At 69.4% G+C, this 54,853-nt stretch carries 53 protein-coding genes (2 of these 53 running past the window's edge); 33 read left to right on the forward strand and 20 right to left on the reverse strand.

Features of this window, described 5'->3' with window-relative positions:
* On the forward strand, positions 1-1,011 hold the 3' portion of the coding sequence (locus tag AC3WOH_RS20345) for a saccharopine dehydrogenase NADP-binding domain-containing protein (protein WP_492231143.1). The gene continues 48 nt to the left of window position 1, outside the view; 1,011 of the gene's 1,059 nt are visible here — the last part of the coding sequence; the start codon falls outside the window, past its left edge; its stop codon occupies positions 1,009-1,011.
* Between the two features lie 62 nt (positions 1,012-1,073).
* Here AC3WOH_RS20345 and AC3WOH_RS20350 read toward each other — a convergent pair whose 3' ends face one another.
* Positions 1,074-1,619, reverse strand: coding sequence for a carboxymuconolactone decarboxylase family protein (locus AC3WOH_RS20350; RefSeq protein WP_492231144.1), 546 nt, complete (start codon positions 1,617-1,619; stop codon positions 1,074-1,076).
* Positions 1,620-1,682: 63 nt separating this feature from the next.
* On the opposite strand from AC3WOH_RS20350, the gene AC3WOH_RS20355 reads away from it, so the two are divergent.
* The 7 genes from AC3WOH_RS20355 to AC3WOH_RS20385 all read left to right on the forward strand — a co-directional run bounded on the left by AC3WOH_RS20355 (position 1,683) and on the right by AC3WOH_RS20385 (position 7,126).
* The gene (locus AC3WOH_RS20355; protein WP_492231145.1) at positions 1,683-2,027 is read left to right on the forward strand and encodes a winged helix-turn-helix transcriptional regulator; all 345 of its coding nucleotides are present in this window, start codon (positions 1,683-1,685) and stop codon (positions 2,025-2,027) included.
* A 106-nt stretch (positions 2,028-2,133) separates the two neighbouring features.
* A complete protein-coding gene (locus AC3WOH_RS20360) occupies positions 2,134-2,994 on the forward strand; it encodes an ABC transporter ATP-binding protein (protein ID WP_492231146.1) in 861 nt (286 codons plus the stop codon).
* 23 nt (positions 2,995-3,017) lie between these two features.
* A complete protein-coding gene (locus AC3WOH_RS20365; protein WP_492231147.1) occupies positions 3,018-3,854 on the forward strand; it encodes an ABC transporter permease in 837 nt (278 codons plus the stop codon).
* A gap of 1 nt (position 3,855) precedes the next feature.
* Positions 3,856-4,659, forward strand: coding sequence for an ABC transporter permease (locus AC3WOH_RS20370; RefSeq protein ID WP_492231148.1), 804 nt, complete (start codon positions 3,856-3,858; stop codon positions 4,657-4,659).
* A gap of 265 nt (positions 4,660-4,924) precedes the next feature.
* Positions 4,925-6,124, forward strand: coding sequence for a hypothetical protein (locus AC3WOH_RS20375; protein ID WP_492231149.1), 1,200 nt, complete (start codon positions 4,925-4,927; stop codon positions 6,122-6,124).
* A gap of 96 nt (positions 6,125-6,220) precedes the next feature.
* A complete protein-coding gene (locus AC3WOH_RS20380; RefSeq protein ID WP_492231150.1) occupies positions 6,221-6,616 on the forward strand; it encodes a GFA family protein in 396 nt (131 codons plus the stop codon).
* Positions 6,617-6,691: 75 nt separating this feature from the next.
* A complete protein-coding gene (locus tag AC3WOH_RS20385; RefSeq protein WP_492231151.1) occupies positions 6,692-7,126 on the forward strand; it encodes a hypothetical protein in 435 nt (144 codons plus the stop codon).
* A gap of 24 nt (positions 7,127-7,150) precedes the next feature.
* Here AC3WOH_RS20385 and AC3WOH_RS20390 read toward each other — a convergent pair whose 3' ends face one another.
* Positions 7,151-7,792, reverse strand: coding sequence for a LysE family translocator (locus AC3WOH_RS20390; protein ID WP_492231152.1), 642 nt, complete (start codon positions 7,790-7,792; stop codon positions 7,151-7,153).
* Positions 7,793-7,930: 138 nt separating this feature from the next.
* On the opposite strand from AC3WOH_RS20390, the gene AC3WOH_RS20395 reads away from it, so the two are divergent.
* The 4 genes from AC3WOH_RS20395 to AC3WOH_RS20410 all read left to right on the forward strand — a co-directional run bounded on the left by AC3WOH_RS20395 (position 7,931) and on the right by AC3WOH_RS20410 (position 10,929).
* Positions 7,931-8,515 carry a GNAT family N-acetyltransferase gene (locus AC3WOH_RS20395; RefSeq protein ID WP_492231153.1) on the forward strand — a complete coding sequence of 195 codons (585 nt, stop codon included), beginning with the start codon at positions 7,931-7,933 and terminating at the stop codon, positions 8,513-8,515.
* 148 nt (positions 8,516-8,663) lie between these two features.
* Positions 8,664-9,473 carry a hypothetical protein gene (locus AC3WOH_RS20400; RefSeq protein WP_492231154.1) on the forward strand — a complete coding sequence of 270 codons (810 nt, stop codon included), beginning with the start codon at positions 8,664-8,666 and terminating at the stop codon, positions 9,471-9,473.
* Positions 9,474-9,504: 31 nt separating this feature from the next.
* Positions 9,505-10,461, forward strand: a complete 957-nt coding sequence (locus tag AC3WOH_RS20405) for a sensor domain-containing diguanylate cyclase (RefSeq protein ID WP_492231238.1) — start codon at positions 9,505-9,507, stop codon at positions 10,459-10,461.
* A 141-nt stretch (positions 10,462-10,602) separates the two neighbouring features.
* On the forward strand, positions 10,603-10,929 hold the full coding sequence (locus tag AC3WOH_RS20410) for a hypothetical protein (RefSeq protein WP_492231155.1): 327 nt from the start codon (positions 10,603-10,605) through the stop codon (positions 10,927-10,929).
* A 24-nt stretch (positions 10,930-10,953) separates the two neighbouring features.
* On the opposite strand, the gene AC3WOH_RS20415 is transcribed toward AC3WOH_RS20410, so the two are convergent.
* Entirely contained in the window at positions 10,954-12,000 is a 1,047-nt protein-coding gene (locus AC3WOH_RS20415) for a P1 family peptidase (RefSeq protein WP_492231156.1), read from the reverse strand.
* Between the two features lie 315 nt (positions 12,001-12,315).
* Between AC3WOH_RS20415 and AC3WOH_RS20420 the strand changes: the two genes are divergently transcribed.
* A complete protein-coding gene (locus tag AC3WOH_RS20420) occupies positions 12,316-14,994 on the forward strand; it encodes an RCC1 domain-containing protein (RefSeq protein ID WP_492231157.1) in 2,679 nt (892 codons plus the stop codon).
* 116 nt (positions 14,995-15,110) lie between these two features.
* Positions 15,111-17,780: an RCC1 domain-containing protein gene (locus tag AC3WOH_RS20425; protein WP_492231158.1), complete on the forward strand. Its 2,670-nt coding sequence runs from the start codon at positions 15,111-15,113 to the stop codon at positions 17,778-17,780.
* A gap of 33 nt (positions 17,781-17,813) precedes the next feature.
* Here the strand turns inward: AC3WOH_RS20425 and AC3WOH_RS20430 are convergent, their stop codons facing one another.
* From AC3WOH_RS20430 to AC3WOH_RS20470, 9 genes are all read right to left on the reverse strand, one after another.
* Entirely contained in the window at positions 17,814-18,905 is a 1,092-nt protein-coding gene (locus AC3WOH_RS20430) for a hypothetical protein (protein WP_492231159.1), read from the reverse strand.
* 16 nt (positions 18,906-18,921) lie between these two features.
* Positions 18,922-20,004 carry a hypothetical protein gene (locus AC3WOH_RS20435; RefSeq protein WP_492231160.1) on the reverse strand — a complete coding sequence of 361 codons (1,083 nt, stop codon included), beginning with the start codon at positions 20,002-20,004 and terminating at the stop codon, positions 18,922-18,924.
* 51 nt (positions 20,005-20,055) lie between these two features.
* Positions 20,056-20,427, reverse strand: a complete 372-nt coding sequence (locus AC3WOH_RS20440) for a copper-binding protein (RefSeq protein WP_492231161.1) — start codon at positions 20,425-20,427, stop codon at positions 20,056-20,058.
* Positions 20,424-20,921, reverse strand: a complete 498-nt coding sequence (locus tag AC3WOH_RS20445; RefSeq protein WP_492231162.1) for a DUF411 domain-containing protein — start codon at positions 20,919-20,921, stop codon at positions 20,424-20,426. The genes AC3WOH_RS20440 and AC3WOH_RS20445 overlap by 4 nt, the downstream gene beginning before the upstream one ends.
* Before the next feature lie 23 nt (positions 20,922-20,944).
* The gene (locus tag AC3WOH_RS20450) at positions 20,945-21,469 is read right to left on the reverse strand and encodes a cupredoxin domain-containing protein (RefSeq protein ID WP_492231163.1); all 525 of its coding nucleotides are present in this window, start codon (positions 21,467-21,469) and stop codon (positions 20,945-20,947) included.
* Positions 21,470-21,518: 49 nt separating this feature from the next.
* Entirely contained in the window at positions 21,519-22,910 is a 1,392-nt protein-coding gene (locus AC3WOH_RS20455) for a multicopper oxidase family protein (protein ID WP_492231164.1), read from the reverse strand.
* A gap of 6 nt (positions 22,911-22,916) precedes the next feature.
* Complete coding sequence (locus AC3WOH_RS20460) at positions 22,917-24,362, reverse strand: TolC family protein (RefSeq protein WP_492231165.1); 1,446 nt, start codon at positions 24,360-24,362, stop codon at positions 22,917-22,919.
* The gene (locus AC3WOH_RS20465; protein WP_492231166.1) at positions 24,359-24,712 is read right to left on the reverse strand and encodes a hypothetical protein; all 354 of its coding nucleotides are present in this window, start codon (positions 24,710-24,712) and stop codon (positions 24,359-24,361) included. The genes AC3WOH_RS20460 and AC3WOH_RS20465 overlap by 4 nt, the downstream gene beginning before the upstream one ends.
* 234 nt (positions 24,713-24,946) lie before the next feature.
* Positions 24,947-25,312 carry a hypothetical protein gene (locus tag AC3WOH_RS20470; protein ID WP_492231167.1) on the reverse strand — a complete coding sequence of 122 codons (366 nt, stop codon included), beginning with the start codon at positions 25,310-25,312 and terminating at the stop codon, positions 24,947-24,949.
* Between the two features lie 261 nt (positions 25,313-25,573).
* On the opposite strand from AC3WOH_RS20470, the gene AC3WOH_RS20475 reads away from it, so the two are divergent.
* Together AC3WOH_RS20475 and AC3WOH_RS20480 are read left to right on the forward strand one after the other, a co-directional pair.
* Positions 25,574-29,149, forward strand: a complete 3,576-nt coding sequence (locus AC3WOH_RS20475) for a bifunctional diguanylate cyclase/phosphodiesterase (RefSeq protein WP_492231168.1) — start codon at positions 25,574-25,576, stop codon at positions 29,147-29,149.
* Positions 29,150-29,253: 104 nt separating this feature from the next.
* The gene (locus tag AC3WOH_RS20480; RefSeq protein ID WP_492231169.1) at positions 29,254-30,348 is read left to right on the forward strand and encodes a hypothetical protein; all 1,095 of its coding nucleotides are present in this window, start codon (positions 29,254-29,256) and stop codon (positions 30,346-30,348) included.
* Here the strand turns inward: AC3WOH_RS20480 and AC3WOH_RS20485 are convergent, their stop codons facing one another.
* Positions 30,349-31,017, reverse strand: coding sequence for a YitT family protein (locus tag AC3WOH_RS20485; protein WP_492231170.1), 669 nt, complete (start codon positions 31,015-31,017; stop codon positions 30,349-30,351). It lies immediately after the preceding gene.
* A 161-nt stretch (positions 31,018-31,178) separates the two neighbouring features.
* Between AC3WOH_RS20485 and AC3WOH_RS20490 the strand changes: the two genes are divergently transcribed.
* Positions 31,179-31,763: a hypothetical protein gene (locus AC3WOH_RS20490; protein WP_492231171.1), complete on the forward strand. Its 585-nt coding sequence runs from the start codon at positions 31,179-31,181 to the stop codon at positions 31,761-31,763.
* Positions 31,764-31,850: 87 nt separating this feature from the next.
* Here AC3WOH_RS20490 and AC3WOH_RS20495 read toward each other — a convergent pair whose 3' ends face one another.
* Positions 31,851-32,372: a hypothetical protein gene (locus AC3WOH_RS20495; protein WP_492231172.1), complete on the reverse strand. Its 522-nt coding sequence runs from the start codon at positions 32,370-32,372 to the stop codon at positions 31,851-31,853.
* 28 nt (positions 32,373-32,400) lie between these two features.
* Positions 32,401-33,363, reverse strand: coding sequence for a LysR family transcriptional regulator (locus AC3WOH_RS20500; RefSeq protein WP_492231173.1), 963 nt, complete (start codon positions 33,361-33,363; stop codon positions 32,401-32,403).
* Between the two features lie 132 nt (positions 33,364-33,495).
* Between AC3WOH_RS20500 and AC3WOH_RS20505 the strand changes: the two genes are divergently transcribed.
* Both AC3WOH_RS20505 and ggt read left to right on the forward strand, forming a co-directional pair.
* Positions 33,496-34,488, forward strand: coding sequence for a Bug family tripartite tricarboxylate transporter substrate binding protein (locus AC3WOH_RS20505; protein WP_492231174.1), 993 nt, complete (start codon positions 33,496-33,498; stop codon positions 34,486-34,488).
* 86 nt (positions 34,489-34,574) lie between these two features.
* A complete protein-coding gene (ggt, locus tag AC3WOH_RS20510) occupies positions 34,575-36,209 on the forward strand; it encodes a gamma-glutamyltransferase (RefSeq protein WP_492231175.1) in 1,635 nt (544 codons plus the stop codon).
* A 44-nt stretch (positions 36,210-36,253) separates the two neighbouring features.
* Here the strand turns inward: ggt and AC3WOH_RS20515 are convergent, their stop codons facing one another.
* Entirely contained in the window at positions 36,254-37,030 is a 777-nt protein-coding gene (locus AC3WOH_RS20515; protein ID WP_492231176.1) for a helix-turn-helix domain-containing protein, read from the reverse strand.
* Between the two features lie 161 nt (positions 37,031-37,191).
* Here AC3WOH_RS20515 and AC3WOH_RS20520 point away from each other — a divergent pair, with 161 nt between their 5' ends.
* The 9 genes from AC3WOH_RS20520 to AC3WOH_RS20560 all read left to right on the forward strand — a co-directional run bounded on the left by AC3WOH_RS20520 (position 37,192) and on the right by AC3WOH_RS20560 (position 46,178).
* Entirely contained in the window at positions 37,192-38,853 is a 1,662-nt protein-coding gene (locus AC3WOH_RS20520) for an FAD-dependent oxidoreductase (RefSeq protein WP_492231177.1), read from the forward strand.
* Positions 38,828-39,034: a DUF2783 domain-containing protein gene (locus tag AC3WOH_RS20525; protein ID WP_492231178.1), complete on the forward strand. Its 207-nt coding sequence runs from the start codon at positions 38,828-38,830 to the stop codon at positions 39,032-39,034. Before AC3WOH_RS20520 ends, AC3WOH_RS20525 begins: the two co-directional genes overlap by 26 nt.
* A gap of 28 nt (positions 39,035-39,062) precedes the next feature.
* Positions 39,063-40,028 carry an MBL fold metallo-hydrolase gene (locus AC3WOH_RS20530; protein ID WP_492231179.1) on the forward strand — a complete coding sequence of 322 codons (966 nt, stop codon included), beginning with the start codon at positions 39,063-39,065 and terminating at the stop codon, positions 40,026-40,028.
* A gap of 37 nt (positions 40,029-40,065) precedes the next feature.
* Complete coding sequence (locus AC3WOH_RS20535) at positions 40,066-41,049, forward strand: fumarylacetoacetate hydrolase family protein (RefSeq protein WP_492231180.1); 984 nt, start codon at positions 40,066-40,068, stop codon at positions 41,047-41,049.
* Positions 41,046-41,702 carry a maleylacetoacetate isomerase gene (gene maiA / locus AC3WOH_RS20540; RefSeq protein ID WP_492231181.1) on the forward strand — a complete coding sequence of 219 codons (657 nt, stop codon included), beginning with the start codon at positions 41,046-41,048 and terminating at the stop codon, positions 41,700-41,702. The genes AC3WOH_RS20535 and maiA overlap by 4 nt, the downstream gene beginning before the upstream one ends.
* Positions 41,703-41,729: 27 nt before the next feature.
* Positions 41,730-42,722 carry a tripartite tricarboxylate transporter substrate binding protein gene (locus AC3WOH_RS20545; protein ID WP_492231182.1) on the forward strand — a complete coding sequence of 331 codons (993 nt, stop codon included), beginning with the start codon at positions 41,730-41,732 and terminating at the stop codon, positions 42,720-42,722.
* Between the two features lie 7 nt (positions 42,723-42,729).
* Positions 42,730-44,295 (forward strand): fumarate hydratase, encoded by a 1,566-nt coding sequence (locus tag AC3WOH_RS20550; protein ID WP_492231183.1) that lies wholly within the window; start codon positions 42,730-42,732, stop codon positions 44,293-44,295.
* An 18-nt stretch (positions 44,296-44,313) separates the two neighbouring features.
* The gene (locus AC3WOH_RS20555) at positions 44,314-45,099 is read left to right on the forward strand and encodes a class II aldolase/adducin family protein (RefSeq protein WP_492231184.1); all 786 of its coding nucleotides are present in this window, start codon (positions 44,314-44,316) and stop codon (positions 45,097-45,099) included.
* 83 nt (positions 45,100-45,182) lie between these two features.
* The gene (locus AC3WOH_RS20560) at positions 45,183-46,178 is read left to right on the forward strand and encodes a Bug family tripartite tricarboxylate transporter substrate binding protein (protein WP_492231185.1); all 996 of its coding nucleotides are present in this window, start codon (positions 45,183-45,185) and stop codon (positions 46,176-46,178) included.
* A gap of 24 nt (positions 46,179-46,202) precedes the next feature.
* Here the strand turns inward: AC3WOH_RS20560 and AC3WOH_RS20565 are convergent, their stop codons facing one another.
* Entirely contained in the window at positions 46,203-46,973 is a 771-nt protein-coding gene (locus AC3WOH_RS20565) for an IclR family transcriptional regulator (RefSeq protein ID WP_492231186.1), read from the reverse strand.
* An 88-nt stretch (positions 46,974-47,061) separates the two neighbouring features.
* Between AC3WOH_RS20565 and AC3WOH_RS20570 the strand changes: the two genes are divergently transcribed.
* Genes AC3WOH_RS20570 through AC3WOH_RS20590 form a run of 5 tightly spaced genes read left to right on the forward strand, consistent with a single transcriptional unit; the run spans position 47,062 to position 53,305 of the window.
* On the forward strand, positions 47,062-47,862 hold the full coding sequence (locus AC3WOH_RS20570; protein ID WP_492231187.1) for an enoyl-CoA hydratase: 801 nt from the start codon (positions 47,062-47,064) through the stop codon (positions 47,860-47,862).
* Positions 47,859-49,970: an acetate--CoA ligase family protein gene (locus AC3WOH_RS20575; protein WP_492231188.1), complete on the forward strand. Its 2,112-nt coding sequence runs from the start codon at positions 47,859-47,861 to the stop codon at positions 49,968-49,970. The genes AC3WOH_RS20570 and AC3WOH_RS20575 overlap by 4 nt, the downstream gene beginning before the upstream one ends.
* Positions 49,971-49,999: 29 nt before the next feature.
* A complete protein-coding gene (locus AC3WOH_RS20580; RefSeq protein WP_492231189.1) occupies positions 50,000-50,980 on the forward strand; it encodes a tripartite tricarboxylate transporter substrate binding protein in 981 nt (326 codons plus the stop codon).
* A gap of 4 nt (positions 50,981-50,984) precedes the next feature.
* Positions 50,985-52,142 carry an acyl-CoA dehydrogenase family protein gene (locus tag AC3WOH_RS20585; RefSeq protein ID WP_492231190.1) on the forward strand — a complete coding sequence of 386 codons (1,158 nt, stop codon included), beginning with the start codon at positions 50,985-50,987 and terminating at the stop codon, positions 52,140-52,142.
* On the forward strand, positions 52,142-53,305 hold the full coding sequence (locus AC3WOH_RS20590; protein WP_492231191.1) for an acyl-CoA dehydrogenase family protein: 1,164 nt from the start codon (positions 52,142-52,144) through the stop codon (positions 53,303-53,305). Before AC3WOH_RS20585 ends, AC3WOH_RS20590 begins: the two co-directional genes overlap by 1 nt.
* A gap of 2 nt (positions 53,306-53,307) precedes the next feature.
* Here AC3WOH_RS20590 and AC3WOH_RS20595 read toward each other — a convergent pair whose 3' ends face one another.
* The 3 genes from AC3WOH_RS20595 to AC3WOH_RS20605 all read right to left on the reverse strand — a co-directional run.
* Positions 53,308-53,871 carry a hypothetical protein gene (locus AC3WOH_RS20595; RefSeq protein ID WP_492231192.1) on the reverse strand — a complete coding sequence of 188 codons (564 nt, stop codon included), beginning with the start codon at positions 53,869-53,871 and terminating at the stop codon, positions 53,308-53,310.
* A 272-nt stretch (positions 53,872-54,143) separates the two neighbouring features.
* The gene (locus tag AC3WOH_RS20600; protein ID WP_492231193.1) at positions 54,144-54,542 is read right to left on the reverse strand and encodes a nuclear transport factor 2 family protein; all 399 of its coding nucleotides are present in this window, start codon (positions 54,540-54,542) and stop codon (positions 54,144-54,146) included.
* A 7-nt stretch (positions 54,543-54,549) separates the two neighbouring features.
* Positions 54,550-54,853: the end of an SDR family oxidoreductase gene (locus AC3WOH_RS20605; RefSeq protein ID WP_492231194.1), read on the reverse strand. 461 nt of this gene lie beyond the right edge of the window; the window shows 304 of its 765 coding nt (coding positions 462-765); its start codon lies beyond the right edge, outside the window; the stop codon is at positions 54,550-54,552.

A 54,853-nucleotide genomic window follows, 5' to 3' on the forward strand; every position in this document is an offset into this window, starting at 1 on the left:
CGCCCCGTGCTGGTCTACGGTGCCGCCGGGCATACCGGCCGCTTTGTGGTGCAGGCATTGCAAAGCCAAGGCCACGCCGTGCTGCTGGCCGGGCGCGATCTGGGCAAGCTGCAGGCTGCCTTCCCGGATGCAGCGGCCGAGCAGTTGCGCGTGCAGGGGCTCGATGGCGACGCCGCTGCCCTCACAGCCCTGCTGGCCGAGAGTGCGCTGGTCGTGAACTGCGCCGGCCCCTTCGCCGACAGTGCGCCCCAGCTGCTGCAGGCCGCGCTGCAGGCCGGCGTGCACTATGTGGATGTGTCGGCAGAGCAGCCCACGGCGCGCGCGGTCTTCGAGCAGTGGGGCGGGCGCTTTGCTGCTGCCGGCCTGTGCGCCGCACCGGCCGTGGCCTTCTACGGGGCCGTGGGCGACCTGCTGGCCACCAGCGCCATCGGCGACTGGCCCGATGCCGATGCCATTGACATCCACATCGCGCTGGACAGCTGGCACCCCACCGCGGGCACGCGCAAGACCGGTGTGCGCAATGCGGGCCAGCACATCGTCTACCGCGATGGCCAGTTCCAGCTGCCGCCCGCCGTGCCGCCGCGCAAGGCCTGGGCCTTTGCCGCACCGTTCGGCGAGCAGGCCATGCTGGGCTTTTCCAGCGCCGATGCCGTGACCATCGCCCACCACATCCGCGTGCCGGACGTGCCCGCCTGGATGAACGAAACCCCGCTCACCGAGCTGCGCGCAGCCGACACGCCCGCGCCCGTGGCGGTCGATGAGTCAGGCCGCTCGGCCCAGCGCTTTCTGGTGGACGTGGTGGTGCGCCGGGGCGGCGAAGAGCGCCGCGCCAGCGCTGGCGGGCAGGACATCTATGCCATCACCGGCCCCCTGGCCGCGCAGGCCGTGGGTCGCATCCTGGCGGCCAAGGGGGCGCTCAGCGGGGCCCTGTCGGCAGGGCAACTGGGCGATGCGCGCTCGTTCCTGCAGGCACTGGCACCCCAGTATCTGCAGCTGGATTTTGGCGGGTGATGCGGCGGCCCGGCACAGGTTCTAAGGCCCACCATGGGGGCCTGCACCACGCCTGCCTGCAGTCAGGGCTTGGGGAATCGCGCCACACCGTTCTCAAGAGGCATGCGCAGTGCGTTGGTCAGATAGGCCACGGTGCGATAAAAGCCTGCCAGCATCAACAACTCCAGGAGAGCCTCCTCGCTGAAGTGTGTCGCAAGCCCGGACCACAGTGCATCGGGCACGTCGCAGCCCTGGTGCAGCGCATCGCACAGGCGAATGAGCAAGCGGTCTTCATCCGTCCAGCATGGGTCATCCGCACCGCCAGCAGCGGTCGAACGGATCTGCTCGGCGGTCAGGCCGGCGACCCCTGCGAACACCGTGGCGTGCACGCCCCATTCGTACTCGGATCGGCACAGTGCCGTTGTCCGATCAATGACGACCTCTCTTTGGCGGATGCTGAGGTGGCCCTTGTCCAGCAGGCCTGCAGCGAAAAATTTCTGGGCCAGGCGGGTGTCACGCGCCAGTGTGGCGAACAAGTGCAGCGGCGGTTGCCCCTTCATGACGCGCTCGATGGTGGGCGCGATTTCGGGATCGAAGGGCATGGGGGCTGGCGCGATGCGGCAGGTCACTGCGGTCTCCTTGGGGTAGGTAAAGTAGCCCATCGTAGCTTTTTATGCTGTAAAAAGTAAAGCATGAAGAATCCAGAAATCGGCCAGGCTGTCAGAGGCTCGACCACCGGCCGGCCCATCATGGTGGCCCTGGACCTGCTCGGGCGGCGAACCACCTTGCGCCTGCTGTGGGAGCTCCGGGGCGATCCGGCCACGTTCAGGGGGCTGCAGGAGGCCTGCGAGACCAACTCGCGGCTGCTGAACATGCGACTGGCCGAGCTGAGGGCCGCTGGCCTGGTGGACCACGCTGAAGGGGGCTACCAGCTGACCCAGGAAGGCCGGCGCCTGTGCGAAGCCCTGAACCCGCTGCTTGCGTGGGCCGAGGGCTGGGCGAAGCGGGAGAAGAAGAGGGCCGACGGCGGCCGGTAACGCCAGACCGCACGAGGTAGAGCACGGCAGGCGCCAGCGGACAGGGCAAGGGCGGGGGCAAACCGCTTAGAATCCGCCCCCCTTCACCGCGCTGCCCTCCCGCCCCATGCCACAGATCGTCGTCGACCAGCTGCGCAAGAACTACCGCATCCACGAGCGCGACCCGGGCGTGGGCGGCGCCCTGCGCGCGCTGCTGCGCCCGCGCCACCGCACGGTGGAAGCGCTGGCGGGAGTGTCCTTCGCGCTGGAGCGCGGCGAGCTGCTGGGCTTCATCGGCCCCAACGGGGCGGGCAAGTCCACCACCATCAAGATCCTGGCGGGCATTCTGCGGCCCGATGGCGGGCGCGTGCAGGTCAATGGCCGCGACCCGTTTGCCGACCGCGAGCGCCATGTGGCGCACATCGGCGTGGTGTTTGGCCAGCGCACCCAGCTGTGGTGGGACCTGCCGGTGGGCGACGGCTTTCGCCTGCTGGGCGACATCTACCGCGTGGACCCGGTGCGCCTGGCGCGCACGCGCGACGAGCTGGTGGCGCTGCTCCAACTGGAGCGCCTGCTCGACCAGCCGGTGCGCCAGCTCTCGCTGGGCCAGCGCATGCGCGCCGAGATCGCGGCGGCCCTGCTGCACGAGCCGGACATCCTGTTCCTGGACGAGCCGACCATCGGGCTCGATGCACCCTCCAAGCTGGCCGTGCGCGAGTTCGTGCTGCGTGCCAACCGCGAGCGCGGCACCACGGTGCTGCTGACCACGCACGACATGCACGACGTGGAGGCGCTGGCCCAGCGCGTGATCGTGATCGGCCACGGCCGCGTGCTGGCCGACGGCCCGGTGGAGGCGTTGCGCGCCCAGGTCATGGCCGCACGCCGTGCCGAAACAGGCTTGCAGGCGGATGCCGAGGACGACGAGGGCATGGCCATCGAGGCCGTCATCACCCGCTTTTACGCCCTGCACAGTGCTACCGAAGTGTGATGGGCATGCAGACGGAGACTTCCATGCCTTTGCACGAACGGCTGCGCCCCTACCGGGCCGCCTTCGCCTCGCGCTTTCTGCAGATGCTGCAGTACCGCACGGCGGCGTACGCGGGCTTTGCCACGCAGTGCTGGTGGGGCGGCATCAAGGTGATGGTGCTGGCCGCCTTCTATGCGGGCAGTGCCGGCGATGGTGCGCCCATGTCGCTGGCCCAGGCCATCACCTACACCTGGCTGGCCCAGGGGCTGCTGGCACTGTTGCCCTGGCTGGGCGACCCCGAGGTGGCGCAGGCCGTGCGCACCGGCTCCATCGCCTATGACCGCATGCGGCCGGTGGATGCCTACACCCTGTGGTTCGTGCGCTCGGCCGGGTGGATCGCGGCGCGCGTGCTGCCGCGCCTGGCGCTGATGCTGGCCTTTGCCGGCGTGGCGCTGCCCCTGGCGGGGCTGGGCGCCTGGGCCTGGCAGCCGCCGGCCGGGGTGGGGGCGGGCCTGGCGTTCGCGGCGTCGGCGTTGCTGGCGCTGCTGCTGTCCACCGCGCTGGTCATGCTGCTCAACATCGCTGCGGTGGCGGCGCTCAACGAGCGCGGCATCAACGCGCTGGCGGGGCCGGTGGTCATTGTCTTCTCGGGCAACCTGCTGCCGCTGGTGCTGCTGCCCGATGCCTGGCAGACGGCCCTGCTGCTGCAGCCGCTGGCGGGGGTGATGGATATCCCTGCGCGCATCTATTTCGGGCAGTTCGCTGGCTTGCAGACGTTGGGCGGCCTGGCGCTGCAGGCGGGATGGATCGTGCTGCTGGTGGTGCTGGGCCGCGCGGCCATGCGGCGCACCATGCGGGGCCTCGAGGTCCAGGGGGGCTGACATGGGATCGCTGGCTTTGTTCGCCCGCCTCGTGCGCGCCTCGCTCGCGGGGCAGGCCCGCTACCCGGCTTCGGCCCTGATGCTCACGCTGGGCCAGTTCCTGGCCACGGGCATCGAGGTGATCGGGGTGTGGGCGTTGTTCCACCGCTTTGGCGAGGTGCAGGGCTGGGGCATTGGCGAGGTGGCGCTGTTCTATGGGCTGGTGAACTGCATGTTTGCCGTGGCCGATGCGCTGGGCCGTGGCTTCGACGTGCTGGGCACCGAATTTCTGCGCACCGGCACTTTCGACCGCCTGCTGCTGCGCCCGCGGCCCCTGGCCTTGCAACTGATGGGGCATGACTTTCGCATCAGCCGCCTGGGCCGGCTGGCGCAGGGCTTGCTGGTGCTGGCCTTTGCCACCGTCCAGGCCGGCATCGCCTGGACACCCGCCACCGTGGCCATGGCCCTGTGGGCGCTGGCGGGTGGGGTGGCCCTGTTTCTGGGCATCCTGGTGCTGCAGGGCACGCTGTCGTTCTGGACGGTGGAGAGCCTGGAGATCGCGAACGTCCTGACCTACGGCGGCGTGCAGGCGGCGCAGTACCCGCTGGCGCTGTATGCGCAGTGGTTTCGCCGCGTGCTGACCTTTGCCGTGCCCCTGGCCTGCGTGGCCTACTACCCGGTGCTGGCCATCCTGGGCAAGGCCGACCCGCTGGGCGCACCCGCGTGGGTGGGGCTGGTGTCACCGCTGGCGGGCTTCGTGTTCCTGGCGGCGGCCTTTGGGGCCTGGCGCGTGGGCGTGCGGCACTATGCCTCGACCGGGAGCTAAGGCAACGCTGAACAAGTCCCTCGCGCGCCGCGCGCCCCGCTTTGGGCGGTCTGCGGCGTTGCAAATGCTCGCCATAGCATAGGCTATGGCTGCGCTTTGCGCCTGGCAGCCCATCCCAAACCAGCGCACGCGCCATCGCGAAGACTTATTCAGCGTTGCCTTAATCGCAAAACAGTGTCCCTGCGGCGTGCCGTGGAACTGGGCTTGGGCTTTTGGGCGGGCCCGTGCGATCATTCCCGGCGATGACCAACACGGGAGCTGCAGAGTGAGCGAGATAGCCAAGGTCGAACCCCAGGCTGTGCAGGAGGCCCCCTCGGGCCTGGACGGTATCGAACGCGTGGTGGCCGAGCCGCTGCGCTTCAAGGCCAAGCTGGCCATCGGTGAGAACGCGTACGCCTCGCTGCGCATGGTGAACCGCGGGCGCGAGCTGTGGGACGTGATCGGCGCTGCCGGCGCGGGTGCGGCGGTCGCCAAATCCAGCCTGGTGGCCTCGGCGTTCTTTGCGCCTTCGGGCGTGGTGGGTGCGCTGGGCATGGGTGCGGCGGCCACGCCGGTGGGCTGGGTGGCACTGGCGGCGCTGGCCTCGGGCGGCGCCTGCTACGGCATGTACCGCTGGCTCGGGGCGTCCAAGGGCAGCCGGGTCATCGAGATTCCGCGCTGCCTCAACACGCCGCTCGATACCCTGGGCCTGGCGCTGTTCGACCTGATCGCACCATTGTCGCTGCGGTTGGCCGCAGACGCCCAGGGCGTGGTGCCGCCGCAGCGGCGCGATTTTCTGGCCGCGCACCTGGTGGACGAGTGGGGGCTGGACGCGCGCTTTGTCGCACGCGCCATGGCCGCCATCGAGCCCGGGCTGGCCGATGCGCAGCCCCAGGAGCTGGCACGCGAGCTGTCGGCCTTTCTGCATGCCAACCCGGACTGCAACCACCAGGTCATCGCGGCCGAGATGGGCGTCTTCCTGGCGCAGATGCTCGGCGCTGGCGGCTCGGCGCTTGCCGAGCCCGAGCAGCAGTTGCTGGCCCAGGTGCAGCAGACCTTGCAGACCCCACCCCCGGGTGAAATCGCCAAAGCCTGGACCCAGGCCAAGGGCCATGCGAACCACTATGGAGGCCAGGTCGCAGGGGCAGCCGGCAAGGCGGCCGCATGGACCAAGGAACAACTGCCAACAGCGCAACAGATAGGGGAACTCACAATGCGTGGTACAGAACTGCCCGGACAGATTGCGGGCGCGGTGGGCAAGGCAGCGTCGTGGACGAAGGAACAGATGCCCACCCCCCAGCAGGTGGAAGAACTGAAGAAGCGCGGCGAGGCCCTGACGGGCCAGGCGGTGGACGGCCTGCGCACGGCCACCCAGGCCGCGCAGGAGGCACTGCCCAGTGCCGAACAGGTACAGGCCGGCGCACGGCGCACGGGCCAACTGGCGCGCCAGGGGATCGACCGGATCCGCGCCAAGCTCGGCCGCTGAGCCAAGAGGGCCGGGGGAAGGAAAAGACCGGGAAGGGGCCTCTTGCCATCAATACTGTATTTAAATACAGTCTTGGTTTTCAACGAAAGGCCCACCATGCTCCACGGTAGCTGCTGCTGCGGATCCGTCCGGTTCGCGCTGTCCCGCCCGCCCACCATGATGGGCACCTGCCATTGCACGCGCTGCCGCAAGCTCGGTGCCAGCACCTTTGTGTTCGCAGAGCGCGATGCGTTCACGCTGCTCGCGGGGGCCGACTGCATCACCACCTACGAGCCGCCAGCCCCCTACCAGTACAAGCGCTGCTTCTGCGCGCGCTGCGGCACCTCGCTGGGCGAGGTCACGTCGGGTGACAAGGCCTTCCCCGTCGCGGCCAATTGCTTCGATGACGAGCTCACGCTGGCCAACCAGTTCCACGAATTCGTCAAGGAGAAGCCGCACTGGGTGGGCATCTGCGACAGTGCCCCGCAGTTCGCGGAGCACCCCCACCGGTAGCCGCTGGCGGTCATTCTGGACAGGCGTTGCCTGCGTTCCGGCTGGCAGTACGCACCTGTCTATGATGCCGAGCCTATGAAGACACCTGTGCTCGCCTTGGCCTTGCTATCGTCGCTGCTTCTGTGCGCTTGCGACGACGCGCAGAGTGCCCGCATCGAAGACACGCGCAGCCGCCTGGTTGGCACTTGGTTGCGCGAGGCCGAGTCCGATGGGACCAGGGTGCGTGTGGTCGTTGTACTGGGCCAGGACGGCAAATTCAGCGAACGCGCGAAATTCGTGGCGCCGGACGGTCATACGGAAAGCGAGCATTTTGGTGGTGAATGGAGCTACGACGGCACCAATTTCAAGCGCCGCTATCTGCAGCAAGGCGGTCGCCAGTTCTCGGGTGGAGGCATCCGCTATGCCACTTACCAACTCACATCGCTGACCCGCACGGATTTCACCGGCAGGGACAATCGCGAGGGCCGCGAGATCACCTACCAGCGAGTGAGTGAAGACACCCAGCCATGACTGCGGCCTGGGCCAATGCCCTGGCTACCGCTCCTGCGCCGCCAGCCTCAACCCCAGCCCGATCAGGATCACGCCCGAGATGCGCGACTGCCAGGCCATGAAGCGCGCATTGCCCACCAGCCGGTCGCGCATGCGGTAGAGCACGGAGACCAGGGCCAGCTCGTACAGCGTGTCCATGACCGCCATGGTGGCGCCCAGGATGAGCATCTGCACCACCACCGACCCCCGCGCCGGGTCTACGAACTGGGGCAGAAAGGCCAGAAAGAACAGCGCCACCTTGGGGTTGAGCGTTCCGGCCAGGATGGCCTGCGTGAGCGGGGCCTTGTTGCCTGTCGGGGCGGCTTTTGTGGCGGATTGCGGTTGCGGCTGCGGGCCCGCCTTGGCGCGCAGCGCCTGGATGCCCAGGTAGATCAGGTAGGCCGCGCCGGCGTATTTCACCACCGCAAAGGCCAGCGCCGAGGTGGCCAGCAGCGCCGACAGGCCCAGTGCCGCAGCAGCTGCATGGATCAGCGTGCCCACGTTGAGGCCCACCGCCGTGAGTGCGCCCGCGCGGCGTCCGCCCGTGAGCGTGTTGGCCAGCACCAGGGCCTGGGCCGGGCCCGGCACCAGGATCAGTGCTGCGCTGGCGGCGACAAAGGTGGCGTAGGAGAGGGGGTCGATCAGCATGGCGGTGTGCTTGTTGTGGCAGGGGAATGCCGGGGCGCCACAGGGGCTTTGAAAGTGCGGGCATCTGCGCGTCGGATATTCTGGCGCCTCTGTGTTATTAATGCAAGTGTGTTGCGTTTATATTCTTGAGGGAGCGCGATGGTTGCGAAAGATGAGAACCGGGGGCGGGCCCGTTTGGACGGGCTTCACATTGCCGAGAGCCCGCCCGGCCAGGCGCCTGCCTGGTCGGCGCATGACCGCAGCTTTGCCGTCGAGAGCGAGCTAGTGCTGTGCCTTGCCGATGGCCGGCTGGGCTACGAAGTAGCCCGCGTGGCGCCGTATGTGAAGACCTATGCCGATGAGGGGCCGCAGGGTGCATCCGAAGATCGCGAGGGTGAGGACGACGGCCATTCCTTTGTGGCCTGGCTCGGCGGTGAGCCCGCGGGCGAAGTCCGTCTCTCGCGCCACTGGAATGGCTGCGCCAGCATCGATGACCTGGTGGTGGGCCAGGCCTTTCGGCGCAGGGGCGTGGCCCGGGCGCTGGTGGAGCATGCCATCGCCTGGTCGCGTGCACAGCAACTGGCCGGCGTGGTACTGGAGACGCAGAACAACAATGTGGCGGCCTGCACGCTGTATGCGGCCTGCGGGTTCACGCTGGAGGGCTTCGATGCGGGCCTGTACCGGGCCCTGGAGCCCGGGACACGGGAGGTGGCCCTGTTCTGGTACTGGCGCGAGCCGCACTGAGGGCGCCGCCGAGGTCGCCCGATGACCCGGGGCCGTCATCCGGGGCCGCTATAGTGCAAGGGCAGGGCCATGCCTGGACGCACCGGGGCATGGTTCTTGCGCAAGGACCGACAGAACCTGATGTCTTGAACGAAGGAACGCCCCACCGATGCCCGGACCCTACCTCGACGCCCCGATCTTCATCAAGGACATCTACGAAACCCAGGTCGACACTGCCAAGACCCCGTTCTTCTTCAACGATGGCGGCATGCCGGTCTACCTGACCGAGCCGCCCCAGGGCCTCACCCCGCTCACGCCCACGGCCACCGACCCGGCGCTGGCCGTGGGCAACGAGTACCTGGTGGCCGATGTGCTGGGCATCAAGTCCACGCCGCCTTATGGCGTGGAAACGCAGATGGGCTTTGCGGCCGAGGAGGTGGTGTTCGCGCCCCTGTGGGCCACGCGCAGCATTGCGGCGGCGTTCGGCATCACGCTGGTGGAGCCGGGGCAGGCCGTGCGGATCGAGAGCCCGGTTACCGAACTGCAGCAGGTGGAGTACGAATATGGTGCCTTCGCGGGCCACTGGTCGCCCTACCAGGGCACGGGCAACGCCTTGCTCAGCGTGGTCTGCACCGACCTGGAGCACCATGATTTCCCGCACGTGTTCGCCTCCACCGACCCGACCAAGCCGCTGGTGATCTCGGTGGGCCGCTACTGGCCGGCGCTGGGCAAGATCCGCCTGGCCGACCTGTGGGTGCCGCGCGGCAGCGCACTGTATGTACCGCCCAAGCCGGCCAGCAGCGACCCGGCGGCCGTGGTCGATCTGCACAACAACCGCAACTCGGCGCGCGCCTGCTGGGGCGACATCCACCAGAACAGCATCAAGACCCACACACTGCTGCAGACCGAAGGCGGGTATTTCTACTGGTACTGGAACGCGATCGCCACCGTGCACAGCCGGCCTCTTGCCATTGGCTGATGCCACGGACAGGGAGAGCATAAAGATGGAAATGACCGATGTGCAGGAACTCAGCGGTAGCGACAGCGACAGCGTGGTCTACAAGACCCTGCTCGAATCCACCCGCGCCATCCCCTGGAAGATCGACTGGGCGACGATGAAGTTCGCCTACATCGGGCCGCAGATCGAGCCGCTTCTGGGCTGGCGCCAGGACAGCTGGCTCACCGTGGACGACTGGGCCACGCGCATGCACCCCGAGGACCGGGACTACGTGGTCAACTTCTGCGTGGCCCAATCCAAGGCCGGCGTGGACCACGAGGCCGACTACCGCGCCCTCACCAAGGACAACGGCTATGTGTGGATCCGCGATGTGGTCCACGTGGTGCGCAAGCCCGATGGTGAGGTCGAGGCGCTGATCGGCTTCATGTTCGACATCACCGAGCGCAAGAAGACCGAAGAGAAGCTGCTGGCCCTGCAGAAGGAGCTCGAGGCCCTGTCGTTCAAGGACGGCCTGACCAATATCGCCAACCGGCGCCGCTTCAATGCCGCCATCGAGCTGGAGTGGGAGAGTGCGCGCAAGGGCGGTGGCGCCAGTGGCGCGCCCGTGTCGGTGCTCATGCTCGACATCGACTTCTTCAAGCAGTACAACGACCTGTACGGCCATGTCCAGGGCGACGACTGCCTGATCGCCATCGCCCGCACGCTGAGCCTGGCGCTCGAGAACCCGCGCGACCTGGTGGCACGCTTTGGTGGCGAGGAGTTCATCATCCTGCTGCCCGGTGCCGATGCGCATGCCGCCCTCAAGGTGGCCGAGCGTTGCCAGCGCCTGATCCAGAAACAGGGCATCGCCCACGCCCAGTCGCCGCACGGGCAGCGCGTGACCCTGAGCATCGGCGTGGGCACGGCCACGCCGGCCGACTATGCCAGCCCTTCGGACTTCATCGCGGCGGTGGACCGGCAGCTGTATGCGGCCAAGAAGAATGGGCGCAATCGGATTGAAGTCGTGTAGTGGAATTGGAGACCCATGGGGTGCATTCTTTCTTTTAACGGGCCCGACGCGGACGTAGCGCAATTGCTTGCACTGAGCCCGGTGGAGCCAGTCCGTGCCCGACGACGTGGAGAGCCTTTGAGCTCCCGGCCGGGCAGCCGATTGGCAGTCACCTCCGGCGTCACGTTACAGATCAGCGATGCGGAGTTCGAAGAGCTGGAAGAGCAGCAGGCGGACGCCATCCAGTTTCTCAACGACCATTCCCAGGCGTTGCAGGCCATGCGTAAGGTCGAAGGCGCGGAGTCGGCTTGCCTGGACTTCGGCATTGCCATGCGCAGTGTCATTGTCCAGTCCGACACTTTTCCCGCTGAGCTGATTGCAGCCGCGGCCAAGGTGGGCTGCTCTTTGGTTCTGACGCAGTATCCCACGGGGCCCAAGGCCAGAAACCTGCGGCGCTACCGCAAGGCATTCCGGGCCTCGGCCCGCTGACGCGGGTCTTCGCGCGAAGGGCGCTTAGCGCAGGTCCGCCGCACACGGCAGGTACAGCCCCTCCGCCGTCGTGACCGAGCGTGCCGCACGCACGGCCCGGGCCGTGGCGATGGCGGTCACCTCGGCGGCCATGGTGGACAGCACCATCATCCCCGGATTCTTGCCCGACACCCCCGTGCCCAGGGCGAAGAGCGTGTCGCCATCGGACATGGTGTGCACCGGGTTGATGCTGCGCGCCAGGCCATCGTGCGCGGTCACGGCCAGGCGGTGGGCCTGGGCCTTGGTGATGGTGGCGTCGGTCGCGATCACGCCGATGGTGGTGTTGGTGCCGGCCAGCAGCGGCCTGGGCGGCTCGCCGCGCAGCAGGGCACGGCGCGTGTCGCGCAGTTGTTTGCCATCATCGGTGCGGGCGCCAGCGATCACCTGGGCGGTGTCGGGGTCGACCACATCGCCCAGCGCATTGCAGGCGATGAGGGCACCCACGGTGACGCCACCCACCGTGATCGACGCCGTGCCGATGCCGCCCTTCATCGCATTCTGGATGCCGAAGATCTTGCCCACCGCCGCCCCCGTGCCGGCGCCCACATTGCCCTCGGCCGGGTCGGCGCGCGAGGCGGCTTCGCACGCGGCATAGCCGGCAGCGGCATCGGGGCGGATGCGCATGTCGCCCACCAGCAGGTCGAACAGCACGGCGCCGGGCACCAGCGGCAGGCGGCCCACCACCACATCGAAGCCGATGCCATGCTCCTCCAGCCAGCGCACCGCACCGCTGGCGGCGTCCAGTCCCCAGGAGCTGCCGCCCGCCAGCATGATGCCGTGCACCTTTTCCACCAGGTTCGATGGATCCAACAGGTCCGTCTCGCGCGTGCCGGGCGCGGCGCCGCGCACGTCCACACCGCCCACCGCGCCATCGCGCGCGAGGATCACGGTGCAGCCCGTGGGCCGGCGCGCGTCGGTGAAGTGGCCGACCTCGATGCCGGGCACGCGGGTGATGCTGCCGGCGTCGTGGCTGGTGTGGTGGCTGGAATGGGCGGGGCGGGGGGCGGGGGAACTGGTCGTTGGGGTTGTCATGGCCTGTGATTATGGGCGGTGGAATGCGGGGCACCCCATCAGGAGCAGACAGGGGACTGGCCTGTGTGCGCATTTTCGTAGGCCAGGGGCGCGATGCGCAGGAGATGCTCAGGCGCAGCGCTTTCGCGAGGTGCTGGAGCTGGCGCCCGAGGATTGACACTCCCCGCACCCATCCCGCTGGGGTAGGGCGCTGCCAGGCGCTGCGGCATAGCATGGATTCTTTGCGAAGGTGCCGTGGCGCGTGACATTTGTCACCGACCGGCGCAGCGGCGCGCGCCACAATAAGCCGACAAGACCAAAGAGAGGAAGGATCCGATGATGATGAAACCGCTATGGCGCCAGGCGTCAGGCTGCCTGCTGCCTGCGCTGCTGGCGGGCGTGAGCCTGCCCGGCACCGCAGGGGCCCAGACGATTGCCACCGGCGCGCGCCACGGCATGGCACTGCAGGCCGATGGCAGCGTGCTGGCCTGGGGCGACAACCGCCTGGCCCAGCTGGGCCAGGGCAAGACGATCTACGCCAGCACGGCGATCGAGATTCCCCTGCCGGCCAGGGCCGCGGCCGTGCGCACCAGCAGGACCACCGCGCTGGTGCTGGACGAAGAGGGCAATGTCTGGAGCTGGGGCACCAATGCCCGGGGGCAGCTCGGGGACGGAACGCGGGCCGACCGGGCCACGCCTCAGGTGGTGTTTCGCGGCGCGGTGTACATTGCCAACGGGGGCGATGCCACACCTTCGTTCCTGATCGACAAGAGTGGTCAGCCCTGGTGGTGGGGGCCGTTGCCGTCGGGCGTGGATGCCGCCGTGCCCGAGCGTGCCGCACAGGTGCCTGCGCGGCTGGTGCGCATCGAGCACCAGCTGCGCGCCACCGTGGCGCTCGACGAGCAGGGCGTGGTGTGGTCCTGGGGCGAAGGCGCGGCCTGCGCGGGCAGTGGCGCTGCGGCCCTGGTGCCGGTGGCCATGCGCGGCGTGCCGCCCATCGTGGATTTCATCTTCGAGGCCCAGGGGCCGATCAACTACCAGTCTCCGGCCATCCCGGCGAGGGGCCCCGTCTCACGCGTCACGGCCAGGGATGCCGATGGCCGTCTGTGGGTGTGGGGCACCGATCCCCTCCGCATTCCGGACGGATTGCCCTCCCCAGGGCTCACCTATTGCCCGGCTGAGCGCTGGGCACAGGGCTACGACCCCTTCGCGGGCCGTGACAGCATCCACCCGGACCTGGAGGAGGCCGGCGTGAAGCTGCAAAAGGTGGTGCATGGCGGCAGCGGTTCCCTGGGGTGGACAGCGCAGGGCGATCTGTGGCGCTGGCGGTATGTCCCCACGGTGGAGATTCCCGGCGGCCCGCTCATGGCGGTGGAGCGTGTCGCCACTGGCGTGGTCGATGCCAGCGGCCACAACACCTCTTTGCGGGGCGTGCTGCCGGTGCTGATGTACATCACGCGCGACGGCAAGCTCCACGCCATGGGTTCCAACACAAGCCTGCATCTGGCGGTGGCCGCCGATGCGGCCGGTGGGGCTGAATCGATCGCCAGCCCGCGCAAGCTCTCGCTGCCGGCCGCCGCACTCAGCCTGCACGCAAGCGAGGCGGGCAGCCATGCGCTACTGGCCGACGGGCGGATCTTCCGCTGGGGCCTGGGCGCCGTGCAGTACGACGGGCAGGCCAGCTTCCTGGGCCGCAGCTTTGTGCAGACGCCCACGCACATTCCGCTGGAGGCGCCAATCAAGCGGTTCGCGGCGGCGCAGGGCCAGTGGCTGGCGGTGGATGCCGATGGCAAGGTCTGGAGCTCCGGGGGCTGGGGGATCGATCCGGTCCCCCACAGCCGCCCTGCGGTGGTGGGGGGCTCCACGGGCCTGCCGCTGGCGCGCAGCGTGTCCGTGGGGGGCAACGGGCATGGCGCCATCCTCGGGGTGGACGGCTCGGTCTGGACCATTGGCGGCAGCCGCGAAATCTTCCCTCCCTTCCAGGGCTCCGATGTCCATGCGTCCCTGGCCCTGTCGTCGGTACCCAGCAAGGTGGGGGGGCTGCCTAATACCATCACGCAGGTGGCGACGGCCGATGGGAGCTACGGCGCTGCGTACGCGCTGGACGCGTCCGGCACCGTCTGGTTCTGGGGTGCGCAACCCCTGTACGGGATCGCCGGGCAGGACAGTGCGGCGCTCAACCGGGGAACGTGGCTCGTGCGCACCCCCATCGTGCTGCCGCTGCCGCACAAGGCCGTCTCCATCCACGCGGGCGACTTCAACGTCTGTGCCGTGCTGCAGGATGGCTCGGCGCAGTGCTACGGCAAGCTGTTCAACGCGCACCGGGGCCGGCGCCTGCAGTTGCATGCGCCCATCCAGGAGATATCGATGGGGGTGGACGAGGACCGCGCCGACACCACGGCGACTGCCCGGCGCGGCGGCACGGTCCACCTGCGCCTGGCCGATGGCACGGTATGGGCCATGGGCCTGGGCCGCCAGGGACAACTGGGATCCGGTGCCTACGCCAGCTCGGCAGAGCCCATTCCCGTGGTCAACGAAGCCGGCACCGGCGACCTCGACCTGGCCCCTTCGGTGCCGAATGGAACGGCGACCGCCGCGAGCCGCCCCCCGTTCCGGGTGAAGACGCAGCTGGCGGGCAACCTGCGCAGTCTGTCGCTCACGGGCGAAGTGTTCGGCAGCGCCGGCACCCCGCCAGACGCCAATGTGTACGCCCTGGCCTCTGCCGGGCCCCTGGGCCCGGGTGTCTGGATGCAGCTCGATGCGCAGGGCGCCTGGAGCCCGTTGCGCTGGCCAGTGCCTGCCGTGGCCAGCAACGCCCAGCTGGGCAGCGAAGTCCAGTCCCTGCCGCTGAATCTGCGGCCCCAGCCACTGCAGCAGGGCTCCGACATCACGGGCCTGCGCCTGTACATCGGCTACGGGCGCGATGTCGACGAGATGCTGGCAGCCAAGCGCTTTCGCGAGGTGCTGGAACTGGGGCCCGATGCGACCGGCATGGTCCTGCCGTCGGACTTTTGATCCGGGAGGATATGCCAAGTTTTATTGGACAAGGGCGTGCTGTACGGGAGATGCTGCGTGCCAGGCGTTTCCGAGAGGAGTGACTGTCTCCACCCGTCCCACAGGGAGCCCAGGCCATGTGCTTGCCCATCCGCCGTCTTGCATTGGCTGCCGCCGGCACGGCGCTGTTGCTTGGCCTGAGCGTTGCCAGTGCCCAGACCCTGGCCAGCGGCGCGCGCCATGCGCTGGCCCTCACGCACGATGGGCGCGTGCTGGCCTGGGGCGACAACGGGCTGGCACAACTGGGCCAGGGCAAGACGGCCTATGCCGCCACCCCGCGCGAGATCGCCCTACCGGCACGCATGGTGGCCGTGCGCGCCGGCCTGAACAGCGTACTGGCGCTGGACGACCAGGGTAATGTCTGGAGCTGGGGCACCAACCGCCGGGGGCAGTTGGGCGACGGCACGCGCGCGGACCGGGGCACGCCGCGCACCATCTTTCGCGGGGCAACCGCCATTGTCAACGGCGACGAGCGCGGGCCCTCGTTCGCCATTGATGCCGAAGGCCAGCCCTGGTGGTGGGGGCCGCTGCCCTCGGGCACCCTGGCGCTGCTGCCTGAGCGCGCCGCCCGTGTGCCCGCGCGGCTCACCCGCATCCAGCAGGCTGCCAGCACCACGGTGTCGCTCGACGACCAGGGCACGGTCTGGTCCTGGGGCGAGGGCGTGGCCTGTGCTGCGGACGCCGGCCCGCGCGGGCCCGAAGCGGTGTCCGGCCTGCCGCCCATTGCAGACCTGCTGATGCAGGGCTATGCCCCTTCACGCGACAAGCCGCTGCATGACCCCCAGCCGCCACCGCGCCAGTATGGCCCTGCCTCCCTGGTGCAGGCAGTGGGCCTTGATGGCACGCATTGGCAGTGGGGCGAGTCGCCCGTGAACCCCGGCGTGCGCCGCATGCCCGGGGACCGCATGCGCCACTGCCCGCCAGGGCGCATGGACGCCACTTACAGCGTCCTGCGCCTGCGCGATTACCGCCACCCCGACCTGGCCGCGCAGGGCGTGCAGATCGCGCGCATGCTGGATGGCGATGGGCTCTCCCTGGGTCTCACGGCCGAGGGCGACCTGTGGCAATGGCAGCAGTTGATCGAAGGCCACCCGCGCGACGGACGCACCACGCTGCGCCGCGTGGCCAGCGGCGTGGTCGATGCCAGTGCCTTTGCCAGCCAGGGCAATCCGCGCCGCGCAGGCCTGCTGTACATAACGCGCGATGGCAGGCTTTATGGCCAGGGCGCCAACACCAGCCTGCACCTGGCCAGCGGAGACGCAGAAGTGGATTCCTCCTCCAGCCCGCGCACCGTGCCACTGCCGGGGCCCGCGGCCAGTGTGCACACGCGGCCCTACGGCAGCTACGCTCTGCTGCGCGATGGGCGCCTGTTCCGCTGGGGGCTGGGGGCGTGGACCTCGGACCCGTATGCGCACTTCGAAGGCGGCGTCTTCCCGCAAGACCCGGTGCACGAAGCAGTGCCCGCGCGGCTGGTGCGGCTGGCCACCTCGCACCACCGCTGGCTGGCGCTGGACGATGAAGGCCGTGTCTGGACGTCGGATGGCTGGGGCGCTGCGGTGCGCCCGCGCGCCGACCCAAGCCGCCCGGCGCTGGTGTTCAGCCAGGGCGGCATGCCCGCCATGCGCGAGGTGGCCATGGGAGGGTACGACCACGCGGCGCTGCTGGCGGTGAATGGTTCGGTCTGGGAGATGACGGGCGAGCCGGCCGTGCCGGTCAGGGTGCAGGGCCTTCCCAGGCCGGTACTGCAGATTGCCGCCATGGGCGACGGCAGCGCGCGCGCCACCTACGCGCTTGATGCGCAGGGCACCGTCTGGTACTGGGGGCTGAAGCAGCGCTACGGCACCACCGGGCCCCGGCCCCAAGGCTTCTGGGGTGGGCCCATCAAGGAGCCCACCGCGCTGCCCCTGCCGGACAAGGCCGTGGCCATCCATGCCAACGACTACAGCCTTTGTGCGATCCTGCAGGACGGATCGGCCCAGTGCCTCGGCAAGATCTTCAAGGAGCACACGGGCATGCGCTTCGCTCTGCACGCGCCCATCCGCGAACTGTCTTTCGGCGTCGATGGCATGGACGACCCGGAGTACATGGACCAGCGGGGCGTGGAGCACTATGGCACCGTGCATTTCCGGTTGGCCGATGGCACGGTATGGGCTTGGGGACGCGGGCGCCAGGGGCAGCTGGGCCATGGCAGCTATGCCAGCAGCGCAGTGCCTGTTGCGGTGGTCGACGAGACCGGCATGGCCGACCTGGACCTGGAACCCCGGGGCGCCAATGCACGCGTGCCCCAGCGCCCGCCGTTCAGGGTACTGGCCGAACTGCGCGGCAACCCGCGCGCGGTGTCGCTGCAGGCACAGGTCTTTGGCGGCACGCCTGGGGCTGTGCCTGCCTGCTCCGGCCATTGCCGGTTCTATGCCTTGCTGGCCAGCGGCGCTGCGCCCGGCCCGGGGGACGCGCAGCCCCAGGGCAGCTGGGTGGCACTGGACGGCCAGGGCCGATGGGGCCCCGGTGAGGAATACCGCTGGCCCGCGCCTTCCAGCGATGGGCAGCCTGCGCCGCGGGGCGAAGGCCAGTCGGTGCGCCTGCGCCTGCTGCGCAGCGAGCACGGCCCCGTGCCAGCCGGCACGCGCCTGTACCTGGGCTATGGGCGCGATGTACAGGAGATGCGGGCCGCACGGCGCTGGCGCGAGATGCTGGACCTGGCGCCCGAGGACGTTGCCGAGGCGCAGGCCGTCGGGAGATTGAACTGAGCCGGCACGCTGTGCAGGTGCAGGCTGCGCCCGTCAGAACAAGGTGTAGTAGCTGTCGTAGCTGCGCAGCCAGAGGCTGGGTTGCCGCGCTTCATGGTCGAAATCGAGCTGCAGCAGGTTGGCGCGCGGCAGGGCGCTGTCCACCACCAGTTCCTTGTCGTTGGCAGCCTCTTCCACCTCGCTGAAGGCCAGGCGCTGCAGCACATGGGTGAAGGCAGCCTCGGCATTGCGCGGGCGGTAGTCCTCGTCGAGCAGCAGCGAGGGCTTGCGCAGGTACTCCTGGTGCAGCCAGTACCACACGCCCTCGTTGGCCGCGCCCGGCTGGGCGCCGGGGTTGCCCTGGTCGCCCCAGGTGTGGGTGGGCTCGCCCGCGGTCACGCCGGCAGGGTCCCAGGCCAGGGCGCCCAGGCCGTCGCCCACGTGCACGAACACGGCCAGGCTGCGGTCGTAGCGTGCGCGCACGCTGGGCGACAGCAGCTGGTCCAGCCCGTCCTTGCCGCTGGGCGCGTAGTCCCATTGGCGCAGCAGCATGTCGGTCACGGTGGTCATGGCGGAAGGGTGCACAAAGGACGAGTCGCCCACCTCGACGCGCCAGTCGGCCAGCAGTCTGACCATGGCGGGCACGGGCGCGCCCAGGCGCTTTTCCAGCTGCGGCAGCGCAGTGGCGGCGGGCGGCTTGCCGGCCGGGAGCTTGGCCCGCTCGACCGTGACCGTGCCTTCCTCCAGGCGCTTGGCCAGGCCGCGCACGCGCTCGATCCAGGGTTTGCCCTGGTCGTACAGCGGGGCCGAGACGCTGGCCATGTCGCGCACCGTCCAGGTCTTGTTGAAGGGCGTGGTCTTGCCGGCGCGGGTGAGGTTGCCGCGCAACTGCACGCGCTGCAGGCCCTTGGGCAGGGCCCACACCAGCGCCGGCCGCCGCAGCAGGCCGGGCTGGGTGGCCTGGTGGTTCAGCTGTGCCGCCACCTTGCCGTTGGCCAGCACATCGGCCACGACGGCGTCGCCCACCTCCAGCCAGGGGTGGATGCCGGCCCGGGGGCCTTGTGCAACGGCCTGGGGCTGTGCCTGCAGCAGGCCGCAGGGCAGGGCGCCCAGGGTGGCAAGAATGCTGCGCCGTGTCGTGCCCATGGAATCTCCCTCTCTCTCAGTATTGGGTGTAGTGGCCATAGTGGCCGTTGTAGCTGTTCAGGCGCAGTTGCGGAACGCGCGCCCCGTTGAAATGCAATAGCAGCAGGTTGCCCAGCGGGGTGGCGCTGTCCAGCACCAGTTCATCGTCGGCCAGGGGCTGGTACAGGTCTGCCAGCGCGTAGCGCTCGAACACGCTGGCCAGGGCCAGGTCGGTGCCCAGGGGGCGGTGGTCCTTGTCCAGCAGCAGCGAGGGCTTGACCGCCATTTCCTGGTGCATCCAGTACCACAGGCCTTCACTGCCCGTGGCGCGGCCCGGGTTGTTGCCCAGCCGGGCGTGGTCTTCGGGCGTGAGGCCTTGGGGGTCCCAGGCCAGGGCACCCATGCCGTCGCCGACCGTGATGAACACCGCCAGGCTGCGGGCATAGCGCTCGTGCACGCCGGGTGAGAGAAAGTTGCCTGGGGCATCCTTGCCTGTGCTTGGGTAGCCGAAATCGCCGTGCATCAGGTCGAGCAGGGTGCCCATCGCGGCCGGGCGCACAAAGTGCGATAGCCCCATGCGGATGTCCAGGGCCGCAAGCAATTGCGCCAGCGCCGGGGGCACGGGGGAACCCAGGCGCTTTGCCAGGGCCTCCCAGGTGGCGCTGTCCGCCGGCTGGGCGGGGGCCAGGGTGAGTGGCGCATCTTCGTCCTCGGGGACCGGGATCGCCGGCACCAGCGCGCGCACGCGCTCGGGCCAGGGCCGGCTGTGGTCGTACAGCGGTGCCGATGCGCTGGCCAGGTCACGCACCGTCCAGGTCCGCGTGAAGCGGCCGGCCTTGCCCGCCACGGTCACCGTGCCGCGCAACTGCAGGCGCCGCACTCCCGCAGGCAGTGCCACGGTGGCAGCCGGCAGCCGGGGCAGGCCGGCCTTGGCGGAGCGGTGCTCCAGCTGCCCCACCACCTGGCCATCGGCCAGCAGTTCGGCCACCACGCTGTCCCCGGCTTCCAGCCAGGGGTGCAGGCCGACCTGCATGCCGGCCGCCGCAGGTGTTTGTGCCAGCAGCGCCACGGGCAAGGCGCCCAGCGTGGCCAGCGTGTTGCGCCGGGTGGTCCCTGTCATCGAATCCCTTTCTTTGCAGATGGGGCGCGATTGTAGAGAGACGCTCGGCGCTCAGTTGGCAACCGGCTCGATGCGCGTCACCACGTAGGCCCCCGCCTGTTGCTCGGCGCGAAACCGCACCTTGGCGCCCGGCTTGACCTGGGCGGCCTGGGCCGGGTCGGTGATGCGAAACACCATGGTCATGGGCGGCATGTCCAGGTTGCGGATGGGACCATGGCGCAGCGTGACCTTGGCGCTGGCGGCGTCCCAGCGCACGACCTCGCCTTCGCTCAGTTCCGTGGTGGCGGCTGCCTGGCTGCCATGGGCTTCGCCATGGTCGTGGTCGTCGCCCGCAAAGGCGGCCGCAGCACCGAACAGGAGCGTGGCGGCGATCAGGGTGTCACGCAGGGTGGAGCGCAGTGGGTGGGTGATGGTGTGGTTCATGTCGATTCCTTCTTGCCGGCATTGCCGGGGTAGTTCTTGAAAACACGGGTGCTGCCGTTGCGTGCGACCAGCAGCACGGCATAGCTGTCCTTGCGGCCGCCATAGGCTGGTCCGTCCATGCCGGGCGAGCCGATGGGCATGCCCGGCACGGCCAGACCCAGCGCGTCGGGCTTTTGCTGCAGCAGGGCGCGCACGTCGCTGGCGGGCACATGGCCTTCGACCAGGTAGCCGCCCACCAGCGCGGTGTGGCACGAGCCCAGCTTTTGCGGCAGGCCCAGGCGCGCGCGCACGGCGTTGTTGCCGGTGTCGTGCACCTTCACGGCAAAGCCATTCGATTGCATGTGGTCTACCCAGTCCTGGCAGCAGCCGCAGTTCGGGTCTTTCCAGACCTCGACCGGCGTGGGGGTTGCTGCCCCTGCTGCCATCGGCAGCGCGGTGGCAGCCAGCATGGCCAGCCAGGCGCGGCGGGTGCTGGCGGTTAGTGTGTGGGTCATGGGATGTCCTTTCTTGTGCTGTGTCAGCCCTTGCGCGGCACGACGTTGATGGTGCCCACCATGCCGGCCTGGTAGTGGCCGGGGATCAGGCAGGCAAAGTCGAAGCGACCGGGGCGGTTGAAGGTCCACACCAGGTCGCCCTGGTTGCCGGCCTTCACATGGGCCATATAGGGCTCGTCGTGCTCCATGCCGGGGTGCTTGAGCATCATCTCGGCATGCTGCGCCAGCGAGGCCTGGGTGCCGAGCACGATCTCGTGCAGGATCTGGCCCTTGTTCTGCACCACCAGGCGCACGGTCTCGCCCTCGCGCACCTCGATGTGGGCGGGGGCGAAGCGCATGTCGTCGCCCATGCGCAGGGTGATGGTGCGCTGCACGGCCTTGGGGTTGCCGGCAATGCCCCAGTCCTGCTGCTGGGCGGGCAGGGCTGCCTTGGCGGGGCTGCCGTGGGGGGCGTCGCCGTGGGCCCAGGCGGCACCGGTGGCGCCCAGCAGGGCGGCGCTGGCGGCAAGCTGCAGGGCCAGGCGGCGGGATGTGGACAGGGTGTTCATGGTCTGCTCCAGAAAATGGGGTTCTTGAATCAATCAGTCAATGAATGGGTCAATGCTGGTGGCCGCCGCTGTGGGCGGCAGGCTTGCGTGCACTGGCGGCACCGGGCGCGGTGCCCGGCGTGGTGGTGCGCGGCGGGGCCGGCGTGGCCGCGGGCGTGCCCTGCCACTCATAGGCCTGGGTACCGGGCGGCTGGGCGTAGTGCCCCGGGTCGCGGTAGTCGCCCGCCGCCTGGTTGGCGCGCACCTTGAAGGTGGTGAACATGCCGCCCATCTCCAGCGGGCCATAGGGCCCGGTGCCGGCCATCATGGGGAAGGTGTTGTCGGGCAGGGGCATCTCCATGGCGCCCATGTCGGCCATGCCGCGCTCGCCCATCACCATGTAGTCGGGCACGATCTTCTGGATCTTGCCCACCAGGCCCTTGTGGTCCACGCCGATCATGGTGGGCACGTCGTGCCCCATGGCGCCCATGGTGTGGTGGCTCTTGTGGCAGTGGAAGGCCCAGTCCCCGGGCTCGTCGGCGATGAACTCCACCTGGCGCATCTGGCCCACGGCCACGTCGGTGGTCACCTCGGGCCAGCGCGCGCTCTTGGGCACGGGGCCGCCGTCGGTGCCGGTCACCTCGAACTCATGGCCGTGGATGTGGATGGGGTGGTTGGTCATGGTGAGGTTGCCCACGCGGATGCGCACGCGCTCGCCCTGGCGCGCCACCAGCGGGCTGATGGCCGGGAAGGCGCGGCTGTTCCAGCACCAGATGTTGTGGTCCAGCATGGTGTTGACCTTGGGCGTGCGCGCACCGGGCTCCACGTCGAAGGCGTTGAGCAGAAAGGCGTAGTCGCGCTGCACCGTGGCGATGTGCGGGTGCGCGGCCTTGGGGTGGGTGATCCAGAGGCCCATCATGCCCATGGCCATCTGCACCATCTCGTCGGCATGCGGGTGGTACATGAAGGTGCCGGGCCGGCGCGCCACGAACTCGTAGACAAAGGTCTTGCCGGGCGCAATGCCCGGCTGGTTGAGCCCGCCCACGCCGTCCATGCCGTTGGGCAGGCGCTGGCCGTGCCAGTGGATGGTGGTGGCCTCGGGCAGGCGGTTGGTGACGAAGATGCGCACGCGGTCGCCCTCCACCACCTCGATGGTGGGGCCCGGGCTTTGCCCGTTGTAGCCCCACATGTTGACCACGAAGCCCGGCGCGACCTCGCGCACCACGGGCTCGGCCACCAGGTGGAACTCCTTGACCCCGGCGTTCATGCGCCAGGGCGCAGTCCATCCGTTCAAGGTGACGACGGGGTTGTAGGGCCGGCCGCTCTGCGGGTGCAGCGGCGGCGCGGTGTCGGCGCTGGCCTGCTGCACGGGCTCGGGCAGTGCGGCCAGGGCCACGCGGCTGACAGCGGTGGCAGCCACGGCCGTGGCGGCGCCTGCCGTGAAGAAATGGCGTCTTTGCATGGTGGGTCAGTGGCCTTGTGGGGTGGAGGGGGCGGCGGCGCCCGATGCCAGGCCTTGCAGGGCCCCGGGCGAGGTGCCGGTGAGGGCCAGTTGCAGGTCGGTCTCGGCCAGCCAGAAGTCGCGCTGCGCCTCGATGGCGCCAGCGACCGATTGGGTGCTGGCGCGTGCCTCGGCCAGCAGCTCCCAGACGCTGGCGAGCATGCCGTTGTAGCGCAGCGTGGTCTCGTCGCTGATGAACTGGCGCAGCGGCACCACCTCGTCGCGCTGCTGGCGTGCCAGGTCGAGCGCGGTGCGGTAGGTGAGCCAGGCGCTGCGCACTTCGCTGCGCGCGCGCACGGCGGTGTCCTGCAGCGTGGCGGCGCTTTGCTCCAGGCGCGCCTGGGCGCGCGTGCGCGCGGCGCCGCCCCAGTCGAACAGGGGCAGTGGCACGTCCAGCTCCCAGCCGCGTGTGGTCTCGCGGTGGCCGCTGTCGCGCTCGGTGGCGGTGTTGCGCTGGTAGGTGATGCCGATGTCGCCGAACACGGCACCCGCGCGCGCCCAGCCTTGCTGGCGTGCCTCGGTGTCGAGCTCCCGGCGCGCGGTCTGCACGTCCAGGCGCTCGCGCAACGCCGTGGCCTCGATGCCATCGCCCGGCAGGGGCGTGGCAGGCAAGGCCGGCAGCTGCGTGGGCAGGGTGAACTGCTGCGCCTCTGGCCCCCACAGCCCCATGCTGCGCGCCAGTTGCTCGCGCGCCGTGGCGGCGGCCAGGCGCGCGCGGGCGCGCTGGGCCGTCGCCGCCTGCAGCACGGCCTGCTCGCGTGCATGCTGCAGGCGGCTGAAATTGCCCACGCGGGCCATGCGGCGGGCCAGCTCGGCCCCGGCCTCGGCGGCCTCGACCATGCGCTCGTGCGTCGCGGCCACCTGCTCGGCGGCCACGGCGCGCAGCCAGGCGCGGCGCGTGTCGGCGGCCTGGGCCACCACCTCCTGCGCGGCCTGCAGGGTGGCGACCTGCAGGCGCTCGGCCTGGCGCGCGCTGCGCCAGGGCAGGGTCACCAGGTCCAGCAGGCTGAAGGCCAGCGTGCGCTCGATCTCGCGCTCATGGGGGTTGGTGAGCCGGGCGATGGAGAACTGCGGGTTGGGCAGCGTGAGGGCCTGCACGCGATCGGCATCGGCCACGCCCAGCGCGGCCAGCCGGGCCTGCAGGCCAGGGTGGTTGAGCAGGGCGGTGCGCACGGCAGCGTCCTGCGTGAGCGGCTGGGCCAGCCAGCCGGTGATGGCCTGGCGTGCCTGAGCGCGTGCGGCCGGGTCGGCGGCGGGCAGGGCCGCATCGGCCACACCGGTGCGTGGCTGCGCCAGCGCCTGCACGTCGCCGCGCAGGCCGTCGGGCGAGACACTGGCGCAGCCGGCCAGCAGGGTGGCCAGGGCCAGTGCGGACCAGCGTGGCAGCGGGTGTCGTTGTGCGGTCCGCTTCATGGCTTGTGCCCCTGGTGCGGTGCGGCTGGCGTGGCAGCAGCCGGGGCCGTGCCCTGGCGCGCCTCCCAGCGCACGATGTCGGCATGGCCGCGCGGGAAGGCGCCCACGGCCTGGTGGGCGGCGCGCCAGTCGGTGGGGGCCTCATCGCTGCGCAGGGGGTGCACCGGCATGGGGGCATGGGCCAGGGGGGCCGTAGCGGCCTGGAAGGCGGCAGCCGGGGCTGCAGGGGCCGGTTCGGCGGCAGCGGGCTGCTGCGCCCCGGCCAGGGCGGGAAGAAGAAGGCAGGCCAGCCACGCCAGGGGGCGCAGCCAGGACCGGCCGGGAGCAAGAAGAACAAAGAGGTCGCGCATGCTGCGGTCTCCTGATGAAAAGACGGGAAGGGAGCGGCGCCTTCGCCTGAGGTGCGCATGCTCTGTGCGCAGGCAGGCGTGGGTGGGCCCGGAAGGGGCGCGGTTCAGGCCATGGTGCAGGTGCGCAAGGCGAGCCCCTGCGCCACGGCAGCGGCACGCAAGCGGTACCGTTGGGGCAGTGGGGGTGTGCCAGGCGCTCTCGCCCAGGCCTGAACAGGCCCGGGGAAAGCCGCCTCAGGCGATGGGGGGCTTGATGGCCAGCGCGGCGGTGGCGCTGTCGAACGGGGTGGCGGCTGCAGGGGCGGTGCCGGCAGCCAGGCGCGGCAGGCCGGCCGGCAGGGCGGGTGGCTCCATCAGCGCGGTGTGGCAGATCTCGCAGGCCGTGCAGTTGGCATGCTGGCTGTGCGTGGCGCAGCCGGCATTGCCGGGCGCGCTGCCGTCGCAGGCTTGCAGCGGGGCGTCAGTGGCTGCGTGGTCGGCATGGGCACCGGCATCGGCTGCCGCGGCATGCTCGTCATGCTGCCCATGGTGGTCCGCCAGCGCGGTCTGCGCCACGGGGGCGGGCGCAGGGTGCTGCATGGGCCCCATGCCTGCGGCCATGGCGGTACCTACCAAGCCCCGAAGGACCAGCACCACCATCAGCAGATAAAACAGGGGGCCGCGACGCATCCTCCAATGATACGGGCTTTGGGGCCAGAGTTCCGCAAGCGCCGATGTCCCACAGGGTTTACCTGGAAACCTGTCGCGCGGGGGCATCCGCGGGTACGATGTATCCAGATGTTTGCATGGCTGCCGCCTGCCGGTCCCGGCAGATGGCGGCGGGCCCCACCCACCCACCCATCCCCTTTTGCGAAAGGCCCCATGCGCACGCTCCGGCAGTTGGCCACGGGCTCCCTGTCCGCCAGGATCCGGCTGCTGATCCTGGTGGCCACGCTGCCTGCGCTGGTGCTGGTGGCCTTGCAGGCGCAGGCCAACCGCGAGGAGTCGGTGGCCGCCGCGCGCGAGAACGCGCTGCTGCTCACCCGCAGCATGGCCTACAGCCAGCAGCGCCTGATCGACACCACCCGCACCTTCCTGCAGCAACTGGCCATGACGCGCCGGGCGCAGCAGCTCGATGCCCCCGACTGCTCGCAGTACCTGGCCGAGGTGCTGGCGCTCAACGGCAGCTACATCAACATCGGCCTGCCCCGGGCCGACGGGGACCTGCGCTGCAGCGCCGTGCCGCCCGCCACGCCGGTGAACATGACCGACCAGCCCCACTTCCTGCGCGCCATCGTGGCGCGCGAGTTCTCGGTGGGCAGCTTCCAGGTCGACCCCGCGATCGGCCTGGCCAGCGTGAGCTTCGCCCAGCCGCTGGTCGACCCCGAGACCCGTGCGGTGCTGGGTGCGGCCGTGGCCGTGGTGTCGCTGGACTGGTGGAGCCGGCGCCTGCACGACCTGGGCCTGCCCGAGGGCGCCGTGGCGCGCGTGCTCGGCCCCGATGGCCGGGTGATCGCGCGCTTTCCGCCCGACCCGCGGGAGCTGGGCACGCAGAGCGAGCTGCCCCTGCCGGGCTCGGGTGCCCAGGCCCTGCAGGCGGGTGCCCACGTGCTGGAGACCGAAGGCGGTGGCCGCAACATGGAAGTGGTGCGCCCCCTGCTCGAATCGCAGGGCCGGCCTGTGGCCAGCATGCGCCTGTCGGTGCCGCTCGATGCGCTGCACGCGCGCATCACGCAGCAGATGTGGCGCGACATCGGCTTTCTGCTGCTGGGGCTGCTGGCTTCGTTCGTGCTGGCGCACGAAGGCGTGCGCCGCGGCGTGGGCAAGCCCCTGGCCCGGCTGCTGCGCGCCACCGACCAGCTCGCCCAGGGCCAGCAGGTGGTGCCGGTGCCCGAGACCGGCGCGCGCGAGCTGGCCCAGCTGGCGCAGCGCTTCAACCACATGGCCCAGGCGCGCCAGCAGGCCGAGGGCGAGCTGCGCCAGAGCGAGGAGAACCTGGCCATCACCCTGCACTCCATCGGCGATGCGGTGGTGGTCACCGACGCCGCGGGCCATGTGGTGCGCATGAACGACGTGGCCGAGCAGATGACCGGCTGGTCGCTGCGCGAGGCGCAGGAGCGCCCGCTCACGGAGATCTTTCGCATCGTCAACGCGCGCACCCGCGAGCCCTCGAAAGACCCGGTGCAATTGGTCATGGCCAGCGGCCGGGTGGTGGAGCTGTCCAACCACACCACCTTGATCGCCCGCAGCGGCACCGAGTACCAGATCGCCGACAGCGCTGCGCCCATCCGCAATGCCGCGGGCGCCATCACCGGCGTGGTGCTGGTGTTCAGCGATGTCACCGAGTCCTACCGCGTGCGCCGCCAGCTCGAGGACAACGAGGCGCGCTTTCGCACCCTCACCATGCTGTCGTCCGACTGGTACTGGGAGCAGAACGCCGAGCTGCGGTTCGTGACGCTCGAAGGCGAGGCCGCCAAGCGCACCCTGCCGGGCCCTCAATGGCATGTGGGCAAGACCCGCTACGAGGTGGCCACCGACGATGGCGGCGCCGTGGCGGCGCTGGAGGGGCAGGCGGTGGACTGGGCGCAGCACGAGCAGACCCTGCGCGAGCACCGCGAGTTCCGCGACTTCGAGTACCCGCGCCAGTCCACGGCCGGCGCGGTGGAATGGGTCTCCGTCAGCGGTTCGCCCATGTTCGATGCGGACGGCGTCTTCCTGGGTTACCGCGGCATCGGCAACAACATCACCGCGCGCAAGAACGCCGAGCGCGAGCTGCGCATCGCCGCCATCGCCTTCGAGTCGCAGGAGGGCATGCTGGTCACCGACGCCGACACCGTGATCCTGCGCACCAACCGCGCCTTCACCAAGATCACCGGCTACGACAGCGCCGACGCCGTGGGCCGGCGCGCCGGGTTTCTCGCGTCGGGCCAGCACGACGAGGCCTTCTTCACCGGCATGCGCAGGACGCTCGATGGCGTGGGCGAGTGGAGCGGCGAGATCTGGAACCGCTGCAAGGACGGGCAGGTGAACCTGCACCAGATGAGCATCACGGCGGTCAAGGATGCCGAGGGCCGGCTCACGCACTATGTGGCCTCGCTGAGCGACATCACCCAGAAGGCCGCTGCCGCCCGGGAGATCGAGCACCTGGCCTTCTACGACCCGCTCACCCACCTGCCCAACCGCCGCCTGATGATGGACCGGCTGCAGCAGGCCTTTGCCAGCAGCGCGCGCTCGGGCCAGTACGGCGCGCTGCTGTGCCTGGACCTGGACCACTTCAAGACCCTCAACGACACCCTGGGCCACGACATGGGCGACGTGCTGCTGCAGCAGGTGGCCCAGCGACTGAAGGCCTGCGTGCGCGAGGGCGACACCGTGGCCCGCCTGGGCGGCGACGAGTTCCTGCTGCTGCTCAAGGGCATGAGCAGCGAGCCCACCGAGGCGGCCGAGCACACCCAGCACGTGGGCAACAAGGTGCTGGCCGCGCTCAACCAGCCCTACCAGCTGGCCCTGCACAACGTGCACAGCACGCCCAGCATCGGTGCCGTGCTGTTCACCGGGCAGGCGCAGTCGGTGGACGAGCTCATGAAGCGCGCCGACCTGGCCATGTACGCTGCCAAGACCGCCGGGCGCAATGCCGTGCGCTTTTTCGACCCGCGCATGCAGGCCGCCGTGACGGCCCGCGCCGCGATGGAGAACGACCTGCGCAAGGCCCTGGCCGAAGACCAGTTCCGCCTGTACTACCAGGTGCAGGTGGGGCAGGGCGGGCAGGCCATCGGGGCCGAGGTGCTGATCCGCTGGCAGCACCCCGAGCGCGGCCTGGTCATGCCGGGCGAATTCATTCCCCTGGCCGAAGAGACCGGGCAGATCCTTGCCATCGGCCTGTGGGTGCTGCGCACCGCCTGCCTGCAGTTGCGCCATTGGGAAGATGACCCCGCGCGCGCCCACCTGCAACTGGCCGTGAACGTGAGCGCGCGCCAGTTCCGCCAGGGCGACTTCGTGGACCAGGTGTTCGCCGTGCTGAACGAAACCGGTGCCCGCGCCGACCGGCTCAAGCTGGAGCTCACCGAGAGCATGGCGCTGGACAACGTGCAGCAGACCATCTCCAAGATGAACGCGCTGCGGGCGCTGGGCGTGGGCTTCTCGATGGACGACTTCGGCACCGGGCAGTCCTCGCTGTCCTACCTCACGCGGCTGCCGCTGGACCAGCTCAAGATCGACCAGAGCTTCGTGCGCAACATTGGCATCCAGGAGACCGATGCGCTCATCGTGCAGACCATCATCGGCATGGCGCAGAGCCTGGGCATTGACGTCATCGCCGAGGGGGTGGAGACCACGGCGCAGCGCGAGTTCCTGGCGCAGCACGGCTGCAGCCTGTGGCAGGGCTATCTGTTCAGCCGGCCCGTGCCGCTGGAAAATTTCGAGCAGTTGATGGCGCAGCGGTATGCGGTCATTGGGTAGGGCCGGTCGAAGCCCCTCCGTATGACACTCCCCCATTTCGGGACTGGCCGCCTGCGGCATTCCAGGGTAAAACGCCCCGATCTGTTGGCTTCTCCTGGAGACCCATGCGACTTCGCAACGCCCTGGCCTTGCTGGCCCTGATCTTGCTCACTGCCCTGCCAACCGTCCAGGCCCAAAAGACCAGCCCTTACGAATACGACGAGATGCGCGAGCGGCTCAAGCGCTTCGGCACGGGCAATGCACCGGTGTACGTATGGGTCCTTGTGGGGTTCGATGCCCTCACCATGCCGGCAGATCGCCGGGAGGTGGAGCTGCAGGCGCGCATCCAGCAGGTGGTGACCGAACTGGGCAGCGAGGTGCTGCCGGGTGGGCGCAAGGTCAATCCCCTGGGCGGCGTCATCCTGTGGGTGACCGAGCCGGGCCTGGAGATACTGCAGGCCAGCGGCACCGCGCGCAGGGTGGCCATCGGACGCGAGTGGTGGTACGACACATTCTTGTCCAGAGAGAACGGTCTGGACGAGATCGAGCGCCGCCTGCGCCAGAGCGCCAACGGCAAGGTCGATGTGGAAATCACGGTCGATGTGCCCGGTACCGAGTTCGACATCGACCGCTTCACCGGCGAAGCCAGCCAGCTGATCCAGACCCCGGAGCAACGGCGCGCGGCCGTGCAGTCCGCCCAGGCACTGCTGACCTTACTGGGCGTGCCCATGTACCCCCCGCCCGCCACCACGGCGAGCGGCGCGATCACCGTGCTGGACATTTCGGGGGTGGAGCGCAATGGCACCATGCTGCTGCGGGCCAACGAACAGGGCTTGGCAGAACTGGCCTGGGAGCAGCGCGCCATCATCGCGATGCGGCCCGTGGGCTACCTGCCCATGCGCCCCGCCAACATCAGCGCACAGCCCTACGGCAACCCCCAGGCCGTGGGGCAGACGCGGGTGTCGCTCGCGCTCAAACGCGCCTACATGGTCAGCACCCCTGCCAGTGTGGCGCCGTACCGCCGATCCAACCAACGCCTGATGGACAGCGTGCTCGACGGCTACACCATTATCGGGACACCGCAGTGGGGTTCGGACTTCAGCTACATCAGCGCGGTGCTGGCGGATGCTGATGTGGAGCGCCTGCTGCGCAACGGCGACCAGCGCCTGCAGGCCATCAGCATCGAGAAGCCGACCAACAAGCCCACGCCCGCACCCTGATCACGTGCCCATGTACCGCCCCGGCCGGTGGTTCATGGCCAGCACCAGGTTGAGCGCCACCGCGCCCGCAATCGACCACAGCACGCGCAGCGGCTCCACCGTGAACAGCGCCAGCAGCACAATGCAGCAGTCCACTCCCATCTGGATCTTGCCCGCGCGCCAGCCATAGCGGTCCTGCAGGTACAGCGCGGCAATGCCCACGCCGCCCAGGCTGCAGCGGTGCCTGAACAGCACCAGGAACCCCGCGCCCGTGATGGTGCCGCCCGCAATCGCCGCATACAGCGGCTGCAGCTGCGCGAACTGCAAGAAGTGCGACTGCAGCTCCGTCAGCCCCGACAGCAGCAGCACCGCGATGAAGGTCTTGACCGTGAACGCCCGCCCCAGCTTGCGCAGCGCCAGCCAGTAGAACGGCAGGTTGAGCACGAAGAACAGCTTGCCAAAGCCGATGCCCGTGGCGTAGTGCGCCAGAAACGCCAGACCCGCCGTGCCACCCGTGAGCAGCCCGGCACTGGTGAAGAAGGCCACGCCCACGGAGATCAGGAGTACGCCGTTGAAGATGGCGACGGCGTCTTCGGTGGGGGTGTGGGGGGCGGGTGGGGCGGTTGCTGCCAGGGCCGGGGAGGGGGCTGCGGGGGGCGTGGCGGCTGCAGAAGGCTCGGAGCTGGTCATGGCGAGGGCACGAAGGTTAGGGGGAGCCACTGGGCGGGGCATGGATTGGACCACGCAAGCCGCATGCCGGGCTTGCCCTGGGTCAACCGGATGGTGCACGAAACCGCGTGGAAAAGCTCTCTTCTACGGTTAGGATGGCGCCCACAAAAAGAGAGGGAATCATGACCATGAAGACCATTGCGCCGGCGCTGCTCGCCCTGGCGCTGGGTGGGTGCGGCACCACGGCCGTGCTGGAACCGGGCTCGGCTAAGAGCATCGATCCCGATGAATCACTGATCGTGATGGGCGTGAACCCAGGCTATCGCGTGGTGGTGTACCCAGGCGAGATCGTTGGCGGCCAGTTCAAGCAAGGCGGTTTTGCACAGGCTGTCATCCATGGCGCTGCCACCGACGGCTACGTGGTCGCCAAGGCACGTGCGGGGCAGGTGCTCGGCCTGACCAGTGTGACCGCGCAAGGCGAGGGCCTGTTTGGCCGGAGCTACACTGCCTGCGGGGGCGCACGCGTACCGGTATTCCATGTACCCAAAGGGCAGATCCTGTACCTCGCGGACATCCGCTACGAGCCCGGTGGCGGGCGTGCGCTGAACATCCGCTATGAAGACCGCCTCGAAGCGGCTGCAGCGTTCGTTCGCAGGCAGTACCCGCAGTTCCAGGGAACCATGCAGCGCACGCGTGTGGAGGCATTACCCATGGCGGGCATTTGCCAGCCGAACATCATCTACATACCGGTCTACGTGGGCCGCTGAGACCCTGAGGCCCAGAGACCTGCATGGGCCTGCGCCAATGCGGCATGCCAAGGCAATGCAGCTCCGGAATCTGGCCCCTGTCACTGCTCACAGGTCTGCTTTCTTGGGTTTGCGCTCGAAAGCCCTGAGTTTCTCCTGCCACGCATCGTGCACAGGCGAGGTCACTTCCAGCACGATGATCGGGCTGGCGGAATACAGGGTCATCAGCACGGCCTCGAACTGCCATTTGGCGGGGGCGGCTCGGAATCCGCCTTCGGGCGCGCCAAACTTTTCCTCAAGTGCGCTGCGCAAATAGCGTGCGGATAGTGGAGAGAACCTCGCGTCCCAGGAGCCAAGCTTGCCCTCGTAAAAATAGAACGCAGTGCTTCGGGTCTCCCTGTGGGCCAGGGTAAAACCCTGGATGCTACAAGTTCGCCGCCGGGGAATGGTGGCGTCCCACCCCGCCTCTCGTGCGGACGGAGCGCACGCAGCTTGGGGATACAGCTTCTTGAACTGGCCTTCGGTCATGCCGATGCGCAGTCCCTTGATCTCCAATTCGGCCGGGCTGGACCATGCAGGCAGTGCGGCGAAAGCCATGCAGATGGCCAAAACGGCATGGAGTGCTCTCATGTTTTTTCCTGGTTCTTTCTGCGTCTTATTAAGCCGCTGCTTTCACTGCGGTGATTTCACCCGCCCGTCCGACGACCTCCGCAATATGCTCCACAAACAACTTCACCGCCTCCGCCGTGTTGTCCTTCGCCCAGATCACCCCCACGGGCCCGAAGCGGATGGTCCGGTCCAGCGGCAGGATGCGCATATTGCCCAGGGCCACCTGGTACTGGGCCATGGCCTCGGAGCACACGCCGATGTAGTCGCCCTGGTGCACCAGGGCCTGCAGGGTGGTGATGGCAGGGGTTTCCACCTTGGGGCGCAGCCAGGAGGCGCCGGCGTCCAGCAGGGCGGCGTCGAGCTGTGAGCGGGTAAGGGTGCCCGGGGGCGGCATGATCCAGTTGTCTTCCACCAGGTCGATCAGGCGGATGGGGCCCTCTACGTCCCAGTGGCGGCTGGCGCGGCCCACCACCAGGCAGACGTTGTCGTCGAACAGCTCGCGGTGTTCCAGCCCGTCCTTGTAGGCGCGGGCGTCGAGCGAGCAGACCACCAGGTCCAGCTGCTTGTTGTCGATGCCCTCCAGCAGCTGGGTGAGCGGGCTTTCCGACACGGTGACCGAGATGTACGGGTACATCGCCTGGAACTCCACCAGCGCCTGCGGTATGCCGCGCGCCACCCCCGCCCACACGCTGCCGATGTGCAGGCGCGCGGTGCGGCCCTGGGCCAGGGCGCCCAGTTCGGCCTGGGTGCGGGTGATGTCGCCCAGCACGCTGATCGCCAGGCGCTTCATGATGATGCCGGCAGGCGTGAGCTGCACGCGCCGCCCGCGCGTGACCAGGGGCGTGCCCACCAGCTCTTCCAGGTCGGCCAGCCAGTGCGACATGGCCGACTGCGTCATGTGCAGGCGGGCGGCGGCCTCGGTCAGGGTGCCGGCCTCGTCCAGCACCATGAAGGATTCCAGATGTTTGACCTTGAGCCGGCGCGCCCAGGCCACTTGGTCGTAAGCAGTCATGAGTGAATGCTAATGGATCCATCGTGCGAATTCACTGGTCCGCAAGGCCGGTGCGCCGAATAATCGTTAGCATGCAGCCGGTTTTTCATGCGGCTGCCACATTCCCGCTGCTTACCCTGGAGATCTGCCGACATGAAGAAATCTTTCTGCCTCGCCGCCAAGGCCGTGGCGCTTGCCCTGTCGTCGCTGGCCGCGGTGACTGCCGTGCACGCGCAGGACGCCAACAACTACCCCAACCGCCCGATCCGCCTGGTGGTTTCGCAGCAGGCGGGCGGCAGCTCCGACACCGTGGCGCGCCTGTGGGCCGAGCATGCGGGCAAGGCCATCAATGCCACCATCACGGTGGAGAACAAGCCCGGTGCGGGCGGCATCATCGCCGCGCAGCAGGTGCTAAGCCAGCCGGCCGACGGCTACACGCTGATGTTCGGCGGCGTCTCGCAGATGGTGCTCAACAAGTTCGTCTACAAGCCGCTGCCCTACGAGCCCGAGAAGGACTTCGTGGGTGTGGGCATGCTCAGCACCGTGCCCTTCATCCTGGTGGCCAACCCGGCCTCGGGCTTCAAGTCGCTCGATGACCTGGTCAAGTACGCCAAGGCCAACCCGGGCAAGCTCAACTTCGCGTCCTCGGGCCTGGGCAACTCCACCCAGCTGGCGGTGGAGCTGCTGCAGAAGAAGCTCGACATCACCATGGTGCACGTGCCCTTCAAGGGCGAGCCCGACGGGCTCATGGCCACCATCGGCGGACAGACGCAGGTGATGGCGCCCGTGGGCGGCTCGGCGCTGCCGCACATCAAGAACGGCAAGGTCGTGCCCCTGGTGGTGCTGGCCCCCTCGCGCCTGGCCGAGCTGCCCGATGTGCCGGCCGCCAACGAGCTGGGCGTGAAGGACTTCGACACCATGGGCTGGAGCGGCATCGTCGCCAAGGCCGGCACGCCTGCGGCCATCATCGCCAGGCTGCACGAGGGCACGCGCGCCTTCCATGCCAGCCCCGAGGTGCAGGCCAAGCTCAAGGGCATGAACGCCATCGCGATGCCCGGCCCGTCCAGCCAGCTGATGGAGGTGACGCGCCGCGACACCAAGGCCTGGGGGCCCACGCTCGAAGCGCTGAACCTGAATCCCAAGTGAGTTCGCCCCTGCATTGATCCCCTGCGCCCGCTGCCTCTGGTGGCCGGCGCTTTGGGCTTTCTCCCATTCCCTTTCTGAGTCTCTCCATGAAAAAACAAGCAATGGTGTCCTGCCCGCAGCCCGAGGCGGCGGAGTCCGGCATCGAGGTCCTGCGCGCGGGCGGCAATGCGGTGGACGCGGCCGTGGCCGTGGCCCTGTCGCAGACCGTGGTGGACCCGCTGATGTGCGGCATTGCGGGCTTCGGCACGGCGGCGGTGTACCTGCCGGGCAAAGCGGGCACGGAGGCGCACGAGTATTTCGACTTCCATGCGCCCGCGCCGCTGGCCGCGCGCGAGGACATGTGGGCCGCGCTGCTCGAAGGCGAAACCAAGGACGGCTTTGGTTTCATCCTCAAGGGCCGGGTCAACGATATCGGAGCGCAGTCCATAGCCACCCCCGCCACGCTCAAGGGCCTGGCCGCCATGCACGCCGCCCACGGCCGCCTGCCGTGGAAAGAGGTGGTGGCGCCCGCCATCGCCTGGGCGCGCAACGGCTATTTCGTGCGCCCCGGCATGTACTCGTTCTGGATCGACCAGACCCTGGCCGGCCGCGCCAGCAACATGGACCGCCTGCACTTCAGCGAAGAGGGCCGCGCCCTCTACTGCCGCCCCGACGGCAGCGCCAAGCCCATCGGCACGCCCATCGTCAACGAGAATTTCGCGCGTGTGCTCGACCAGGTGGCTGCAGAAGGCATTGACCCCTTCTACGAAGGCGAGCTGGCCCGCCGCATGGTGGAGCATGTGCAGTCGCTGGGTGGCCTGTTGTCGATGGACGACCTCAAGAACTACCAGGTGCGCCGCGCGACACCCCTGGTGGGCCGCTACCGCGACCGCGTGGTCACCACCAACCAGCCGCCGGGCGGCGGCGCCATGCTGCTGCAGATGCTCACCATCCTCGAAGAGTTCGACCTGGCCGGCATGGAGCACAACGGCCCCGAGTACCTGCGCATCCTGAGCGAGGTGATGAAAAAGGCCACCACCGACAAGGACCGCCACATCGGCGACCCGGCCTTCGTCGAGGTGCCGCTGGACCAACTGCTGTCCAGGGAGAACGCAGCCCGCGTGGCCGCCGACATCCGCGCCGGCAAGCGCCACAGCGTGGAGCGCGTGAACCTGGGCGCGCCCGTGCCCAAGGACACCACCCACATCAGCGTGGTCGACGGGGAGGGCGGCTGTGTCTCCCTGACCCATTCGCTGGCCATGCCCTCAGGCGTGATCACGCCCGGCATGGGCTTCTTCTACAACGGTGCCATGGGCGTGTTCGACCCGCGCCCGGGCCGCGCCGGCAGCATCCAGCCGGGCAAGAGCCGCTTCACCTCGTCGTGCCCCAGCATCGTGTTCAAGGATGGCCAACCCGAGATCGTGCTCGGCGCGCCCGGCGGCACGCAGATCGCCATGGGCGTGCTGCAGGTGCTGCTCAACCTCATCGACCACCGCATGGGCATGCAGGAGGCCGTGTCGGCACCGCGCTTTTCGTCCACCAGCAACTCCATCGACGTGTGCAACCGCATCCCGCGCTACGTGGCACGCGAGCTGCAGGCCCAGGGCTACGAGGTGCTGCGCAACCCGTACAACTACACCATCGGCTGGGTGCACGGCGTGCAGATCGGCGCCGACGGCACGCTGCACGGTGGGGCCGACCCGGGGCGCGACGGGGTGGCGTACGGGACGGCGCTGGCGTAGGCTGGCTCGGCCGAGATGGGCCGGGCCAGGTCCGGCCAAGGCACTTAGCTCGGCCGGGGTCGCCCCAGTGCCAGAAACTCGCGCAGGTTGGCCACGCCGAGCTTGGTGAACACGCGCTCCTTGTAGGTGACCACGGTCGCGGGCGACAAGGCCATCTGGCGGCCGATCTCCTTGGCCGTGCAGCCGTCCATCAGCAGCTCGGCCGTGGCCCGCTCGCGCGGGGACAGCGTGCCCCAGGCCGTGTCCTCATCCCCGTCTTCGGGGAAAGCCAGCTCGTTGTGCCGGCAGGCCAGGCCCATGAGCGTGCTGCCGTACTGGCCGAGCAGGGTGGTGGCACGGCCCATGTCGAGCGGCACGCGTGAAAAATAGAAGTTCAGGTAGCAGCGGTGGCCGCCCTGCAGGCCCAGCAGCGACACCTTGCCGGTGAAGCCGGGCTCATCGAACAGCACGCGCCGGTATTCCGAATCGCCGATGCCCGTGGGCGACATGCCCAGCAGGCGCAGGTCGGCGCTGCCGTGCGCGGGCGCCTGGGGCGCGGTGCTGCTGCCCTCGCGCACCAGCGGGTAGTTGGGGTCGCGCCGGTACAGGTGCTTGACGTAGATGTCGGTGGTGGAATCGATCAGCGGCTGGTTGCACACACTGGCCGCCGCCGCATGGCGGATGCGCCCCTCGGGGTCGTAGCTCAGGTGGCTGAAGTGGTCGGCGCCCAGCACCGTGTGGACGCCCTCGAGCAGGCGCGCATGGAAGCGCGGCCTGCCGATGTCCGCCACGCATTGCCCCAGCCAGGCGTCGCGCGTAGCCAGCGCGGGTGTGCAATCCATTGTCTTGTCTCCTGTGCGTTCTGCCTTGCGTGGGGTGCGCAGGCGCGCTTTCTCGAAATGATGCCACAGACCATGGCGACCCGCATGTCCCCTCGCGAGAGGACAGACGGCGGGCGCGTTGACTTCCAGAATTCCCCTCCAGTCAACGCCCTTCCGATGCCATGCACGTCCTGCCCCGCTACCCCTTTCGCCGCCCGCCTGAACTGGACGGGCCTTCTCCTTCGGATCCACGCCCCGTCGTGGTCATCGGCGGCGGGCTGACCGGCCTGGCCCTGGCGCTGGACCTGGTGCGCCGCGGCGTGCCCGTGCTGGTGCTGGACGACGACGACACCGTGGGCGTGCGCGGCCTGGCCTCGCGCGGCATGTGCTGGGCCCAGCGCACGCTGGACATCTTCGAGCGCCTGGGCGTGGCCGGCCGCATCACCGCCAAGGGCGTGGCCTGGAACGTGGCGCGCGTGCTGGCCAAGGACCAGCCCGTCACCTCCTACGCGCTGCAGGACCAGCCCGACCTGCGCCACAACGGTTTTGCCAACCTGCAGCAATACTATGTGGAGCAGTACCTGGTGGAGGCGCTGCAGGCCGAGCCACTGGCCGAGCTGCGCTGGCTCAACACCGTCGAGGGCCTTGAGCCCACTGGCCAGGGCGTGCGCCTTACCGTGGGCACGCCCGAGGGGCGCTACGCACTGCAGGCCCGCTGGGTCGTGGCCTGCGACGGGGCCGCCAGCCCCAGCCGTGCCGCCCTGGGCCTGGCGCCCGTGGTGCATGACCGCACCGAAGACCGCTGGATCATCATCGACATCATGGTGCCCGGTTGCGACTGGGCGCAGGAGCGCTGGACCTGGCTGGACGCCTCGGCCAACGGCGGGCGCGCGGTCTGGCGCCACAAGATGGCCGACGACACCTGGCGGCTCGACTTCCAGCTGCGCGAGGACGAGGACGCCGTGGCGGCCGCCACGCCCGAGGCCATGCGCCGCCGCGTGCATGCGCTGTTCGGCGACGACCTGGTGTTCGAGATCGCCTGGTCCGGCGTCTGGGCCTACCGGCACGAATGCCTGGCCGACCTGCGAGCCGGCCGTGTGCTGTTTGCCGGCGATGCGGCCCACCTGGTCGCGCCTTTCGGCGCGCGCGGCGGCAACGGCGGCGTGCAGGACGCCGACAACCTGGCCTGGAAGCTGGCCCTGGTGCTGAACCATGGCGCCGACGAGGCGCTGCTCGGCACTTATTCCACCGAGCGCAAGCAGGGCGCCTTCGAGAACATCCGCCAGGCGCGCCGCTCCTCGCGCTTCGTGCACCCGCAGGGCCATGCCTCGGCCCGGCTCTGGCGCGAAGCCATCATCGCCATGGCACCCCAGTTGCCCTGGGCCGCGCGCAGCATCAACACCGGCCGGCTCTCGGCCCCGTGCCGCTATACCGATTCGCCGCTGCTGGCCGAAGGTGCCGACGCCGCAGGGGAGGGCGATGCACTGCCCGATGTGCGCCTGGGCCCCACCAGCCTGCACCGCCTGCTGGGCCCCTGGTTCACCCTGCTGGTGTTTGCCGACCGGCTGCCACGTGCGCTGGCCTCGGTGCAGCACCCGCTGCTCACCGTGGTGCTGCTGTCCCCGGCCTGCGACAAGCCGGCCCGCGCGGCGCTGCTGCGCCAGCTCGGGGTGGGGTCGGACAGCGGCGAGTGCTGGCTGGTGCGGCCCGACCAGCATGTCGCCACGCGCCGGGCCCACCTGCAGCCTGGGCTGGTGCCCGCGCTGCTGGCCGCCGCCCTGGCCCCCGTTCCCACCGATCCACCAACCACCCTTGCCCATGACCTGCACGCAACAACAGCTTGACGACGTACTGGAGTCCCTGATCGCGCTCACCGATACCGCCACCCCCGCCGTGCAGAGCGATCTGCTCGCCCGCCTGGTGCTGGCGCTCGCGGCCGAGGTGGACGACGCCGCGCGGCTGCAGGCCGCCATCGCCAGCGTGGCCCGCTCCGCCGGCCGCAGCCTGCAACGCGCACTGCCTTGAATTACCACTTGAATCGAAAGAAAGCACGATGAGCCACTCCACCGCATTCGCTTCGCAGGCCGACCTGGCCGAGAAGAAGACCAGCTTCACCCAGCTGTCCGCCAACGCCTGGGCCTATACCGCCGAAGGCGACCCCAACTCCGGCGTGATCATCGGCGACGACAGCGTGATGGTCATCGACGCCACCGCCACCCCGGTGATGGCCGCCGCGCTGGTGCGCCGCATCCGCGAGGTGACCGACCTGCCCATCCGCCACGTGGTGCTCACGCACTACCACGCCGTGCGGGTGCTCGGCGCCGCGGGCTTCGTGCCCGAAGGCGCGGTCAACGTGATCGCCAGCCGGGCCACGCGCGACCTCATCGTGGAGCGCGGAGCCGAAGACATGGCCTCGGAGATCGGGCGCTTCCCACGCCTGTTCCAGGCCCAGGAGAGCATTCCCGGCCTGACCTGGCCCACCCTGGTGTTCGAGAAGGAGCTGACCCTGCACCTGGGCAGCCTCGAGGTGCAGTTGCTGCATCTGGGCGCCGGCCATACCAGCGGCGACAGCATCGCCTGGATCCCCTCGCAGGGCATCGTGTTCTCGGGCGACCTGGTGGAGTTCAATGCCGGCGTCTACACCGGCGACGCGCACCTGGCCGCCTGGCCGGACACTCTGGACCACCTGGCCGCCCTGAAGCCCGAGCAGCTTGTGCCCGGCCGCGGCCCGGCGCTGCGCACGCCGGCCGACAGCCTGAGCGCCATCGCCTACACGCGCAGCTGGGTGCAGACCCTGCTGCAGTGCGCGCGCGACGGGGTGGCCGCGGGCCACACGCTGCAGCAGGTCTATGCCGACACGCGGCGCGTGATGGACCCGGTGTTCGGCCAGGTCTTCATCTACGAGCACTGCATTCCCTTTGATGTCTCGCGTGCCTACGACGAAGCCCGGGGCATCGCCAATCCGCGCATCTGGACCGACGTGCGCGACCGCGAGATGTGGGCCGCCATCCAGTCCTGAAAAGTCCTGACGCCAACGATTCCCCAGCCACCTTTCCATGAAACTCGCCACCCTCCGAAACCACCACCGCGACGGACAGCTCGTGGTCGTCAGCCGCGACCTGCAGCGCATGCGCGCCGTGCCCGAATGCGCCACCCTGCAGGCCGCCCTGGACCACTGGGACGCCATGGCACCCGTGCTGCAGCGTGTTGCCGACGCACTGCAGGCCGGGCAGGGGCCCTTCGAGGCCTTTCGCCCCGAGGCCTGCGCCGCGCCGCTGCCGCGCGCCTACCAGTGGCTCGACGCGTCGGCCTACCTCAACCACGTGGAGCTGGTGCGGCGCGCACGCGGTGCCGACATGCCCGAAGAGCTGCGCCGCGAGCCGCTGATGTACCAGGGCGGGTCGGACGACTTCCTGGGCGCCACGGACCCCATCGAAGCCGCCGACGAGGCCTTCGGCATCGACCTGGAGGCCGAGGTCATCGCCATCACGGGCGATGTGCCCATTGGTTGCAGTGCCGAGGCCGCGCTGGGCCGCGTGCGCCTGGTGGGCCTGGCCAACGACGTCACGCTGCGCCATCTGGTGCCGCCCGAAATCGCCAAGGGCTTCGGCTTCCTGCAGTCCAAGCCTGCCACGGCGCTGTCGCCGGTGCTCGCCACGCCCGACGAGCTGGGCCCGCACTGGCGCGGCGGCAAGCTGCACCTGCCGCTGCTCTCCGAGCTCAATGGCGAACGCCTGGGTGCGCCCGATGCCGGCGTGGACATGGACTTCGACTTCGGGCGGCTGATCGCCCATGCCGCGCGCACGCGCCGGCTGGTGGCCGGCACCATCGTGGGCAGCGGCACCGTGTCCAACCGCGACCCGGCCGCGGGCGTGAGCTGCCTGGCCGAGCGCCGGGTGCGCGAGCAACTGGGCGGCGCGAGCGCTCTCACCCCCTTTCTGCGCAGCGGCGACCGGGTGCGCATCGAGATGCGCGACCCCGAAGGGCACAGCCTGTTCGGCGCCATCGCGCAGACCGTGCGCACAGGGGTGGCGGCATGAGCGCAGGGCAGGGCCTGCGCCTGCACACCTACTTTCGCAGTTCGGCGGCGTTTCGGGTGCGCATTGCGCTGGAGCTCAAGGGCCTGGCCTGGGAGCCCGTGCCCTGGCAGCTCGCGGCCGGGGCGCACTGCGGCGAGGCCTACCGCGAGATCGCCAGCTTCGGCCTGGTGCCGCTGCTCGAAATCGACGGGCTGCGCCTGCAGCAGTCCATGCCCATCATCGAATACCTCGATGCGCGCTTTCCGGCCGTGCCGCTGCTGCCCGCGGGCGAGGCCGAAAAAGCCCGGGCGCGCGCGCTGGCCCAGCTCGTGGCCTGCGAGATCCACCCGCTCAACAACCTGCGCGTGCTCCAGTACCTGCGCAGCACCCTGGGCCTGCCCGAGACCGAGGTCGGCGCCTGGTACCGCCACTGGTGCGCCGAAGGCCTGGCGCGCATGGAGACCGAGCTGAACCGCGTGCCCGCCAGCGGCGACTATGCGCTGGGCGCGTCGCCCTCCATCGTCGACTGCTTTCTGATCCCGCAGCTGTTCAATGCGCGGCGTTTCGAGCTCGACCTGCAGCCCTATGCCCGTGTGCGCCACATCGAACAGGCGTGCATGGAGCTGCCTGCATTCCAGCGCGCCCAGCCCTCCCGCCAGGCCGACGCCCGCTAAGAGAAAAACCACCCACGGAGACCTCAGATGAAACCTACCCCTGCGTTTGCGATGTGCGCACGACGTTCCCTGCTGGCAGCGGCCTGCCTGCTGCCACTGTCCCGCCTGGCGCGCGCCAACGGCGCCGACACCCGGCCCATTGAATGGGTGGTGGGCTATGCCGCCGGCGGCGGCTCCGACCTGGTGGCCCGGCTGCTGGCCGAATCCATGGGCAAGTCGCTGGGGCAGGCCATCGTCATCGTCAACAAGCCGGGCGCGGCAACCAACATCGCGGCCGACTACGTGGCCCGGTCGCGCGAGCGCGGCCGCATGCTGTTCAGCGGCGACTTCGCGACCCTGGCCGCCAACCCCGCGTTGTTCGAAAAGCTCAGCTACGACGCGGCCAAAGACCTCGCGCCGGTGGGCATGATGGCGCGCTTTCCACTGATCCTGGTGGTCGCGCCCCGGGTGCAGGCCGGCAACTTCAAGGAGTTCCTGGCCTGGGCCAAGGCCCACCCGCAGGGCGTGACCTATGCCTCGCCCGGTGCCGGCACGGCCCACCACCTGGCAACCGAGCTGCTGCGCGAGCGCACGGGCCTGAATCTCGTCCACGTGCCCTACCGGGGCGCTGCGCCTGCGGTGCAGGACCTGCTGGGCAGCCAGGTCGATTTCATGCTCATCGATTCGGCCAGCGGCCTGCCGCACATCGCGGGCGGCAAGCTGCGCGCGCTGGGCGTCACCACCGAGCAGCGCACGCGCGTGCTGCCCCAGTTGCCCACCCTGGCCGAACAGGGGCTGGCCGGGTTCGATGCCTATTCGTGGCAGGGCCTCACGGTGCCCACGGCCACCGCGGCCGACGACGTGAAGCGCTTCAACGCCGCCCTGGTCGCGGCCCTGCAGTCCGAAGCGGTGCAGGCCAAGCTGCTCGCCATGGGCGTGGAGCCCACGCCCGGCACTGCGCAGCAGATGGCCAGCTACGTGGCGACCGAGCGCGAGCGCTGGGGCAAGCTGATCCGCGAGCGCGGCATCAAGGTCGACTGAGGTGCCCGTGGCAACCCCCACCCCCACCACGATCCGGTACGACGATCTCGTCGAGTCCGTCGCTGCTGCGCTGCAGTACATCAGCTACTACCATCCACCGGACTACATCGCCCACCTGGCGAGGGCGTATGAGAAGGAGCAAAGCCGGGCCGCGAAGGATGCGATGGCGCAAATCCTGGCGAGCAGCAAGATGAGCGCCATCGGGCGGCGCCCCGTATGCCAGGACACGGGCGTCGTGAACGTGTTCCTGAAAGTGGGGATGGATGTCCGGTGGGCGGGGTTCGAGGGGACCCTGGACGATGCCATCAATGCCGGTGTGCGGCGCGCCTACACCGATCCCGCCAATCCGCTCCGGGCGTCCGTGGTGGCCGACCCCCAGTTCGAGCGCAAGAACACCAGGGACAATACGCCCGCGGTGATCTTTGCCGAGATCGTTCCCGGTAACACCCTGGAAGTGTTCATCGCCGCCAAGGGGGGAGGAAGCGAGAACAAAAGCCAATTCGCCATGCTCAATCCTGGCGACAGCGTGGTGGACTGGGTTCTCAAGACCGTGCCCACCATGGGCGCGGGATGGTGCCCTCCGGGCATGCTCGGGATCGGCATCGGCGGCAGCGCCGAGAAGTCGATGGTCATGGCCAAGGAAAGCCTGATGGACGACCTGAACATGTACGAGCTGCAGGCCAAGTCCTCGCGCGGCGAGAAGCTCGACAAGGTCGAGGAAATGCGCCTCACGCTGTACGAGAAGGTCAACGCCCTGGGCATCGGCGCGCAAGGCCTGGGCGGCCTGACCACGGTGCTGGACGTGAAGATCAAGATGTACCCCACCCACGCGGCCAGCAAGCCCGTGGCCATGATCCCCAACTGCGCGGCCACGCGCCACGCCCACTTCGTGATGGATGGCTCGGGCCCGGTGTACATCACCCCGCCCTCGCTGGACCTGTGGCCCAACGTGAACTGGGCGCCCGACTACAACAAGAGCAAGAAGGTCAACCTGGACACCCTGACCAAGGAAGAAGTGGCCAGCTGGAAGCCCGGCGACACCCTCTTGCTCAACGGCAAGATGCTGACCGGGCGCGATGCCGCGCACAAGCGCATCCAGGACATGCTGGCCAAGGGCGAGAAGCTGCCCGTGGACTTCACCAACCGCGTGATCTACTACGTGGGCCCGGTGGACCCGGTCAAGGACGAGGCCGTGGGCCCGGCCGGCCCGACCACCGCCACGCGCATGGACGGCTTCACCGAGATGATGCTCGCCCAGACCGGGCTGATCGCCATGATCGGCAAGTCCGAGCGCGGCCCGGTGGCCATCGAGGCGATCAAGAAGCACCAAAGCGCCTACCTGATGGCCGTGGGTGGCGCCGCCTATCTGGTGAGCAAGGCCATCAAGAAGGCCAAGGTGCTGGGCTTTGCCGACCTGGGCATGGAAGCCATCTACGAATTCGACGTGGTGGACATGCCGGTGACGGTGGCGGTGGACGCAGGCGGCACCAGCGCCCACATCACCGGCCCGGCCGAGTGGCAAAAGCGCATTGCGGCAGGTACCGGCAAGACAATCACGCTCGAGAGCGTCTGACGTACAAAGGAAATGGCGATGTTCGATGAACGGGATTTGGCGGCCACCCGCCCGGCAGGCATGGAGAGCGAAGAGTGGCGCCTGCGCGTGCAACTGGCGGCGTGCTACCGCGTCTTTGACGCCCGGGGCTGGAGCGAGGAGATCTTCAACCACATCACGCTGAGCGTGCCCTCGCACGCGGCCCACTACCTCATCAACCCGTTCGGTCTGCACTATGGCGAGGTGACGGCGAACAACCTCGTCAAGATCGACCTGCAGGGCAATCCGGTGGGGCAGGCCAGCTACCCGGTCAACCGCGCCGGCTTCGTGATCCACAGCGCGATCCACGGCGCACGGGCCGACGCGCACTGCATCATGCACACCCACAACACAGCGGGCGTGGCCGTGTCGTGCAAGGAAGAGGGGCTGAAGTTCAACAACTTCTACTCGGCCTTCCTCAGCGGCAACGTGGCCTACCACGACTTCGAGGGCATCACCGTGCACCCGGGCGAGCAGGACCGCCTGGTGCAGAGCCTGGGCAACAGCAACTGCCTGATCCTGCGCAACCATGGCCTGCTGGTCGCGGGCCGCAATGTGCCCGAAGCCTTCTACTTCAATTACGTGCTGCAGCGCGCCTGCGAGGTGCAGGTGCTGGCCGACTCCATGGCCGGCTCCAATGTGCCGATCGCAGCCCAGGCGCTCGCGGTCTCGTCGCGCGACGTGGGCCTGACCGACCCGGACAACGACCTGTACGCCAAGCTGTTCTGGGCTGCGGTGCGCAGGGCAGGGCTGACCCTCTATGACCTTGTGCAGGCGCCGGCATAAACTCCGGAGCCTTTGAACAGGTTTTTAGATCCGGGCCAACGCAGTTTCGATCCATTCCATTACAAACAATGAGGAGACCGACCATGACCGCATCCACATCCCTGTCGCGCCGCGACGCTCTGCAATGGGCCCTGGCCGGCGCCGCAGGCACGCTGCCCTTCATGGCCCAGGCCCAGGCCATCGACACCGTGAAGATACTGGCCGGCTTTGCCGCCGGCGGCACGGTGGACACCCTGGCGCGCCGCGTGGCGACCCAGATCACCGGCGGCTATGCCAAGTCGGCCGTGGTGGAGAACAAGACCGGCGCGGGTGGGCAGATCGCCATCACCGCGCTCAAGGCGGCGCCGGCCGATGGCGCGACCTGGCTGGCCACGCCCATGTCCATGCTGGGCATCTACCCCCACACCTACAAGAAGCTGCCCTACGACCCCGTGGCCGACGTGACCCCGGTCTCGCTGGGCGTGGTGTTCGACATGGGCTTTGCCGTGGGCCCGCAGGTGCCGGCATCGGTCAAGACCGTGCCCGAGTTCCTCGAATGGTGCAAGGCCAACCCCACGGGTGCCAACTTCGGCTCGCCCGCACCGGGCTCGGTGCCCCACTTCGTGGGCGAGCTGATCAGCCGCGCGGGCAAGGTGGACATGCGCCACGTGGGTTTCCGGGGTTCGCAGCCGGCCATTCTGGACCTGCTGGGCGGGCAGATCGCGGCGGTGTCCGCGCCGGTGGGCGAATTCCTGCCCCACCTGCAAGGCGGCAAGATCCGCGTGCTGGCCACCTCGGGCGCCACGCGCAACAAGTTCGTGCCGGGCGTCAGCACCCTCATGGAGCAGGGCTTCAAGGACATGGCCTACAACGAATGGTTCGGATTCTTCCTGCCGGGCAAGGCACCGGCCGAGCTGGTGCAAAAGGCCAACGCCGCCATCCGCACGGCGCTGGCCGACAAGGACGTGGTCGCCGGGCTGGCCGCCATGGGGCTGGAGGCGCGTTCGTCCACGCCGGCCGAGCTGGCGGCGCTGCTCAAGGCCGACGGCGAGCGCTGGGGCCCGATCGTGAAGGCGATCGGCTTCACCGCCGAGTCCTAATCCGACCGTGGGGGCGCCGCGGGCTCATGCAGGGCCGTTGGGCCCGCTCTCACCCAGCAGCTTCACCAGCATCTGGCCCAGCTCGGCGCGCCGCGCCGGGGTCATGCGCGGCTTGATCGCCGCGATGGAAATGGCCGCAAACGGCACGCCGCCGGGGTCGGGAATGGTCGCGCCCACGCCGGCCACGCCCTGTGTCACGGTGTCCACCATCTCGGCATAGCCCAGCTTCTGGGTCTTGGCCACCACCTTGCCAAAGCGCTCCGCCGTGAGGCCCGCCGAGTCGAAGGCCGGCGTGTGCTGGCTGCGGATGCGCGCAATGTCCTGTGCCCCCGCACTGGCCAACAGGGCCATGCCGCCCACGCCGATGCCCAGGGGCCGGATGTCGCCCACCCGCGTGCTGAAGATCTTGACCGGAAAAGCACCATCCTCGCGCTGCAGGCAGACCGTGTAGTCGCCCTGGCGCACCAGCAGGAACACGGTGTCTTCCGATATGCGGGCCAGCCGGCGCATCAGGCCGCCGTAGGTGGCCACCAGCGGCGCCCGGCTCAGCGAGGCAAAACCCAGGCGCATGACCTCCAGGCCCAGGCTGTAGCGGCGCGTGAGCGGGTTGCGGTCGGCGAAGTGCTCCTCCACCAGGCAGGTCATCAGGCGGTGCGCGGTGGAGCGCTCCAGCCCCGTGGCCGCCACCACCTCGCTCACCGCCATGCCGTGCTCGTGGTGCTCGCCCAGCACCCGCAGGATCTGCAGGGCGCGGCGCATGTTCTGGGCCCCCGGGGTTTCCACAGGTTTGCTCACGATGTGGGATTTGTCTCTGTTGTTGTTTGTCATGTGGACATTGTTGCCGGACCATCGCTGCATTGCCAAGGACCCACCCGCACCCACCATGAACCCATCGACAGAGCCGATCACCACCGAAACCCTGGGCGCCGTGCGCCGCATCTGGCTGAACCGGCCCGAGGCGCGCAACGCGCAGAGCCAGCAGATGCTGCAGGCCCTGGACCAGGCCTTCGCCCAGGCCGAGAACGACCCCGACATCCGCGTGGTGGTGCTCGCCGCCCGGGGCGCGCATTTCTCGGCCGGCCATGACCTCAAGCAGGCCCAGGCCGAGCGTGCCGAGTTCACCGTGGAGCAGCGCTGGGCCTATGAGGAAAAGCACTACTACGGCTACTGCCTGCGCATCTGGGACTTCCCCAAGCCCACGGTGGTGCAGGTGCAGGGCGCCTGCGTGGCCGCGGGTTTCATGCTGGCCAACATGTGCGACCTGGTGGTGGCGGCCGAGGACGCCTTCTTCTCCGACCCCGTGACGCACACCATGGGCGCGGCGGCCACCGAGGTGCTGATCCACCCCTGGGTGATGGGGCTGCGCCAGGCCAAGGAGTTCCTGTTCACCGGCGCGCGCTGGAGCGCGCAGCAGGCACGTGAGGCCGGCTTTGTGAACCGCGTGGTGCCCATGGCCGATCTGGAGGCAGAAACCCTGGCGCTGGCCCAGCGCATCGCCCAGGCGCCGCCCTTTGCGCTGCGCGTGCTCAAGAAATCGCTCAACCGCTCGGTCGACGTGCGCGGCATGCGCGAGGCGCTGTCTGCCCACTTCGATCTGCACCAGCTCAGCCATGTGAGCGAGGAGTACCGCCAGACCAAGGAAGCGGGCTTGGCCAGCGCCATCGCCAAGGGGGCCCGCGCATGACGACGAACCCGCACCGCCTGCAACCCCTGCTGGCCCCGCGCTCCATCGCCCTGGTCGGCGCCAGCGACAACCCGGGCCGCATCGGCGGCATGCCGCTCGATCTGCTGCGCCACTTCGGCTTTGCGGGCGCGGTCTACCCGGTCAACCCCAAGTACCAGGAGGTGTTCGGCTACCGCTGCTACCCGGATATCGAATCCCTGCCCGAGGCCTGCGACCTGGTGGTGCTGGCCATTGCCGCGCCCGAGGTCACGGCCATGCTGGAGCGTTGCCACGCCCGGGGCATCCCCGCCGCCATCGTCTACGCCGCCGGCTTTGCCGAGGCGGCCGGCGAGGGGGCGGCCCTGCAGCGCACGCTGGAGGACTTCGCGCAGCGCAGCGGCATGGTGGTGGCCGGCCCCAACTGCATGGGCTTTGCCAACCTGAACCTGCATGCCTACACGGCCTTCGCCTCGGTGTTCAAGAACGTGCCGCCGCAGGCGGGCCCCGGGCGGGCCAGCATCGTCACGCAAAGCGGCAATGTCTGCTCGGCCGTGTTCGCGCTGGCGCGCCGGCTGGGCGTGCCGGTGAGCCACTTCATCAACACCGGCAACGAGGCCTGCGTGGAGTTCTCCGAATACCTGCAGTACCTGGCGGCGGACGAGTCCACCGAATGCGTGGTCGGCTATGTGGAGCAGTTGCGCGACGGGCCGCGCTTCATCGACGCGGCGCTGGCCTTTGCGCGCCAGCGCAAGCCGCTCATCCTGTACAAGGCGGGCGAGACGGACAAGGGCTCCGAGGCCGTGCGCTCGCACACCAGCGCGCTGGCCGGCGACCTGGCGCTGTACAAGGCGGCCTTCGAACAGCTCAACGTGATCCGCGGCACGGACTTCGCCCAGATGGCCGACCTGGCCTACCTCAGCGGCTTTCGCGCACGCCAGGGAGGGCCGCGCGTGGCCATCGTCACCATGTCGGGGGCGCTGGGCGCCATCCTGGCCGACAAGTTCATCGGCGCCGGGCTCGAGGTGCCCACGCTGAGCGAAGACCTGCAGCGCACCCTGCGCGAGGGCATCCCCGACTACGGCATGGTGTCCAACCCCGTGGACGTGACGGGCAATGTGGTCAACTCGCCGCAGTTCGTGCGCACCATCCTGGGGGCGCTGGCGCAGTCGGACCAGGTCGACACCGTGGTGGTCTATGCGCCGGGCTACCTGCTCGACCGCATGGCCGAGCCGCTGGCCGAGGTCTGCGGCCAGTGGAACAAGCTCTTCGTGGCCATCGACACCGGTGCCGCCCGGTGCCGGGACCAGCTCACGCAGACAGGCGTGCCGGTGTTCGACGACATCGGCCGCGCCACGCAGGCGCTGGCACCGTTCTGCCAATGGCTGGCCCGCCATGAGGGTGTGGCGCGCTGGGCGGCGCTGCGCCAGGCGCAGGCGGTACAGCAGAGCACGGCACCGGCGCTGCCCGCAGCGCTCAACGAGCATGCCACCAAGCTGTTGCTGGCGGGCTATGGCGTGCCCTCGCTGCAGGGCCTGCCGGCCCGCGATGCCGACGAGGCCGTGGCGGCAGCAGGGCAGATTGGCTACCCCGTGGCGCTGAAGATTTTGAGCGCCGACATCGCCCACAAGACCGAGGCCGGCGGCGTGTACCTGAATGTGGCCGACGCTGCGGCGCTGCGCACGCACTGCGCCGACATGCTGGCCAGCGTGCAGCGGCACAGCCCCGCGGCGCGCATCGACGGCTTTCTAGTGCAGCCCATGGCCAGCGGCGGCGTGGCCGAGCTGATCGCCGGCATCACGCACGACCCGGTGTTCGGCCCCGCGCTCACCGTGGGCCTGGGCGGCGTGCTGACCGAGCTGTACCGCGACGCCAGCCACCGGCTGCTGCCCGTGGATGCCGCCATGGTGCAGGCCATGCTGCGCGAGTTGCGCGCCTGGCCGTTGCTGGACGGCTTTCGCGGCCGGCCCCTGGCCGATGTGGCCGGGGCCTGCGCAGGCATCGCCGCGCTGTCGCGCGCCCAGGCAGCCCTGGGCCCGCAAGTGCGCGAGATCGAGATCAACCCCCTGCAGGTGCGCGCGCAGGGGCAGGGCGCTTTCGCGCTGGACGCGCTGGTCGTCGTGCAGGACTGAGCGCGCAGGCATTTCACAAGGAGACAAGCATGGCATCCCTCTTTTGCAAGATCGCTTGCGCCCTGGCCGCGGCCACTGCGCTGGCGGCCACCGCCCCGGCCCTGGCGCAGGACGGCTACCCCAACAAGCCCATCCGCATGGTGCTGCCGTTCCCGCCAGGCGGCGTCACCGACCTGCTGGCACGGGCCCTGGCCGACAAGCTCGGGCCGCGCCTGGGCCAGCCGGTGATCGTGGACAACAAGCCGGGCGCCGGCACGGTGCTGGCGTCCGACCTGGTGGCCAAGGCCCCGGCCGACGGTTACACCGTGCTGCTGGCCGCATCTTCGCTGGGCACGGCGCCGCTGATCTACAGCAAGGTCAACTACGACGCGATCAAGAGCTTCACGCCCGTGACCCAGGTTGCGTCGGTGGTGCATGTGCTGGTGGTGAATCCGTCCCTGCCCGTGAAGTCGGTCAAGGACCTGGTCGAGTACGCGCGCGCCCACCCGGGCAAGCTCAACTACAGCTCCACCGGGGCCGGCACGTCGACCCACCTGGAGGGCGAGCTGTTCAAGAGCATGGCCAATGTCTACATGGTGCACATCCCCTACAAGGGCAGCGGGCCGGCGCTGACCGACCTGGTGGCCGGCGAGGTGAACGTGATGTTCGACGCGCTGGGCTCCTCGGGCCCCTTCATCAAGGCCGACAAGCTGCGCGTGCTGGCCGTGACCACGGCCAAGCGCTCCGAATCCATCCCCGAGCTGCCCACGGTGGCCGAGTCCGGCGTGCCGGGCTACGAGGCCATGCCCTGGCTGGGCCTGGTGGCCCCGGCCGGAACGCCCGCGCCGGTGGTGGACCGCTTGCACCGCGAGATCGCCGCCATCCTCAAGGAGCCCGACATCCGCGAGCGCTTCAAGGGCTGGGGGCTGGACATCATCGGCAATACACCCGCCGAGTTCGCCAGCTTCATCCGCCGCGACGTGGACCAGTGGGCGCGCGTGATCAAGAAGGCCAGCATCAAGGCGGACTGAACCCATGCGCTTTGCGATCACCGAACAGCAGCAGCTGGTGCAGGACAGTGCCCTCGACTGGCTGCGCGGCAACTACGATTTTCACCAGCGCGCGGCCGGCGTGCACCGCGAGGGCGGGCTGCCCGGGGCCTGGCAGGGCTTTGCCGAGCTGGGCTGGCTGGCCCTGCCCCTGGCCGAAGACGTGGGCGGCCTGGAGGGCGATGCCCTCACCGTGGGCCTGCTGGCCCAGGCCCTGGGCGCGCACCTGGCGGTGGAACCCTATGTGGCCCAGGTGGCGCTGGCACTGCGGGCGCTGGACCGCTGCGCCACGCCGGCGCAGCGCGCGGCCTGGCTGCCGGCCCTGGTGGCCGGCCAGGAGCGCCTGGCCTGGGCCCATGCCGAGCCGGGCGACGCCACGCCGTTTGCACCGCGTGCCTGCACGGCGCTGCGCCAGGGGGATGGCTGGGTGCTGCGCGGTGTGAAGCAGGCGGTGCGCGGGGCCCGCGGCGCCGCGCACTGGCTTGTGTCCGCCCGCGGCGGCGATGGCCGGGCCCTGCTGCTCAGGGTGCCGGCCGGGCTGCCCGGCGTGCGCGTGGATGCCTATGAGACCAGCGACGGTGCAGTGGCGGCCGACCTGTACTTTGACGCCGCGCTGGTGCCGGCCCAGTGCCTGGTCGGGGAGGAGGGGGCCGGCGCCGCGCTCGACGAGGTGCTGGCGTTCGGCATGGTGGCCGCCTGCTGGCAGGCCACGGGCACCATGCAGGCGGCGCTGGCGCAGACCCGGCGCTACACGGCCGACCGCCAGCAGTTCGGCCAGGCGCTGGCGCAGTTCCAGGTGGTGCAGCACCGCATCGCCGAGATGGCAGTGCTCTGCACCGAGGCCCAGGCGGCCTGCGAGCTGGCGGCCATGCGCGTGGACCTGGCCCGTGGCGAGGCGCTGCACGCCGTGGCCGCCGCCGTGCGCAGCAAGGTGGTGCGCGCGGCCGGCTTCGTGGCGCGTGAATGCGTGCAACTGCACGGCGCCATGGGCGTGTGCGAGGAGCTGCCGATGGCGGCCAGCTTTCGCTGCCTGCTCGCCTTCGAGGCCGAGGACGGCAACGCCGACACCCACGCCCGCTGGCTGGGCCGCCATGCCCTGCATTCACAGCGCCACGCGCACAGCCAGACACTGGGAGAACATTGATGGATTTGGCATTGAGCCCGCAGGACCGTGCATTCCGCCAGGAGGTGCGCGACTTCCTGGCCACCCACCTCACGCCCGGGCTGCGCCAGGGGCAGGCGCGCACCACGGCCATGTACCCCGAGCCGCATATCTCCGGCCCCTGGCAGCAGGCGCTGCAGGCGCGCGGCTGGTTGGTGCCCCTGTGGCCGGTGGCGTGGGGCGGCACGGGCTGGTCGGCGCTGCAGCGCTTCATCTTCGAGACCGAATGCGCGCTGGCCGGCGCCCCGCTGGTGCACCCCATGGGCGTGCGCCTGGTCGGCCCCGTGCTGCTGCGTTTTGGCACCGAGGCGCAAAAGCGCGAACACCTGCCGCGCATCCTGTCGGGGCAGGACTACTGGTGCCAGGGCTTCTCGGAACCCAACGCGGGCTCCGACCTGGCCGCACTGCAGCTGCGCGCGGACCGCGATGGCGACGACTACGTGCTCAACGGCACCAAGATCTGGACCACGCACGCCCACCACGCCAACCGCATGTTCGCGCTGGTGCGCACCAGCCGCGAGGGGCGGCGGCAGGACGGCATCTCCTTCCTGCTGATCGACATGGCCTCCCCGGGCATCACGGTGCGGCCCATCGCCACCATCGGCGGCGACCACGATGTGAACGAGGTGCACTTCGAGAACGTGCGCGTGCCCCTGGCCCAGCGCGTGGGCGAGGAGAACGCCGGCTGGGAATGCGCCAAGTACCTGCTCGAGTTCGAGCGCGGCGCGGGCATCTTCAGCCCACGGCTGCGCGCGCAGCTCAAGCGCGTGGCCAGCGTTCTGTCCGCAGTACAAGAGGAAGGACCGTTGTGCCAGGCCTTCGGCGAACTCATTGCCGACCTGGATGCCTTCGAATGGCTGGAGGCGCGCACCATGGCCTCGCTGGCGCCGGGGGGCAGCCCCGGCCCGGTGGCGTCCATCCTGAAGCTGCGCGCCAGCCGCCTCAAGCAGGCCATCGGTGCGTTGGGGGCCCAGGCCCTGGGGCGCAGCGGCCTGCGCTGGCACAGCGAATCGGCACTCCCCGATGCGGCAGGCCCCCAGTGCAGCACGCTGGTGCCCGAATACTGCAACAGCCGTGCCTTCACCATCTTTGGCGGCGCGGCCGAGATCCAGCTGGGGCTGATCGCGCGCAGCCTGGCCGGCTGACGTTATTGAGGCAGCTGCAACAGCACCAGGGCCGCGCTGAGCTCGGCCTTGCGCTGGGCCGCTTCTTCCTGGCGGATGGGGGCGTTGGTGCGCTGGTGCGGCTCGCGCGCATTGGGGCGGCGCCCCTTCATCTCGCTGCCCAGGGCAATGCGCTCGTTGATGAACTCCCCATAGCCGATCTGGCCCACGTAGAGCCGTGACAGCAGCACGGTGGTGCGGGAGTTTTCTTCCTCCACGAGGTCGGCGTACGCGGGCGGCGCATTGCGCAGGCGAAACTCCGCCCCCGCGTTCACACAGTCCTTGCGCAGGCCGGCCCAGGCCTGGATGGCGCGCCTCTCATCGGGCGTGGGGGTCGCCATGCTGGTGCGCAGGGCCGGGGGCGCTGCTTCGGCGTCGGCAACACTGGCCAGCCGAGGCTTGAGCACCGAGAGTGCGGCATGGTTGTCGAGCCCGACCAGGCAGACGGCCGTGGGGTCTTGCGCCGCCGTGCGTTGTACCGGGGCCGGCCCGGTGCTGCTGCACCCTGCGACGGCAAGGCAGGCCATGGCAAAACAAAGCGCTTTCATTTTCTTGCCTTTCTTTCCAGCGGTCGATGTTTCACTCTACCCAAACGGTGGTCCGAAATGGAGGGGGCAAAACGGGGTCGCGCTGTCCTCCTACAGCCCCTGGGGCCACCCGAGGGGCGGCGCCTGCTGCAGTGGGCGTGGGCGATGGGCTCGCCTCCTACAAGGGCTATCGCAAAGCTTCTGGCCGGATCAGAAAAGCACCTGCGAGCCCCTTTGTCGACCCCCCGCCGCCAGTGCCCGGCCGAAGTCCTGCGCCATGCCCTGGCGTTTGGTCATGCCGGCCGAAATGCTTCGGCTGCGGCGGCTGTGTTGAGGGCTTCTCTCAGCCGCTTGATCTTTCCGCCTGCCGCGATGAGCAGGCCCGCATAGGTCTGCCGGTACGGCCGCCCGGACGCAGCGACCTTGGCATCTACCGTGTATTCGGCAAACGCCCTCTCCGGCGTTTCGATCCAGAACTGGATGTCGCCAAAGCGGAAATCCGGGACCTTCACCAGCAGGCCTGCAATGAGCCGGCCGATGGCATCGCGCCCTTCGGCGCGGACCTGGATCCAGGGCAGTTCGAGCACGCCGTCTTCGGCAAACAGGCTGGCGGCGGCCTCGGGCGTGCGTATGGCGCGCAGGTAGGCGCGCAGCAGTTCCGGGGCGGTTGGCAGGGTGGGCTGCTGGCTCATCGCGTCCTCACACCTGGGCCTGGCCGCCATCGGCGAACAGCTCGATGCCGTTGACGAAAGCCGAGTCGTCGGACGCGAGAAACACGGCGGCCTTGGCGATGTCTTCCGGCTGGCCCATGCGGCCCAGCGGTACCTGGGTGGTCAGGTAGTCGAGCAGGCCTTGCTGCTGCGCGGCATCCGGGCCCGCGAGTTCCACGAGACCCGGCGTGTGGATGGGGCCGGGCGACAAGGTGTTGATGCGGATGGCGCGGCCTTTAAGGTCCAGGATCCAGCTGCGCGCCAGGTTGCGCACGGCCGCCTTGGTGGCGCTG

Source organism: Acidovorax sp. FW305-C-20-28, assembly GCF_058783375.1.

What these genes read in the sequence shown, in the direction of transcription:
- AC3WOH_RS20355 (WP_492231145.1), top strand. Translation starts at nt 1,683, where the DNA reads ATGAAGAATCCAGAAATCGGCCAGGCTGTCAGAGGCTCGACCACCGGC.
- AC3WOH_RS20360 (WP_492231146.1), top strand. Translation starts at nt 2,134, where the DNA reads ATGCCACAGATCGTCGTCGACCAGCTGCGCAAGAACTACCGCATCCAC.
- AC3WOH_RS20365 (WP_492231147.1), top strand. Translation starts at nt 3,018, where the DNA reads ATGCCTTTGCACGAACGGCTGCGCCCCTACCGGGCCGCCTTCGCCTCG.
- AC3WOH_RS20370 (WP_492231148.1), top strand. Translation starts at nt 3,856, where the DNA reads ATGGGATCGCTGGCTTTGTTCGCCCGCCTCGTGCGCGCCTCGCTCGCG.
- AC3WOH_RS20380 (WP_492231150.1), top strand. Translation starts at nt 6,221, where the DNA reads ATGCTCCACGGTAGCTGCTGCTGCGGATCCGTCCGGTTCGCGCTGTCC.
- AC3WOH_RS20385 (WP_492231151.1), top strand. Translation starts at nt 6,692, where the DNA reads ATGAAGACACCTGTGCTCGCCTTGGCCTTGCTATCGTCGCTGCTTCTG.
- AC3WOH_RS20390 (WP_492231152.1), bottom strand. Translation starts at nt 7,792, where the DNA reads ATGCTGATCGACCCCCTCTCCTACGCCACCTTTGTCGCCGCCAGCGCA.
- AC3WOH_RS20395 (WP_492231153.1), top strand. Translation starts at nt 7,931, where the DNA reads ATGGTTGCGAAAGATGAGAACCGGGGGCGGGCCCGTTTGGACGGGCTT.
- AC3WOH_RS20400 (WP_492231154.1), top strand. Translation starts at nt 8,664, where the DNA reads ATGCCCGGACCCTACCTCGACGCCCCGATCTTCATCAAGGACATCTAC.
- AC3WOH_RS20405 (WP_492231238.1), top strand. Translation starts at nt 9,505, where the DNA reads ATGACCGATGTGCAGGAACTCAGCGGTAGCGACAGCGACAGCGTGGTC.
- AC3WOH_RS20415 (WP_492231156.1), bottom strand. Translation starts at nt 12,000, where the DNA reads ATGACAACCCCAACGACCAGTTCCCCCGCCCCCCGCCCCGCCCATTCC.
- AC3WOH_RS20420 (WP_492231157.1), top strand. Translation starts at nt 12,316, where the DNA reads ATGATGATGAAACCGCTATGGCGCCAGGCGTCAGGCTGCCTGCTGCCT.
- AC3WOH_RS20425 (WP_492231158.1), top strand. Translation starts at nt 15,111, where the DNA reads ATGTGCTTGCCCATCCGCCGTCTTGCATTGGCTGCCGCCGGCACGGCG.
- AC3WOH_RS20430 (WP_492231159.1), bottom strand. Translation starts at nt 18,905, where the DNA reads ATGGGCACGACACGGCGCAGCATTCTTGCCACCCTGGGCGCCCTGCCC.
- AC3WOH_RS20435 (WP_492231160.1), bottom strand. Translation starts at nt 20,004, where the DNA reads ATGACAGGGACCACCCGGCGCAACACGCTGGCCACGCTGGGCGCCTTG.
- AC3WOH_RS20440 (WP_492231161.1), bottom strand. Translation starts at nt 20,427, where the DNA reads ATGAACCACACCATCACCCACCCACTGCGCTCCACCCTGCGTGACACC.
- AC3WOH_RS20445 (WP_492231162.1), bottom strand. Translation starts at nt 20,921, where the DNA reads ATGACCCACACACTAACCGCCAGCACCCGCCGCGCCTGGCTGGCCATG.
- AC3WOH_RS20450 (WP_492231163.1), bottom strand. Translation starts at nt 21,469, where the DNA reads ATGAACACCCTGTCCACATCCCGCCGCCTGGCCCTGCAGCTTGCCGCC.
- AC3WOH_RS20455 (WP_492231164.1), bottom strand. Translation starts at nt 22,910, where the DNA reads ATGCAAAGACGCCATTTCTTCACGGCAGGCGCCGCCACGGCCGTGGCT.
- AC3WOH_RS20460 (WP_492231165.1), bottom strand. Translation starts at nt 24,362, where the DNA reads ATGAAGCGGACCGCACAACGACACCCGCTGCCACGCTGGTCCGCACTG.
- AC3WOH_RS20465 (WP_492231166.1), bottom strand. Translation starts at nt 24,712, where the DNA reads ATGCGCGACCTCTTTGTTCTTCTTGCTCCCGGCCGGTCCTGGCTGCGC.
- AC3WOH_RS20470 (WP_492231167.1), bottom strand. Translation starts at nt 25,312, where the DNA reads ATGGCCGCAGGCATGGGGCCCATGCAGCACCCTGCGCCCGCCCCCGTG.
- AC3WOH_RS20475 (WP_492231168.1), top strand. Translation starts at nt 25,574, where the DNA reads ATGCGCACGCTCCGGCAGTTGGCCACGGGCTCCCTGTCCGCCAGGATC.
- AC3WOH_RS20480 (WP_492231169.1), top strand. Translation starts at nt 29,254, where the DNA reads ATGCGACTTCGCAACGCCCTGGCCTTGCTGGCCCTGATCTTGCTCACT.
- AC3WOH_RS20485 (WP_492231170.1), bottom strand. Translation starts at nt 31,017, where the DNA reads ATGACCAGCTCCGAGCCTTCTGCAGCCGCCACGCCCCCCGCAGCCCCC.
- AC3WOH_RS20490 (WP_492231171.1), top strand. Translation starts at nt 31,179, where the DNA reads ATGACCATGAAGACCATTGCGCCGGCGCTGCTCGCCCTGGCGCTGGGT.
- AC3WOH_RS20495 (WP_492231172.1), bottom strand. Translation starts at nt 32,372, where the DNA reads ATGAGAGCACTCCATGCCGTTTTGGCCATCTGCATGGCTTTCGCCGCA.
- AC3WOH_RS20500 (WP_492231173.1), bottom strand. Translation starts at nt 33,363, where the DNA reads ATGACTGCTTACGACCAAGTGGCCTGGGCGCGCCGGCTCAAGGTCAAA.
- AC3WOH_RS20505 (WP_492231174.1), top strand. Translation starts at nt 33,496, where the DNA reads ATGAAGAAATCTTTCTGCCTCGCCGCCAAGGCCGTGGCGCTTGCCCTG.
- ggt (WP_492231175.1), top strand. Translation starts at nt 34,575, where the DNA reads ATGAAAAAACAAGCAATGGTGTCCTGCCCGCAGCCCGAGGCGGCGGAG.
- AC3WOH_RS20515 (WP_492231176.1), bottom strand. Translation starts at nt 37,030, where the DNA reads ATGGATTGCACACCCGCGCTGGCTACGCGCGACGCCTGGCTGGGGCAA.
- AC3WOH_RS20520 (WP_492231177.1), top strand. Translation starts at nt 37,192, where the DNA reads ATGCACGTCCTGCCCCGCTACCCCTTTCGCCGCCCGCCTGAACTGGAC.
- AC3WOH_RS20525 (WP_492231178.1), top strand. Translation starts at nt 38,828, where the DNA reads ATGACCTGCACGCAACAACAGCTTGACGACGTACTGGAGTCCCTGATC.
- AC3WOH_RS20530 (WP_492231179.1), top strand. Translation starts at nt 39,063, where the DNA reads ATGAGCCACTCCACCGCATTCGCTTCGCAGGCCGACCTGGCCGAGAAG.
- AC3WOH_RS20535 (WP_492231180.1), top strand. Translation starts at nt 40,066, where the DNA reads ATGAAACTCGCCACCCTCCGAAACCACCACCGCGACGGACAGCTCGTG.
- maiA (WP_492231181.1), top strand. Translation starts at nt 41,046, where the DNA reads ATGAGCGCAGGGCAGGGCCTGCGCCTGCACACCTACTTTCGCAGTTCG.
- AC3WOH_RS20545 (WP_492231182.1), top strand. Translation starts at nt 41,730, where the DNA reads ATGAAACCTACCCCTGCGTTTGCGATGTGCGCACGACGTTCCCTGCTG.
- AC3WOH_RS20555 (WP_492231184.1), top strand. Translation starts at nt 44,314, where the DNA reads ATGTTCGATGAACGGGATTTGGCGGCCACCCGCCCGGCAGGCATGGAG.
- AC3WOH_RS20560 (WP_492231185.1), top strand. Translation starts at nt 45,183, where the DNA reads ATGACCGCATCCACATCCCTGTCGCGCCGCGACGCTCTGCAATGGGCC.
- AC3WOH_RS20570 (WP_492231187.1), top strand. Translation starts at nt 47,062, where the DNA reads ATGAACCCATCGACAGAGCCGATCACCACCGAAACCCTGGGCGCCGTG.
- AC3WOH_RS20575 (WP_492231188.1), top strand. Translation starts at nt 47,859, where the DNA reads ATGACGACGAACCCGCACCGCCTGCAACCCCTGCTGGCCCCGCGCTCC.
- AC3WOH_RS20580 (WP_492231189.1), top strand. Translation starts at nt 50,000, where the DNA reads ATGGCATCCCTCTTTTGCAAGATCGCTTGCGCCCTGGCCGCGGCCACT.
- AC3WOH_RS20585 (WP_492231190.1), top strand. Translation starts at nt 50,985, where the DNA reads ATGCGCTTTGCGATCACCGAACAGCAGCAGCTGGTGCAGGACAGTGCC.
- AC3WOH_RS20590 (WP_492231191.1), top strand. Translation starts at nt 52,142, where the DNA reads ATGGATTTGGCATTGAGCCCGCAGGACCGTGCATTCCGCCAGGAGGTG.
- AC3WOH_RS20595 (WP_492231192.1), bottom strand. Translation starts at nt 53,871, where the DNA reads ATGAAAGCGCTTTGTTTTGCCATGGCCTGCCTTGCCGTCGCAGGGTGC.
- AC3WOH_RS20600 (WP_492231193.1), bottom strand. Translation starts at nt 54,542, where the DNA reads ATGAGCCAGCAGCCCACCCTGCCAACCGCCCCGGAACTGCTGCGCGCC.